The sequence below is a fragment of the Rheinheimera texasensis genome (genome assembly GCF_964031785.1).
Taxonomy (GTDB): domain Bacteria; phylum Pseudomonadota; class Gammaproteobacteria; order Enterobacterales; family Alteromonadaceae; genus Pararheinheimera; species Pararheinheimera texasensis_A.
In genome coordinates, this window is sequence record NZ_CAXIRE010000022.1 from 230,686 (window position 1) to 288,356 (window position 57,671).

The 57,671-nt window shown below is 53.3% G+C and carries 43 protein-coding genes (2 of these 43 only partly in view); 24 read left to right on the plus strand and 19 right to left on the minus strand.

Annotated features, from left to right (window positions below; all coding sequences use genetic code 11):
* From pilB to ABNT34_RS17865, 4 genes are all read right to left on the minus strand, one after another.
* Positions 1 to 1,366, minus strand: partial view of a type IV-A pilus assembly ATPase PilB gene (pilB, locus tag ABNT34_RS17850; RefSeq protein WP_348734058.1) — the 5' portion only. Its footprint begins 329 nt before the window's first position; 1,366 of the gene's 1,695 nt are visible here — the first part of the coding sequence; its start codon is at positions 1,364 to 1,366; the stop codon falls past the left edge of the window.
* 193 nt (positions 1,367 to 1,559) lie between these two features.
* Positions 1,560 to 1,970: a prepilin-type N-terminal cleavage/methylation domain-containing protein gene (locus ABNT34_RS17855; protein WP_348734060.1), complete on the minus strand. Its 411-nt coding sequence runs from the start codon at positions 1,968 to 1,970 to the stop codon at positions 1,560 to 1,562.
* 404 nt (positions 1,971 to 2,374) lie between these two features.
* Positions 2,375 to 3,256 carry a carboxylating nicotinate-nucleotide diphosphorylase gene (nadC, locus tag ABNT34_RS17860; protein WP_348734062.1) on the minus strand — a complete coding sequence of 294 codons (882 nt, stop codon included), beginning with the start codon at positions 3,254 to 3,256 and terminating at the stop codon, positions 2,375 to 2,377.
* 7 nt (positions 3,257 to 3,263) lie between these two features.
* Complete coding sequence (locus ABNT34_RS17865; RefSeq protein ID WP_348734064.1) at positions 3,264 to 3,818, minus strand: retropepsin-like aspartic protease; 555 nt, start codon at positions 3,816 to 3,818, stop codon at positions 3,264 to 3,266.
* Between the two features lie 54 nt (positions 3,819 to 3,872).
* Here ABNT34_RS17865 and ampD point away from each other — a divergent pair, with 54 nt between their 5' ends.
* From ampD to tdh, 8 genes are all read left to right on the plus strand, one after another.
* Entirely contained in the window at positions 3,873 to 4,496 is a 624-nt protein-coding gene (gene ampD / locus ABNT34_RS17870; protein WP_348734066.1) for a 1,6-anhydro-N-acetylmuramyl-L-alanine amidase AmpD, read from the plus strand.
* On the plus strand, positions 4,493 to 5,398 hold the full coding sequence (gene ampE / locus ABNT34_RS17875) for a regulatory signaling modulator protein AmpE (RefSeq protein WP_348734068.1): 906 nt from the start codon (positions 4,493 to 4,495) through the stop codon (positions 5,396 to 5,398). Before ampD ends, ampE begins: the two co-directional genes overlap by 4 nt.
* A gap of 319 nt (positions 5,399 to 5,717) precedes the next feature.
* Positions 5,718 to 6,479: a pyruvate dehydrogenase complex transcriptional repressor PdhR gene (gene pdhR / locus ABNT34_RS17880; RefSeq protein ID WP_348734069.1), complete on the plus strand. Its 762-nt coding sequence runs from the start codon at positions 5,718 to 5,720 to the stop codon at positions 6,477 to 6,479.
* Positions 6,480 to 6,544: 65 nt separating this feature from the next.
* The gene (gene aceE / locus ABNT34_RS17885; protein WP_348734071.1) at positions 6,545 to 9,211 is read left to right on the plus strand and encodes a pyruvate dehydrogenase (acetyl-transferring), homodimeric type; all 2,667 of its coding nucleotides are present in this window, start codon (positions 6,545 to 6,547) and stop codon (positions 9,209 to 9,211) included.
* An 11-nt stretch (positions 9,212 to 9,222) separates the two neighbouring features.
* Positions 9,223 to 10,863, plus strand: a complete 1,641-nt coding sequence (gene aceF, locus ABNT34_RS17890) for a pyruvate dehydrogenase complex dihydrolipoyllysine-residue acetyltransferase (protein WP_348734073.1) — start codon at positions 9,223 to 9,225, stop codon at positions 10,861 to 10,863.
* A gap of 219 nt (positions 10,864 to 11,082) precedes the next feature.
* The gene (gene lpdA, locus ABNT34_RS17895) at positions 11,083 to 12,495 is read left to right on the plus strand and encodes a dihydrolipoyl dehydrogenase (protein ID WP_348734075.1); all 1,413 of its coding nucleotides are present in this window, start codon (positions 11,083 to 11,085) and stop codon (positions 12,493 to 12,495) included.
* A 262-nt stretch (positions 12,496 to 12,757) separates the two neighbouring features.
* Positions 12,758 to 13,954, plus strand: coding sequence for a glycine C-acetyltransferase (locus ABNT34_RS17900; RefSeq protein WP_348734077.1), 1,197 nt, complete (start codon positions 12,758 to 12,760; stop codon positions 13,952 to 13,954).
* Positions 13,955 to 13,963: 9 nt separating this feature from the next.
* A complete protein-coding gene (gene tdh, locus ABNT34_RS17905; protein WP_348734079.1) occupies positions 13,964 to 14,989 on the plus strand; it encodes an L-threonine 3-dehydrogenase in 1,026 nt (341 codons plus the stop codon).
* Between the two features lie 78 nt (positions 14,990 to 15,067).
* On the opposite strand, the gene ABNT34_RS17910 is transcribed toward tdh, so the two are convergent.
* Positions 15,068 to 15,814 carry an outer membrane protein OmpK gene (locus ABNT34_RS17910; RefSeq protein WP_348734080.1) on the minus strand — a complete coding sequence of 249 codons (747 nt, stop codon included), beginning with the start codon at positions 15,812 to 15,814 and terminating at the stop codon, positions 15,068 to 15,070.
* A gap of 106 nt (positions 15,815 to 15,920) precedes the next feature.
* Between ABNT34_RS17910 and ABNT34_RS17915 the strand changes: the two genes are divergently transcribed.
* Complete coding sequence (locus ABNT34_RS17915) at positions 15,921 to 16,688, plus strand: transporter substrate-binding domain-containing protein (RefSeq protein WP_348734081.1); 768 nt, start codon at positions 15,921 to 15,923, stop codon at positions 16,686 to 16,688.
* A gap of 18 nt (positions 16,689 to 16,706) precedes the next feature.
* Here the strand turns inward: ABNT34_RS17915 and ABNT34_RS17920 are convergent, their stop codons facing one another.
* The gene (locus tag ABNT34_RS17920) at positions 16,707 to 18,749 is read right to left on the minus strand and encodes a diguanylate cyclase (RefSeq protein WP_348734083.1); all 2,043 of its coding nucleotides are present in this window, start codon (positions 18,747 to 18,749) and stop codon (positions 16,707 to 16,709) included.
* A 223-nt stretch (positions 18,750 to 18,972) separates the two neighbouring features.
* On the opposite strand from ABNT34_RS17920, the gene ABNT34_RS17925 reads away from it, so the two are divergent.
* Positions 18,973 to 20,283 carry a hypothetical protein gene (locus ABNT34_RS17925; protein ID WP_348734085.1) on the plus strand — a complete coding sequence of 437 codons (1,311 nt, stop codon included), beginning with the start codon at positions 18,973 to 18,975 and terminating at the stop codon, positions 20,281 to 20,283.
* Positions 20,284 to 20,291: 8 nt separating this feature from the next.
* Here ABNT34_RS17925 and ABNT34_RS17930 read toward each other — a convergent pair whose 3' ends face one another.
* From ABNT34_RS17930 to ABNT34_RS17955, 6 genes are all read right to left on the minus strand, one after another.
* Positions 20,292 to 20,519, minus strand: a complete 228-nt coding sequence (locus tag ABNT34_RS17930; protein ID WP_348734087.1) for a DUF2789 family protein — start codon at positions 20,517 to 20,519, stop codon at positions 20,292 to 20,294.
* A gap of 86 nt (positions 20,520 to 20,605) precedes the next feature.
* Positions 20,606 to 21,334 (minus strand): PepSY domain-containing protein, encoded by a 729-nt coding sequence (locus tag ABNT34_RS17935; RefSeq protein ID WP_348734089.1) that lies wholly within the window; start codon positions 21,332 to 21,334, stop codon positions 20,606 to 20,608.
* 104 nt (positions 21,335 to 21,438) lie between these two features.
* Positions 21,439 to 24,738 (minus strand): NPCBM/NEW2 domain-containing protein, encoded by a 3,300-nt coding sequence (locus tag ABNT34_RS17940; RefSeq protein WP_348734091.1) that lies wholly within the window; start codon positions 24,736 to 24,738, stop codon positions 21,439 to 21,441.
* 155 nt (positions 24,739 to 24,893) lie between these two features.
* The gene (locus ABNT34_RS17945) at positions 24,894 to 25,805 is read right to left on the minus strand and encodes a glycosyltransferase (protein ID WP_348734093.1); all 912 of its coding nucleotides are present in this window, start codon (positions 25,803 to 25,805) and stop codon (positions 24,894 to 24,896) included.
* Between the two features lie 118 nt (positions 25,806 to 25,923).
* Positions 25,924 to 26,637 carry a hypothetical protein gene (locus ABNT34_RS17950; RefSeq protein WP_348734095.1) on the minus strand — a complete coding sequence of 238 codons (714 nt, stop codon included), beginning with the start codon at positions 26,635 to 26,637 and terminating at the stop codon, positions 25,924 to 25,926.
* A gap of 240 nt (positions 26,638 to 26,877) precedes the next feature.
* Complete coding sequence (locus tag ABNT34_RS17955) at positions 26,878 to 29,703, minus strand: TonB-dependent receptor (protein ID WP_348734097.1); 2,826 nt, start codon at positions 29,701 to 29,703, stop codon at positions 26,878 to 26,880.
* Positions 29,704 to 30,147: 444 nt separating this feature from the next.
* Here ABNT34_RS17955 and agaR point away from each other — a divergent pair, with 444 nt between their 5' ends.
* From agaR to ABNT34_RS17975, 4 genes are read left to right on the plus strand one after another with little or no spacing between them, the layout of a single operon-like run.
* Positions 30,148 to 30,924, plus strand: coding sequence for a transcriptional repressor AgaR (gene agaR / locus ABNT34_RS17960; protein ID WP_348734099.1), 777 nt, complete (start codon positions 30,148 to 30,150; stop codon positions 30,922 to 30,924).
* Between the two features lie 8 nt (positions 30,925 to 30,932).
* Positions 30,933 to 32,276 carry a D-tagatose-bisphosphate aldolase, class II, non-catalytic subunit gene (locus ABNT34_RS17965; RefSeq protein ID WP_348734101.1) on the plus strand — a complete coding sequence of 448 codons (1,344 nt, stop codon included), beginning with the start codon at positions 30,933 to 30,935 and terminating at the stop codon, positions 32,274 to 32,276.
* Positions 32,277 to 32,298: 22 nt separating this feature from the next.
* The gene (locus tag ABNT34_RS17970) at positions 32,299 to 33,462 is read left to right on the plus strand and encodes a tagatose-6-phosphate ketose isomerase (protein ID WP_348734103.1); all 1,164 of its coding nucleotides are present in this window, start codon (positions 32,299 to 32,301) and stop codon (positions 33,460 to 33,462) included.
* Positions 33,462 to 34,373, plus strand: a complete 912-nt coding sequence (locus tag ABNT34_RS17975) for an ROK family protein (protein ID WP_348734105.1) — start codon at positions 33,462 to 33,464, stop codon at positions 34,371 to 34,373. Before ABNT34_RS17970 ends, ABNT34_RS17975 begins: the two co-directional genes overlap by 1 nt.
* Here the strand turns inward: ABNT34_RS17975 and ABNT34_RS17980 are convergent.
* The gene (locus ABNT34_RS17980) at positions 34,359 to 35,396 is read right to left on the minus strand and encodes an alpha/beta fold hydrolase (RefSeq protein WP_348734107.1); all 1,038 of its coding nucleotides are present in this window, start codon (positions 35,394 to 35,396) and stop codon (positions 34,359 to 34,361) included. The genes ABNT34_RS17975 and ABNT34_RS17980 overlap by 15 nt on opposite strands.
* An 89-nt stretch (positions 35,397 to 35,485) precedes the next feature.
* Complete coding sequence (locus ABNT34_RS17985) at positions 35,486 to 36,232, minus strand: hypothetical protein (protein WP_348734109.1); 747 nt, start codon at positions 36,230 to 36,232, stop codon at positions 35,486 to 35,488.
* Between the two features lie 229 nt (positions 36,233 to 36,461).
* Between ABNT34_RS17985 and ABNT34_RS17990 the strand changes: the two genes are divergently transcribed.
* The 4 genes from ABNT34_RS17990 (at position 36,462) to ABNT34_RS18005 (ending at position 39,807) form a co-directional block, all read left to right on the plus strand.
* Positions 36,462 to 37,310 (plus strand): hypothetical protein, encoded by an 849-nt coding sequence (locus ABNT34_RS17990; RefSeq protein WP_348734111.1) that lies wholly within the window; start codon positions 36,462 to 36,464, stop codon positions 37,308 to 37,310.
* Positions 37,311 to 37,482: 172 nt separating this feature from the next.
* The gene (locus ABNT34_RS17995; RefSeq protein ID WP_348734112.1) at positions 37,483 to 38,493 is read left to right on the plus strand and encodes an HDOD domain-containing protein; all 1,011 of its coding nucleotides are present in this window, start codon (positions 37,483 to 37,485) and stop codon (positions 38,491 to 38,493) included.
* Entirely contained in the window at positions 38,490 to 39,170 is a 681-nt protein-coding gene (locus ABNT34_RS18000; RefSeq protein ID WP_348734114.1) for a Crp/Fnr family transcriptional regulator, read from the plus strand. The genes ABNT34_RS17995 and ABNT34_RS18000 overlap by 4 nt, the downstream gene beginning before the upstream one ends.
* 130 nt (positions 39,171 to 39,300) lie before the next feature.
* Positions 39,301 to 39,807 carry an Mpo1-like protein gene (locus ABNT34_RS18005; protein WP_348734116.1) on the plus strand — a complete coding sequence of 169 codons (507 nt, stop codon included), beginning with the start codon at positions 39,301 to 39,303 and terminating at the stop codon, positions 39,805 to 39,807.
* 23 nt (positions 39,808 to 39,830) lie between these two features.
* On the opposite strand, the gene ABNT34_RS18010 is transcribed toward ABNT34_RS18005, so the two are convergent.
* Positions 39,831 to 41,303, minus strand: coding sequence for a M20 family peptidase (locus tag ABNT34_RS18010; RefSeq protein WP_348734118.1), 1,473 nt, complete (start codon positions 41,301 to 41,303; stop codon positions 39,831 to 39,833).
* A 238-nt stretch (positions 41,304 to 41,541) separates the two neighbouring features.
* Between ABNT34_RS18010 and ABNT34_RS18015 the strand changes: the two genes are divergently transcribed.
* From ABNT34_RS18015 to ABNT34_RS18030, 4 genes are all read left to right on the plus strand, one after another.
* Positions 41,542 to 46,371 carry a PAS domain S-box protein gene (locus ABNT34_RS18015; protein ID WP_348734119.1) on the plus strand — a complete coding sequence of 1,610 codons (4,830 nt, stop codon included), beginning with the start codon at positions 41,542 to 41,544 and terminating at the stop codon, positions 46,369 to 46,371.
* Positions 46,371 to 47,309, plus strand: a complete 939-nt coding sequence (locus ABNT34_RS18020; protein WP_348734121.1) for a diguanylate cyclase — start codon at positions 46,371 to 46,373, stop codon at positions 47,307 to 47,309. The genes ABNT34_RS18015 and ABNT34_RS18020 overlap by 1 nt, the downstream gene beginning before the upstream one ends.
* A 58-nt stretch (positions 47,310 to 47,367) precedes the next feature.
* Complete coding sequence (locus ABNT34_RS18025) at positions 47,368 to 49,803, plus strand: EAL domain-containing protein (RefSeq protein WP_348734123.1); 2,436 nt, start codon at positions 47,368 to 47,370, stop codon at positions 49,801 to 49,803.
* A 333-nt stretch (positions 49,804 to 50,136) separates the two neighbouring features.
* Positions 50,137 to 51,834, plus strand: coding sequence for an alkaline phosphatase D family protein (locus ABNT34_RS18030; protein ID WP_348734125.1), 1,698 nt, complete (start codon positions 50,137 to 50,139; stop codon positions 51,832 to 51,834).
* A 56-nt stretch (positions 51,835 to 51,890) separates the two neighbouring features.
* On the opposite strand, the gene ABNT34_RS18035 is transcribed toward ABNT34_RS18030, so the two are convergent.
* The gene (locus ABNT34_RS18035) at positions 51,891 to 52,259 is read right to left on the minus strand and encodes a potassium channel family protein (protein WP_348734127.1); all 369 of its coding nucleotides are present in this window, start codon (positions 52,257 to 52,259) and stop codon (positions 51,891 to 51,893) included.
* 93 nt (positions 52,260 to 52,352) lie between these two features.
* Positions 52,353 to 53,291, minus strand: a complete 939-nt coding sequence (locus ABNT34_RS18040; protein ID WP_348734129.1) for a carbohydrate kinase — start codon at positions 53,289 to 53,291, stop codon at positions 52,353 to 52,355.
* 254 nt (positions 53,292 to 53,545) lie between these two features.
* On the opposite strand from ABNT34_RS18040, the gene ABNT34_RS18045 reads away from it, so the two are divergent.
* Both ABNT34_RS18045 and ABNT34_RS18050 read left to right on the plus strand, forming a co-directional pair.
* Positions 53,546 to 53,887, plus strand: a complete 342-nt coding sequence (locus tag ABNT34_RS18045; RefSeq protein WP_348734131.1) for a hypothetical protein — start codon at positions 53,546 to 53,548, stop codon at positions 53,885 to 53,887.
* Between the two features lie 139 nt (positions 53,888 to 54,026).
* Positions 54,027 to 54,716 carry a transporter substrate-binding domain-containing protein gene (locus ABNT34_RS18050; protein ID WP_348734133.1) on the plus strand — a complete coding sequence of 230 codons (690 nt, stop codon included), beginning with the start codon at positions 54,027 to 54,029 and terminating at the stop codon, positions 54,714 to 54,716.
* On the opposite strand, the gene ABNT34_RS18055 is transcribed toward ABNT34_RS18050, so the two are convergent.
* A complete protein-coding gene (locus ABNT34_RS18055) occupies positions 54,711 to 56,069 on the minus strand; it encodes a TolC family protein (RefSeq protein ID WP_348734135.1) in 1,359 nt (452 codons plus the stop codon). The genes ABNT34_RS18050 and ABNT34_RS18055 overlap by 6 nt on opposite strands.
* Positions 56,062 to 57,671: the 3' portion of a multidrug efflux RND transporter permease subunit gene (locus ABNT34_RS18060; protein WP_348734137.1), read on the minus strand. It continues 1,567 nt past the right edge of the window; only the last 1,610 of its 3,177 coding nucleotides appear in the window; the start codon falls outside the window, past its right edge; it ends in the stop codon at positions 56,062 to 56,064. Before ABNT34_RS18060 ends, ABNT34_RS18055 begins: the two co-directional genes overlap by 8 nt.

Below are 57,671 nucleotides of genomic sequence, written 5' to 3' on the forward strand. Positions count from 1 at the left end.
AACGCCGTGCCAGCCGCTGCGCGATGATCAGTGATACAGAACTGGCCACGTTATAAGCCGGCACGCCCATGTTGAGCAAACGGGTCAAAGTCTCCGGTGCCGAGTTGGTGTGCAGTGTGCTGAGTACCAAGTGGCCGGTCTGCGCTGCTTTAATCGCAATCTCGGCTGTTTCGAGGTCCCGGATCTCACCAACCATGATGACATCCGGGTCTTGGCGTAAAAACGCTTTTAACGCGATGGGGAAGGTGAGGCCAGCTTTGGTATTCATTTGCACCTGGTTGATGCCGGGCAAGTTGATTTCAACCGGGTCTTCGGCGGTGGAAATATTGGTCTCTTCCGTATTCAGAATATTCAGACCGGTATAAAGCGACACTGTTTTACCGCTACCGGTCGGGCCTGTCACCAGAATCATGCCTTGTGGTTGTTCCAGCGCACTTAAGTAAAGTTTTTTCTGCGTTTCTTCATAACCGAGAATGTCGATACCCAGCATCGCGCTGTCGGAATCGAGGATCCGCATAACAATTTTTTCGCCCCACAGCGTGGGCAGACTGCTGACGCGAAAATCGATCGATTTTTTCTGCGATAGTTTCAGCTTAATCCGGCCATCCTGCGGCACACGTTTTTCGGCGATGTCGAGTTTTGACATGACTTTTAAACGGGCCGATAACCGGCCGGCGAGCGCTACAGGCGGCGAGGCGACTTCATGCAAAATACCGTCGATGCGAAAACGGATGCGGTAACTTTTTTCATAGGGTTCAAAATGCAAATCCGACGCGCCTTTGCGCACGGCGTCATGCAGCATTTTGTTGATAAAAGTGATGATTGGCTGATCTTCAGCTTCACTGCCGGGTTTTTCGTCGAGGTCGTCGCTGTCACCAACCCCCAATGACGACAAATCCCAGTCTGAGCCGGTGAAGCTGTCAGCATTTTTACTGTCAAATACCCGGTCAATCAGCTTCAGCAGTTTGTCGTATTCGACGACGATCAGTTCAGCATGCAGGCCGGTACTGAATTCAAAGTCTTCCACTGGCTGCATATCGGTCGGGTCGACTACGCCGAGGAATAAAGTGCGGCCGCGTTTGCCCAGTGGCAGCACTAAATGTTTGCGGATGAGTTTTTCGTTACGTTCCTGCTCAGGCACATAATCCAGATCATAAAAATCCAGATCAATCAGACTGTGCATGGTAAAAGCGGCAACACTTTCGGCTAAGGCTTTGGCACTGATGAGTTTTTCGCTGATAAGAAGTTCAGCAACGCTTTGATATTGATGGGATTTTTCCTGGATTAAGCGTTGGGCCAACCCGGTCTCCACTAAACCTGCCTGGCTCAGTCGACGCAGCAGTATGGATTGTGGGTTCAGTGCCATAAAAGCGGTCCTGCAAAACAGCAAAAAATCAGTATATCTCTGATTATGCCAACAAAATTAGCTGATTCAAGTTTAATTGCGGTGATTCGGCGGATAGCGGAATAAAAGCACAACTTGCGGACGGAATTCAGAAAAAATCTGCCTGATAAAAAGTAAAAAAGCCGCTTGAAGCGGCTTTTCCAATAGAGGTAGCTTAGCAGAAACCTGCTGCTCCACATGTACCGCTCTTGGCCCAGGTAGTCTGGCCAGCAGCAAAAGTAGGAGTCAGAATGTACGTTTCCCCATTCAGACCGTTAGCTACTTTTGCAGTTGCGGTAATAACACCGTTCGTTGTAGTCACGCTTTGTACATTCCCGTAGGCTGTTAAAGCAGCAATTTGGTAACCAGGACCCGTAACACCATCTGTACAACCAGCCACACCAGCTTTGTCTAGAGCACATAATTCAACAGCGGTTTTAAGAGCTGCGGTTGAATTCACGATTTCAGAGTATTTCGATTTGGCTGTGTAAGTTTGATACGCCGGCAGGGCGACCGCTGCCAGGATACCGATAATTGCAACAACGATCATTAATTCGATTAAGGTGAAACCTTGATTACGTTTCATAGTACATCTCCGTTTGTGTGTAGTTAACCCGGGGGGCTGTTTTCTATTCTGGACAAATTTACCCGATACGCAAGAAAAAAATTCGATTTTGTAATTATTTATTTTTTAAATGAGTAATATTCTGATTTATATAATAAAAATTACACTGGAACCCAAAATGAAAACGGATTTTTCCACGGATTGGTCTGATATTTGGATATATAGCAAAAATCAGGCCTTAAAAAATATATCATTGAATAGTAAGGTAAAAAATATTTTGTTAATAGAGTGGTGATTTTATGGGTGCAAGAATCAGCACTGAATGGTACTTGACAGTTTTTGTTTTACTTGTTCTCTAAAATGAAAAAAGCCAGCATCAGCTGACTTTTTCATGGTAACGCCGCACCTCGGTGTTGCAGGTATATTTAGCGCACCCGCAGCCGCATTGATAAATCAATAGATTGGACATTTTTGGTCAAAGCGCCGCTGGAAATATAGTCGACATTGGTGCTCGCTAAGGATTTCAGTGACTCCGCGGTGACGTTGCCCGACACTTCCAGCTTGGCTTTACTCTGGTTGATGGCAACGGCCTGCATAATGTCAGCGATATGGAAGTTATCCAGCATGATGATGTCGGCACCGGCGGCCAGCGCCTGTTCCAGCTCGGTCAGATCTTCCACTTCCACTTCCACCGTTTTACCCGGAAAGTTATGGCGGGCGGTGCTGACCGCATTGGCGATAGAGCCTGCGGCAGCGATATGATTCTCTTTAATTAAAAAAGCATCGTACAAACCAATGCGGTGATTTTTGCCACCACCGCAGCTGACGGCATATTTTTGCGCCAGCCGCATGCCGGGTAAGGTTTTACGGGTGTCTAAAAGACGGGTTTTACTACCGTTCAGCAGCGCAACATATTTGGCCGTAGTGGTGGCCGTGCCGCTTAAGGTCTGCAGGAAATTCAGCGCAGTGCGCTCGCCGGTTAATAAAATTCGCGCCGGGCCGCTGATTTCACAAAGTACAGTATTGGCGGTGACTTTTTCGCCATCCTGCACAAACCACTGGATGACGGTTTCATCAGACAACTGGGCAAAAACTTCGTCGACCCACTGTGTGCCGCAGATCACGCAGTCTTCACGGGTGATCACTGTGGCCGTTGCCTGCTGGGAGGCGGGGATCAGCGAGGCGGTAATATCGCCCTGTTGAATAGGTAAATAGCCTAAATCCTCGGCCAGCGCGTGGCTGACGCCGCGGCGGATTTCCTGCATCAGGCGTTCCTGATGGCTCAGTTCAGTATCAATATGTGACATAACATTCTTATCGTTGCAGAAGACGCAGTTGTTGCTGCTGTTTGCTGAATTCTAAATGGTTTAGCGCGCTCATTCCTAGCAAAATCTCCGCGCCAGCCAGATTCGGTACTATGCTGGCTTCCAAATCATAAAGCACGATAGTGCCCAGGCGCAGCTCGGCAATCCGGCTGCGATGCACTGTGATTACGCCATTGGCGGTGGAGCTTTGGTAAGGCGCGCCTCTTGGCATGCCGGTGCGCTCGGCGACCGCTTCAGACACTGCGACTGCGGTGGCGCCGGTATCCAGTAAAAACTCCACTGGTTGCCCATTAAGCTGCAGGGTGCCGACATAGTGCCCCTGGCGGTTGGCATCCAGCACCACGACACGCTCGCCGGCCGCGCCTTGTTCCTGGCGCAGTTGCTGGTTGGGATTGCGCTGCTGTGTCAGTACTCCGTCGAAAAACAGATAAATCAGCCCCAGCACCAGTAACCAGGCAATCCAGGCAAAACCACGGCCGAAACGGGCGGCGCTGTCCGGTGATGCCGGTGGCGGGGCAGATGAGGAGGGATCCGGAGCTTGCATTCGACAGCCATGACGCAGAGAATAATGCCACAGCATAACCAGTGAGGATTGGCTTTGCCAAGTACGGCTCCTACCAAAGCGGCAGACTGCTCTGCGCCATTGCCATCGCCTGAGATCACCAGACGGCCCTGCACACATTATGATGACAGGCCAGACCCGACAGATATCAGCCTGCTGGTGATCCACAACATCAGTTTGCCACCAGCCACCTTTAATACGCCTTATATTGACGACTTCTTTGGCGGCCGGCTGGATTGCACTGCACATCCTTATTTCAGCCGCTTAGCCGGTGTGCGGGTATCAGCGCATTGTGTGATCTATCGCGACGGCCGCATCTGGCAATATGTACCTTTTGACAAACGCGCCTGGCACGCTGGCCTCAGTTTGTTTAACGGCCGGGATAAATGTAATGATTTTTCCATTGGCATTGAGCTTGAAGGCGCAGACGATGTGCCTTTTACCGACGCGCAATATCAGGCGCTGAGCCGGCTCTGTCACTGGTTACTCAGGCAATATCCGACACTTGCACCAGAGCGGATCCTCGGTCACAGTGATATTGCCCCCGGCCGCAAAACTGACCCGGGGCCGGCATTTAACTGGACTTATTTTCAACAATTACTGGCACAGCAACAGGCAAGCTGTGAGCCACCTTCACCCGCAGCAGGAGAGCCCGCATGACCTTGTTAACCATGTTGATAGCCTTAATTGTCGAACGCCTGGCTGTGCGCGGCAGTGCCTGGCAACTGGTCACTTACTTGCGGCCTTATTTACAGCGCGGCCAGCGGGTGACGTTGCCGGGATTGCCGCAGCCTTATCTGATGTTGCTCTGGTGGTTATTGCCGGCCTTACTGGTGACTTTGCTTATATATAGTGTGCAATTCTGGTTGCTGCAGCTGGTGCTGAATACGCTGGTGCTGCTGCTGTGCATCGGTAGCTGGTCTTTCCGGCAAACTTACAAACAATTTTTAAATGCGGCGCAGCGCGATGATCAGGAAGCTGCTTTTTTGGCGATGCAACAAATCCGCACTGCACAAGGCGCGCCGGAACTCAGTTATGGCCAGCAGTTGATTTGGCTGAACTTCCGCTATTACGCCGCAGTGTTGTTCTGGTATGCACTGCTCGGGGCTTTTGGTGCTGTGGCTTATGCCTGTTTACGCCAGCTGTCAGAGCCTGGTGTCGCCGCGCAGAACAGCGTAGATGAAACTGCCGAGCCCGCCGCTGAAGATAGTCCGATCACTGAGTTTGCGTCGACTGCTACAGTCGCTGACGAACAGTGGCGGCGTTTTGCCGATGATCTGCTGCACTGGGCCGACTGGCTGCCGGTACGTTTGTTTGGTTTGGGTCTCGCGCTGGTGGGAGATTTCAGCCGTACTTCTGCCGTGTTATTGCAACATGCCGGCTCTTTTCAGATGCATGCGCCGGATTTACTGGCCGAATTAAGCCAGGCCGCCGAGCCTGTACCGGAAGAACTGCTGAATACACCGGATGCTGCTGTCAGTGCTGTGGCGCTCGCCAAACGCAACGTGCTGTTTTTTCTGGCATTAATTGCCGTCTTAACGTTAAGTGGCTGGTTGAGTTAACACATTTGGGGTCAGCTCTTGCGCCTTGTGTCTTTGATGCAAGGAGCAAGACCTGACCCCGATATGGTTAATGGTCTGACCAATTCCATTTTTTCCTTTACCCTTGCTATTTTTAGAGTTTTAACTCTAACTATTCTGCGCAAAAACCAACCACTGCCGCTTGCCCTGATTTACAGTGCAGGCCTTTTCTGCTAATTTGATGCGCAACAAAGTAAAATGGTCTTACCAATTTACACGATGTTGATGTTTCAATATCGACAATAACAGCAGTCTTGGACAGGAATGACAAACAGCGACGCTTTGCTACGCTGTTGAAGCCATGAAAAACGCACTGAAAATCAAACCGGCAAAATTGTCGGATCAAATTGTCGGACAGCTGGAGCAAATGTTGCTCGAGGGCAGCTTTGCGCCTGGCCAGAAATTACCGACCGAACGCGAACTGGCCGAACAATTTGAAGTGTCGCGCCCTTCGGTGCGCGAAGCGCTGCAAAAGCTCGAAGCCAAAGGGCTGGTCAGCCGCAAACAAGGCGGTGGCACTTTTGTCTGCGACACTTTAGTCGGTGGCCTCACAGATCCGTTATTTGAACTGATTGGCCGCCACCCTGAATCCCAATTTGATTTACTGGAATTTCGTCACGCCTTAGAAGGCATTTGCGCCTATTACGCTGCGCTGCGTGGCACGGCGAACGATTACGGGCAGATTAAACAACGCTACGACGACATTTGTCTGGCGCAGCAGCAACACGACATCAATGCCGAAGCTGCGGCGGTTGGAAGTTTTTATTCAGCAGTGGCAGAAGCATCACACAATGTGGTGCTTTTGCATCTGGTGCGCGGCTTAACGCCGCTGGTTGAGCAGAATATCCGGTTGAACCTGGAAATTCTGCAGCAGAAGGACGGCATTGTGGGCCAGCTGAATTCACATCGGCAACGGTTAATGGAAGCGGTGATCAATGGTGAGCCGGAACAAGCCCGGCAAGCCAGCAACAGCCATCTGGCCTTTATTGAAGAGGCTTTGCTGGAAGCCGACCGGGAACGCTCACGACTTGAACGCTCGCTGCGTCGTTCGCAACAGAACTGAAACAGCACAGCAGAACAATAACAGCAAGGTCCTGCGCGGCAGGACGGTTTGAAAGGAAAATTGATATGTCTGAAGTCAATAAGCTTGACGTCGACGTGCTCGAAACCCAGGAGTGGTTGGAAGCGCTGGAATCCGTAGTACGCACCGAAGGTGTCGAGCGGGCGCAATTCCTGCTCGAGCAGGTGCTGGAACAGGCGCGGCTGGAAGGTGTGGACATGCCAACCGGCATCACCACCAACTATATCAACACTATTCCGCCGCAACAGGAACCGGCTTACCCGGGTGATGTGAATCTGGAGAAGAAGATCCGCTCAGTCATTCGCTGGAACGCCATCATGATCGTGCTGCGCGCCTCGAAAAAAGAGCTGGAACTGGGCGGCCACATGGCGTCTTACCAGTCTGCTGCCGCATTCTACGAAACCTGTTTTAACCATTTCTTCCGGGCGCCAAATGAAAAAGACGGCGGCGATTTAGTTTATTACCAAGGCCATATTTCACCGGGTATTTACGCCCGTGCCTTTGTTGAAGGCCGCTTAACGGCTGACCAGTTGGACAACTTCCGTCAGGAAGTCGGTGGTGAAGGTTTATCGTCTTACCCGCACCCGAAACTGATGCCGGAATTCTGGCAGTTCCCGACTGTGTCGATGGGCTTAGGCCCAATCACCTCGATTTATCAGGCGCGTTTCCTGAAGTATTTACACGGCCGTGGCATGAAAGACACCAGTGCACAGCGCGTGTACGCCTTCCTCGGTGACGGTGAGATGGACGAGCCGGAAAGCCGCGGTTCGCTGTCATTCGCCGCGCGGGAAAAACTGGATAACCTGTGTTTCCTGGTCAACTGTAACCTGCAGCGTCTCGACGGCCCGGTGATGGGCAACGGCAAAATCATCCAGGAACTGGAAGGTTTATTCCGTGGCGCCGGCTGGAACGTGATCAAAGTGGTATGGGGCAGCGGCTGGGACAAGCTGTTGGCCAAAGACACCACCGGCAAACTGCTGCAACTGATGAACGAAACCATCGACGGTGATTATCAGACTTATAAAGCCAAAGACGGCGCTTATGTGCGTCAGCATTTCTTCGGCCGTTACCCGGAAACTGCAGCACTAGTTGCCGACATGACTGACGAAGAGATCTTCGCGTTAAAACGCGGTGGTCATGAGCCGTCGAAACTCTATGCAGCCTTTAAAGCGGCGCAAGAGACCAAAGGCCGTCCGACGGTGATCCTGGCCAAAACCATCAAAGGTTATGGCATGGGTGAAGCCGCTGAAGGCAAAAACATCGCCCACCAGGTGAAGAAAATGGATATGACGCATGTGCTGCAGATCCGCAAGCGTCTGAATCTGGAAGAATATCTGTCAGAAGAAGACGTGCATAGCCTGCCATACCTGACGTTGCCGGAAGGCTCGCCAGAGCACCAGTACCTGCATGCCCGCCGCAATGCGTTAAACGGTTACACACCGGTGCGTTTGCCGAATTTCACCAAGCCACTGACGCTGCCGGAATTGCCAGTGTTTGAAGGCCTGCTGGAAGAGCAAAAACGTGAAATCTCTACCACTATGGCATTCGTGCGTGGTCTGAACATTCTGTTAAAAGACCCGAATATCGGTCAGCAAATTGTGCCGATCATTGCTGATGAAGCCCGTACTTTTGGTATGGAAGGTCTGTTCCGTCAAATCGGTATTTATAACCCGCACGGCCAGACTTACACGCCGGAAGACCGCGCTATTGTTTCTTACTATAAAGAAGAAACTTCAGGCCAGGTATTGCAGGAAGGCATCAATGAACTGGGCGCGATGGCATCCTGGGTGGCGGCGGCAACGTCGTACAGCACCAATGACCTGCCGATGATCCCGTTCTACATTTATTACTCGATGTTCGGCTTCCAGCGCGTCGGCGATATGGCGTGGCTGGCGGGTGACCAACAAGCCCGTGGTTTCCTGTTAGGCGCCACGGCCGGCCGCACCACATTAAACGGTGAAGGCTTACAGCATGAAGACGGTCACAGCCATATTCTGGCCGGTACAGTACCAAACTGTATCTCTTATGACCCGACTTACGCCTATGAACTGGCCGTGATCATGCAGGACGGTATCCGCCGCATGTATGGCCCGGCGCAGGAAAATATCTATTACTACATCACAGTGATGAACGAAAACTATCATCACCCGGCCATGCCACAAGGCGCCGAAGAAGGCATCCGTCGTGGTATTTACAAGCTGGAAACGCTGACTGGTAACAAAGGTAAAGTGCAGTTATTAGGCTCAGGCACCATCCTGAACGAAGTGCGCCGCGCGGCGGAAATTCTGTCTGAAGAATACGGCATTGCTTCTGATGTCTATTCAGTGACGTCTTTCAACGAACTGGCACGCGATGGTCAGGATTGTGAACGTCACAACATGCTGCACCCAAGCGAAGCGGAAAAAGTGCCTTACATTGCACAAGTGCTGGGCAAAGAGCCGGCGATTGCGGCAACCGACTACATCAAAAACTATGTCGACCAGGTCCGCGCTTTTGTGCCGGCCGTGTCGTACAAAGTGCTGGGCACCGACGGTTTCGGCCGCTCTGACAGCCGAGAAAACCTGCGCCGTCACTTCGAAGTGAATGCCGGTTACGTGGTGCTGGCGGCGCTGCGTGAGCTCGCCAAGCAAGGCACTATCGACAAACAACTGGTCGCCGATGCCATCGTGCGTTTTGGCATCGACACCAATAAGCCGAACCCACTGTTCGCATAAGAGGAATGGCAATGACAATCGAAATTTTTGTGCCGGATATCGGCGCGGATGAAGTGGAAGTCACCGAAATTCTGGTGAAAGTCGGCGACACAGTCAGTGTGGACCAGTCGCTGCTGTCGGTCGAAGGCGACAAAGCCTCGATGGAAGTACCAGCCGCTCAGGCCGGTATCGTGCAGGAAATTCGGGTGAAAGCCGGTGATAAAGTCAAAACCGGCTCGCTGATTATGGTCTTTGCCGGTGCTAACGCGGCCGCTGCTGTGGCTCCGGCTGCTGCACCGGCACCTGTTGCTGCCACTCTAGCCGCTGCGCCAGTTGCAGCAGCTGCTACCACCGCCCCAGCGCTTACAGAAAGCAAAGACGTCAAAGTGCCTGATATCGGCGGCGATGCGGTTGAAGTCACTGAAGTGCTGGTGAAAGTCGGTGACGTGGTCAAAGCCGAACAATCGCTGTTATCGGTCGAAGGCGACAAAGCCGCGATGGAAGTGCCGGCGCCATTTGCCGGGACTGTGACGGAAGTCAAAGTCAAAGTTGGCGACAAGGTTCAGACCGGTTCGTTGGTCTTTGTCTTCTCGACCGGCGCGGCAGCGCCAGCAGCTGCAGTTGCGGTAGCGCCAGCTCCGGTTGCTGCTCCGGTGCCAGCTGCTGCGCCAGTTGCTGCGGCTCCAGCCCCAGCAACTCCAGCCGTTGCTGTCAGCGACAACGAAGTGACACAAAGCGCTGCTTTTGCTCACGCTTCGCCGGTGGTACGCCGCTTAGCGCGTGAATTTGGCGTCGACCTGTCTAAAGTGGCAGGCACAGCACGTAAAGGCCGCGTACAACGTGAAGACGTGCAGAATTACGTGAAAAATATTATCGCTCAGGTCACTGCCGGCAAAGGCAGTGCCACCAGCAGCGGCAACAGTGTTGGTTTTGATTTGATCCCATGGCCAAAAGTGGATTTCAGCAAATTCGGCGTTGTGGAAGAAAAACCACTGTCACGTATTCAGAAGCTGTCCGGTGCCAACTTACACCGTAACTGGGTGCGCATCCCGCATGTGACGCAGTTTGACGAAGCCGACATCACAGATCTGGAAGACTTCCGCAAAGAGCAAAACGCACTGGCCGAGAAGAAAAAACTCGGTGTGAAATACACGCCGCTGGTGTTTATCATGAAAGCCGCGGCCAAGGCGCTGGAAGAATTCCCGACCTTTAACAGCTCGTTATCAGAAGACGGCGCCAGCCTGATTCTGAAGAAATACGTGCACTTAGGCATCGCAGTGGATACGCCGAATGGCTTAGTGGTGCCAGTGGTGCGTGACGTCAACAAAAAAGGCATCATCGAGCTGTCGCGTGAGCTGCAGGAAATTTCTGTCAAAGCGCGCGAAGGCAAGCTGACGGCGGCGGATATGCAGGGTGGTTGTTTCACCATTTCCAGCCTCGGTGGCATCGGCGGTACCGCCTTTACGCCTATCGTGAACGCGCCGGAAGTGGCCATTCTCGGGGTGTCGAAATCTGACATCAAACCGAAATGGGATGGCAAAGCCTTCCAGCCGCGCCTGATGGTGCCGCTGTCGGTGTCTTATGATCACCGCGTGATCGATGGCGCCTTAGCGGCGCGTTTCACCGCGACGCTGGCGTCATACTTAGCTGATATCCGTCAGATTATTATGTAAAACGCCAGGCGGCAGCTTCGGCTGCCGCTGCTGTTGTCGCGGGGCAACAGCGCTGCCGATGTGGAGATGGCTGATGTTGATGTGGCTGAAAAGTTACGGGACATCTTTCAGGCAGGGTGCTAAAATCCGCCAACTTTTACGCTGTGCCACCGGCGCTGCCGTGGCAACCTACGAGCCCGAAGCAAGTAAAATTGCAAGCTAAAATAGCAAGGTAAAACAATGAGCAACGAAATCAAAACTCAGGTAGTAGTGCTGGGCGCTGGCCCTGGTGGTTATTCAGCTGCATTCCGCGCAGCAGATTTAGGTCTGGAAGTGACCTTGGTTGAAGCCCGCAGCACCCTCGGCGGTGTTTGCTTAAACGTTGGCTGTATCCCGTCTAAAGCCTTATTACACGTTGCCAAAGTCATCGATGACGCCAGAGAGATGGCATCTCACGGCGTTACTTTCGGTGCCCCACAAATCGATTTAGATAAAATCCGTGCCTGGAAAGACAAAGTTGTAGGTCAGCTGACCAACGGTCTGTCTGGCATGGCCAAAATGCGTAAAGTCAAAGTTGTGAACGGCTACGGCAAATTCACCGGCCCGAACACTTTAGTGGTTGGTGATACCACTATCACTTTTGACAGCGCCATCATCGCCGCCGGTTCTGAGCCAGTTGCACTGCCATTTATTCCAAAAGATGATCCACGCGTGATCGATTCAACCGGCGCGCTGGAACTCAAAGACATCCCAGGCGAAATGCTGGTATTAGGCGGCGGTATCATCGGCCTGGAAATGGGCACTGTGTACCGTGCTTTAGGTTCGAAAGTATCTGTGGTTGAATTTGCTGACCAGCTGGTACCGGCAGCCGATGCGGATCTGGTTAAAGCCTACACCAAATACAACAAAGACAATTACACCCTGATGCTGTCAACCAAAGTGACAGCGGTTGAAGCCAAAGCTGACGGTCTGTATGTGACTTTTGAAGGCAAAAATGCCCCGGCTTCACCAGTGCGTTACGACAAAATCCTGGTTGCAGTGGGTCGTCGTCCAAACGGCAATCTGTTAGATGCTGCTAAAGCCGGCGTCAACGTGGATGAACGTGGTTTCATTAACGTCGACAAACAACTGCGCACTAACGTGCCACACATTTTCGCGATTGGTGATGTGATTGGTCAGCCAATGCTGGCGCACAAAGCAGTGCATGAAGGCCACGTGGCTGCTGAAGTGATTTCTGGTATGAAACACTTCTTCGACCCGCGCTGCATTCCGTCTGTGGCTTACACAGATCCGGAAATGGCCTGGGTTGGTATCACCGAAAAAGAAGCCAAAGAAAAAGGCATCGCAGTAGAAACCGCGACCTTTCCATGGGCTGCTTCTGGCCGCGCTATCGCCTCAGCCCGCACTGAAGGCTTCACTAAGCTGATTTTCGACAAAGAATCACACCGTATCCTGGGTGGCGCTATTGTTGGTATCAACGCCGGTGAAATGCTCGGCGAAATTTGTTTAGCCGTGGAAATGGGCGCAGATGCCGAAGATATCGCACTGACTATTCACGCCCACCCAACGCTGAACGAGTCAATTGGCCTCGCTGCTGAGATTTACGAAGGTTCAATCACTGACCTGCCAAATCCAAAAGCGAAAAAGAAATAAGTTCGGATTAAACTGAACTAGACCGAACAAAGGCCGCAGCAGCGGCCTTTGTTGTATCTAGAGCCGTGCCAGATTCCTCATTCCGCCTGAACTGTTCCGGTTGTGCACCGACCAGCCGCAAATTCACTGCGATAGCTGATTCTTTACGGTACAATCGGCAGCAAATTCTAATGAAGCAGCGATTTGTTGTTTATCGAAAATAAATAATGATTTCGAATGCTTTCGATAATAATATATAGCCAATGTCCCAACAGGAGGCTTTATGCGCAATTCCGCGTTCCTCAGCCATATCCAACACCAAATTGATGACGTCAAAGCCGAAGGCCTGTACAAAGGCGAGCGGATCATCACGTCGCAGCAATTCTCTGATGTTACAGTCAACGGCGAGCAAGTGTTAAACTTCTGCGCCAACAACTACTTAGGCCTCGCTAATTCACCTGAACTGATTGCTGCGGCGCAGCAAGGCCTCGACAGCCACGGTTTTGGTGTGGCCTCAGTGCGGTTTATCTGCGGCACTCAGGATATCCACAAAACTTTAGAAGCGCGCATCAGTGCGTTTTTGGGTACCGAAGATACCATTTTGTATTCGAGCTGCTTTGACGCCAACGGCGGTTTGTTTGAAACCATCTTAGGCGCCGAAGATGCAGTGATCTCCGATGCGCTGAACCATGCCTCGATCATCGACGGCGTGCGGCTATGTAAAGCCAAAAGGTATCGCTACGCCAACAATGATATGGCGGAACTCGAAGCGCAGTTACAACAAGCCGATGCCAATGGCGCGCGTTTTAAACTGATTGCCACCGACGGTGTGTTCTCGATGGATGGCGTTATTGCTGACCTCAAATCCGTGTGTGATTTAGCGGACAAATACAATGCCTTAGTGATGGTTGATGACAGCCATGCCGTCGGTTTTGTTGGTAAAAACGGCCGTGGTACTCATGAATACTGCGACGTGTTAGAACGCGTTGACATTATTACCGGTACGCTCGGTAAAGCTTTAGGCGGCGCGTCCGGTGGTTACACGTCAGGCAAAAAAGAAATCATTGAGTGGCTCAGACAGCGCTCACGGCCGTATTTGTTCTCGAACAGTCTGGCACCGTCTATTGTCACGGCGTCGATTAAAGTGCTCGACATGCTGGCGCAAGGCGACGCGCTCAGAGCTAAACTTTGGGATAACGCGGCCTATTTCCGTGAACAGATGACGGCGGCAGGCTTCACACTGGCTGGCAAAGACCATGCGATTATTCCGGTGATGCTGGGCGATGCCAAAGTGGCCGGTGAATTTGCCCGCCGTATGCTGGAGCAAGGTGTGTATGTAGTCGGCTTCTCGTTCCCGGTGGTGCCAAAAGGCCAGGCGCGCATCCGCACGCAAATTTCGGCGGCACACAGTAAAGCGCAGCTGGATAAAGCCATTGCCGCTTTTATCCGCACCGGTAAAGACATGGGCGTGATTTCTTAAGGTAACAACATGAAAGCATTAGCAAAATTAAAAGCAGAACCGGGCATTTGGCAAACCGAAGTGCCGATGCCGGAAGTCGGGCCAAACGACGTTTTAATCAAAATCAAAAAGACTGCCATTTGTGGCACTGACGTCCATATCTACAAGTGGGACGACTGGGCGCAAAAAACCATTCCGCATGGCATGGTGGTGGGCCATGAATATGTTGGTGTTGTGGTGGGCATGGGCTCGGAAGTGCGTGGTTTTGCTGTGGGCGACCGCGTCTCCGGTGAAGGTCATTTAGTCTGTGGCCATTGCCGCAACTGCCGCGCCGGTCGGGTACATTTGTGCCGTAACACTATTGGTGTCGGCGTGAACCGTCAGGGTTCCTTTGCTGAATACCTGGTGATCCCGGCGTTTAACGCTTTTAAAATTCCGGACAATATTCCGGATAATATCGCCGCGATTTTTGACCCGTTCGGCAATGCCGTGCACACCACGCTGTCGTTTGATCTGGTCGGCGAAGATGTATTAATCACCGGTGCTGGCCCTATTGGCATTATGGCCGTGGCTGTGGCGCGTCATGTTGGCGCCCGCCATATCGTCATCACTGACGTGAATCCGTTTCGGTTGGAACTCGCCATGAAAATGGGCGCAACCCGCGCCGTGGATGTCAGCAAACAAAACCTCAATGACGTGATGACTGAGCTTGGCATGACCGAAGGTTTTGATGTCGGTTTAGAGATGTCCGGCGTGCCTTCGGCCTTCCGCTCTATGCTCGATACCATCAATCACGGCGGCAAAATTGCGATGCTCGGTATTCCGCCATCGGATATGGCGGTGGACTGGAACAAAGTCATTTTTAAAGGCCTGGTAATTAAAGGCATTTATGGTCGTGAAATGTTTGAGACCTGGTACAAGATGGCGAGCCTGATCCAGTCCGGTCTGGACTTAACGCCTATTGTCACCCACGAAATGCCGGTTGCTGAATTCCAGCAGGGCTTTGACATTATGTGCTCTGGCCAGAGCGGTAAAGTGGTGCTGAACTGGGAATAATTCCCGTTCGAACCAAATTTAAAACGCCGGGGATCACCCGGCGTTTTTGTGTTGCTGACCAAACATCAACAACCCTGGCTAAAAATGCCATTTCAGCAGGAAATTGACGTTATTCTCGTGGCTGCGCAACTGCGGGCTGTCGGTGACACCGAACTTGTGTCGCCACCAGACATATTCGACACCAAGCCAAACCTGGCTTTTGCCTTGCCACATGTCGCTAGCCAGCCACTTGAACTGCGAGGTCCAGTTAAAGTTGGTCTGCTGATCGATGCTGCCGCTGGCCCAGTCAATAAAACCGTCGTACAAAAACGCCTGCCCGCTTATACGAAAGGGCGCGCCCCACGCCAAAGTTGCCTGCCAGTTATCGGCGAGCTGTTCGTTGTTGCGCCGGTAGAAATTCAGCTGAGTAAATTTCATACCGGGGACCGCCAAATCAAGTCCAACGCCGTACAGTAAATTGGTACGTTGCGACGACATTTCGATATGGCTGGCCAGCAACACATCTTTGATTAAACCGCCGGGTTTGAGCTGCCAGCCGTTTTTACCGAGGCTAAAGCGGGGTTGCAGTTCGGCGTAGTTACTGTGCTGGCCATTGGCGTATTTCATATGGTCAAAGAAGAAGAAACTGTCGCCCCAGCTGGTGGCTGCGGCATGTTCAATCGTCAGCACCTGACGGTTCGGGTCGCCGAGCCGGTAATGGCTGCCGTTTAAATAGGTCAGGCGAAAGTCCTGCCAAAGTACCTCAGCACTAAGCGGCTGTGCACTGCATACAACAACACTAAGGAGCAAAATGGCTAGACCAGACATAAAACGGCCTGAGTTCATGGGGCTCTCCGTAACACCTTGATTGTTGCAGTATAGTCAGCATGCTTGTGCGCGCCATTTGCTCCGCTATGCTTCTGTTATTGCCGCTTTAAAAATGAGGTCTGTCATGCGTCTTTGGGTTGCCGGACTATGGTTATTCGCTGGAAGTTGGGCTGACGCGGCGCTGGCGGATAAACCGCTGCAGGTGTTGGTCGGTATGAACAAGCCGCCTTACATTCAGGTGGATAGTTCGGATGGCTATGAAATAGAGCTGCTGCGTGAAGTTGCCCGGGTGATGCAGTTGCCGGCAGAATTCACTTATGTACCGAACAAACGTATCTTCACTTTGTTGCAGCAGGGCATCGGCGACATTGCCACGCTACAAAAAAAAGCCGAAGGCAATCCAAAAATTTTCTACAGCTGTCCTTATATTCGCTACCAGAATGTTGCCGTTACGCTGGCGGCGAATCAAATTAGCTTAAACGACGTGGCCGATTTAGCACCATTCTCTATTTTGGCGTTTCAGAATGCGGTGCAGGTGCTGCCTGACGCTTATCAGCGCATCGCACTGACATCACCCAGTTACCGCGAGACCGTGGATCAGCGCACCCAGGTTGAGATGTTGCAGAAACAGCGGGTGCAGGTGGTGGTGATGGATATGAACATCTTCCATTATTACAACAACAAGGCCGAGCAGGGTGGGCAGGTACAAATTCATCCGCTGTTTGCGCCGACCTTTTATCGTGCCGCGTTTCGCAGTAAAGATCTGGCCAGTGCTTTTAATCAGGCGTTACAGCAAGTGCAGCGTTCTGCGGTTTATAGCCTGTTGCAGGAGCGTTATTTTGGTAATGCAACCGCCGCTGCGCCACCACCTTGTGAGCTGAACCCGCTGTAATTCAGTTTTGCGGCGGGTTTAATTTTGCGGTGGGCCGAGCACCAGCGTAATTTCCAGATGGCCTTGTTCAATCGGCAAACTCAGGTCGGTCTCCAGCTGGGTTTTGAGTTCTTCATAAGGCCGGTGCAGCGCCACCAGACCATAACCGCGGTTGCGGCCGTGCACTTTGCCCATGTACAAGGCCATGTCGGCCAGTTTCAGCGCTTTTTCCCAGTTCAGCTGGCTTTCGTCAACACCGGCAAATGGCAAGGTCAAAAAGCCGGCTGATGCCGTGACCGGAATGCTGCTGTTTTGATAGGGGACCGGTGTGCTGCCAATGACCTGTAAGGCCCGGTTGGTGAAATTGGTCAGGGCAGTCTGATTCAGATTGCGCAGTACTATTAAAAACTCTTCGCCGCCCCAGCGCAGCACCATATCGCCCTGGCGGGTTAACTGTTTCAGCCGCTGGCCGATTTCGATTAACACGGCGTCACCGGCAGCGTGGCCATGATGGTCATTGATATGTTTGAAATAATCGATATCAAGCAGGATAAAACCGTCGGTATTGGCGGTGGGCAATTGCCGACGCTCACCCTGTTCGGTGCGCTTTTGCATAAATTCGTGTAATGAACGCCGGTTCAGCAAGCCGGTCAGCGGGTCGTGCAACGAGTTATAAGCAAGCTGGTCGTTGGCCTGACGCAATTGCTGATTGGCATTGCGCACTTTGCGATACAGCAAATACAACAAAGCGGTGGCTAACAACACCACGAGGCCAAACAATAACATCACCCGTTGTTGCAGTTGCTTTTGTGCCAGTTCAGCGGTACTGAGTTTGTTTTGCTGTTCCAGACTTTCAATTTGTTTGGCTTTTTCTTTGGCGGAAAAGGCTTCCTGTAGCGCGCTGATTTCCTGGTCGCGGTCAGTCTTAAAGATATTCTGGCTCAGTACATTGTATTCGCGTAGCAGGCGGGCTTCGTCGGCATGGGCTTTGGCGATGCCATAAGCATCGGCCAGCTCACCGACATAACTCAACAGGTCGGTGTCAGGCAGTTGCAGCTCCCGGGCTTTTGCAACCATAGCCGCCATCTGTGCCAGACCTTCCTGTTGTTTGCCCTGTAAGACCTGGATATAACCCAGATTAAAATCTGCGGTCAGCACCATAGCTGTGTAATGCAGTTGTTCGGCCAATTGCTTTGCTTCGGTAAAGAGCGGTACCGCTTGCGCATACTGGCCTTGTTTAAGCCGTAAGTCGCCGATGTTATTCAGTAGCGTCGCAGCGGACAGCGTGTTATTGAGCTGACGCGCCCATTGCAAGCCCTGTTGGTTAGCTTGCTCTGCGGCTTTAAATTGCTGCTGCGATGCATGGTTTACGCCGAGCTGCAGGTATAAATCCGGCAACATAAAATTCAGCGCCGGTTCGCTTTGGGCCTGTTTAATCGCCGTCTGCAGCAGCTCATCCGCTTTTTGATATTGCGCCAATACTGTATTCAGACCGGCAATAGCGCCCTGCAGATAGATTTTACGTACCGCTGTGCGCGGGTGAGTGGAATTTTCAATGGCATGAAAAGCCTGATAATACGCCTGCAGCGCGTCGTCATAACGGTCTTCCGCCTGCAAAAAGCTACCCAGCGTATTGGCAGCGTAATAACGTACCCGCTCCAGATTGGCGCCACTCAGTGCTTCCTGCAACTGTGGAACCAGTGCGCGGGCTTTGCCTGGCTGGTTTTGCGCCCGGTATAACGCCAGCTGGTCGGTCAGTGCTTCAGTGCGGATATCTTCACTTTGGCTTTGTTCCGCCAGTTCGAGATTTAAATCGATATAGTGCTGCGCTTTGGCAAAATCCTGTTGTTCGCGGTAGTCACTGCCGAGATAGGACAACAGTCGAGCTCTGGTAATGGCCGCGGTGGACGGTGTCAGCTTCGCTTCCAAAGCCCGGATAAAAGCGGAGGCCTGTGCAGGTTGTTCGTTGGTCAGTTGCAGATAATTGTCGAGTTCAACGTCCAGCGGATCGGCAACGGCGACAGAGTGCAGCAGGCTGCATAAAAGAAGACAAGCACCAAACAGCGTTAACAATGGCTTCAAACGAGCTCCTCAGCGATTTCTTTTAATAGTAGTAGTGCTCTGGTAACCGGCACTTCGCATCTGCGGCTTTGTTGTTATCTTAGCCAGAAATAGCATCAAAGCGGTAGTGCCAAGCCCTTGTTTGCGAAAAATTTAGTTACAAATTTTGCCAGGCCGGAAATCTTCGCCCTGCGGTAAATCCTTCTGGTAAGATAAAGGCCTTTGCGGCTCAAGAGGTTTTTTGATGCAGGCCGTCCAGCATCTGTTTCGCCAGCTCCTGACTTTATCAGTGTTACTCTGCACTTTGGTGTTGTGTGTCGCCTGGTTATTGCTCGACCGTGCGCCTTTGTTAAACGAAACCGGCCAGCTAAATGCGGCAGCGGTGCGTAACAGCCAGCAATTGCTGAATAATCTGAACCAATCAATGCGAGACCCTGGTCAGCAGCTGGTGATCCAGACTAATGCTGACGAGCTCAATGCTGCTTTTACCATCGCGAGCCGCAGTTTGCCTGGCTTCCAGGGCAAAACGCAGATCAACGACAGCGGTTTAACCATTCTGATGACGATGCCTTTGCAGCTGTTTTCTTGGCATTGGTATGTCAACGCCCATTTACAGATTGAACCTTCGGTTGGTCCGTTGCAGTTAAAAAAAGTGCAAATCGGCAGCCTGACTTTACCGGGCGGCATGGCGCTTGGTTTATTGGGTTGGGTGGCTGATCAGGTGTGGGGACCGGGGCAAGGCGCAGAATTGCTGGCGAAAGTCCGCTCTGTCACTGTACAGCAGGATGCGGTGAAGGTGGAACTGAATAAATCCGCCGATTTCAGTTTCAGTGCATTAAAACATTCGGGGCTGAACCTGTATAAGCAATGGTTTCGCGATGAAGACCAGAAAGAGCTGATTGAGCATTATTATGCGCTGGCGCTGCAACACAGCCAGCAGTCGGCGGCGTCGCAAAGCCTCATTCATTATCTGCAGCTGTTGTTGCGTGAAGCAGATAAGCGTAGCGAGGCTAAACCTGAGCTGGCGGTGCGGGAAAATCAGGCCGTGATCCTTGCCTTGGCGCAGTTGCTGGGTGGGCGCAACCTGCAGCTGCTGGTCAACGAAGTCAAAGCCAATCCACAGGGCAAAACCCCAAGGGTGACACTGGCACGCCGGCCAGATTTACAACAGCATTTTATTTATTCAGCGACTTTGCAGGTGCTTGGCAGTCAGCGTTTATCGTCGGCGGTCGGCGAAGCAAAGGAATTACTCGATTCGTTAAAAGGTGGCAGCGGTTTTAGTTTTGTTGATTTGCTGGCGGACCGTGCCGGCATCCGCTTTGCCCGTCTGGCCGTTGCGACACCGGAATCGGCGCGGGCGTTGCAGCAGTTTTTTGCGACGACTGAGCGCACCGAACAAGAATTGTTTCCAAGTAAAAGCCGGCTGCCGGAAGGCTTGCCGCAAGAAATGTTTGAGCAGCAATATCAGTCGATCGATTCCGCGGTTTATCAACAGATGGTGGCAGAAATCGACCGACGTTTAAACGCCTTACCGCTGTATCAGCTGGGGCGCTGACGTTTGCGTCAGCGCATTAAGCCGTTCAGCTGGTCCAGTGCGTCCGACCACTCCGCATCCTGTTGATAGGCATCTTTCAGAAAGCTGGCTTGTGCCGGTGTCCAGAACTCTGCCTGATACAGATACTGGCCGTCATTGAGGCGATAATGCCGGGCAAAGCGTTCAATGCTGGCATCATCGCTGGGTAAACCCAGCTGGTCGAACAGGGTATACAAATTATGTTTGCTGGTATCCATGTCGCACCTCTACTGTCTTTGATTGAAACCTGTACAGATAATTTCTGACAGTATAGAGGTCTATCGGTTCCTTCGCTGCGGACGGGTTAACCGGTCGGCAAGCTGGGGCGACGAAGCCGTGCCAGCCGAAACCCCAGCAGCACAAAACCACCAAAGGTAAACCCCAGCGCACTGCCGGCACTGATGATCAGGAGCGGATGATTAAAGTCGCTGCGGTCCTCGTAATCCATGATATGCAGCATCCAGAAGAAATCGTACAGGCGCCAGGTGTCAGTGCGCACCCGCAACAGTTGACCAGTGACCGGATGGAAATAAAAAGCCGTGTGTTCGGCATCTGCAAACTGTACCTGCCACAATGGCGCCTTCAAGCCACGCACTTCAGCAGGCGCCAGCGTTAACCATTCGGCGCTGCGCACTGTGCCTGTCCCTTGGTAGCGTTGTTGTGCCAGCATCCGCACTTCAGCGTCACTCAGAGGTGCCAGCGCCTGACCAGACAAGGCGCTGATCAACAGCTGTTGGTCATCTTGCTGCAATTGATAAACAGGCTCAGCGCCGCGTTGGCTCAGGCTTAGCTGCGCATGTCGGAATTCCGCCGGCGCCTGCTGCAAGGCGCTGGCCGGTGTGACCAGCGCGTCATTCCAGTTTGCTGCCGGTGCAGGGGATTGCAAATGTTCGCCCCGGACTTGTTCAATTGGAAACCAGCTCATCACCAGACCACTGGCAAACCACGCCAGCAATTGCAAAGACAGCAGCAATCCGAAGTAAAAGTGCAGTTGGCGCCAAAAGCGTTCGCGGCGCAGATATGGAAAGACCATTGCTAAGACTCAGATTTTTATCAGAAAACTACTTTAACAGCGGCCTGGAAATAAAAAAGCCCCTGCGACATTAAGTCGCAGGGGCTTTTTTTGCACAGCTCAGGTTACAGCTTGCCCGCTTTACCCGCAAAACCAAGTACAGAAGCATTGGCCCAGTTGGCACAAACGCCGGGCTTACCGTTGACTGTACGCAGGCTCAGTAAACGAATACCACGGATATCCAGCTCTGGTTTCACCACAGCCGGCGCTTGTACCAGGCCTGAGTCGTACAGCAGCTTATCGTCGCCATAAATCTGGAATTGCACACCGCCTTTATCGCGGCAGCTGTCGTCGATGCCGACATCGGCCCGCAGCAACCGCCATTGTCCGGTCAGCTGGTAATCGATGCGGCTTTGCGCCGCGACGCCAAGGCCTTTGCGGAATTTCAGCCCGTTCATCGACATCACACTGCCATCCTTAGCTTGGTTGCCGCCATTGCTTTGGTTCAGCTCGACCGGTCCACTTGCGTTATCGCTTCGCTGCGTTTTTTGTTCGGCTAAAAACAGCTGAACTGGTTCTGTTTCCGGCTCCGGTTGTTGCAGCACGCGGAATTCGGAAATCGCAATCGGGCTTACCACTTTTGGCAACAAAGCGTTGTAGGCTTTGGCGCTGCCTTGTGCCGCGGCTGTCACCATTGGGTCTGCTTCGGCCTGATCTTGTGTGCTTAAGATCCGGAAGCGGAACAAACTGCCGGGCTTTGCTTCAAACTCGACCTTTTGTTTTTGCTGCAGTTTTTGCAAACGCCCACGCGCCACTGGCTCACCCCATTCGCCATTATTCTCGCCCAGATAAACCTCATAATCGGCGACCTGGCCATATTGCCAATGCTGGTCATTGCGTGGTGCTATTTCAAAGCCGTTTACCATCCGCCGTTCGCCCAAAGCCAGCGTGAATTCATGCGCGCCGGTTTTCAGCGACTGGTCGCGTTTGGTGCGAAACCAGGTGCCGGGTTTGCCGTCAAAAGCGTTTTCCAGCACATGACCCGATTCCTCCGCCGGCCGGTTCAGCACCAGAATGCTGTCGGCAGCGATTTCATTACCAAGATCCGGTGCTTTGGTATAACCGGCTGTTGTAACGAGGCCTAAAGCGCCGTTGATTTGTACATTGAAACTCAGCGTCTGGCGGATATCAGTTTTGGCGGTTTTGACATGTACCACGCCGTATTTTTCGTTGCTGAAATACCAGCCGCTGCTGGCTTTGGCAAAAGCTGTTGCGTCAGACAGCGCCGGCAATGGCTTGCCATTGAGCTGTACCGCATCGGGTTTGACCCGGCTATGCAGTTGCAGCTGATAAACCCGCGCTTGTTCCTGGCCCTTATACTGGCCGGCCACCGGCGCGATATCGACCTGAATATCGCCGGCTTTGCTGCTGGCAAAACTAGGCGCTTTGACACTGAATTGCTGCGTACTGAAAGCCCCTTGCTGATACTGCCGGCTGTTGCCGTCATCTTCATATAGCGTGAATTCGCTGTCGCCAAACGGGTAGATATCCAGTGTCAGCACATCTTTGGGTTTTTCACCGTCATATAACATGGCGTCATACATCGGAATAATGGCACCGGCGCGGACAAACAGCGGGATGGTTTTTAAATCGACCTGATAGTCCAGTTGCTGACCCGCAACAGGCGCGTCAACAACACGGCCATCCCAATAATCAACCCATTGGCCTTGTGGTAAAAACACGTTTTTGCGCCAGCCCTGACTAGCGGTTTGCGAGCGATAGACCGGCGCCACCAGCAGATCGCGGCCGAGTAAAAACTGATATTTATGCGCTTCGGTCAGGGCCTTCGGCGTGTGCGGATAATCCCACATCAGACCGCGCACTATAGGCGCGCCGGTTTGTTCGGTCTCACGCGCCAGCGTGTACATATAAGGCGTCAGGCGCATTTTCAGTTTCAGATAATCGCGGTTGATGCTGCGGTAGGGCTCGTCATACCACCAGGGGTGTTTGCGCGCCGCTTTCGACCAGCCGGACATGCCCATCAGCACCGGCGTAAAGGCTTTCCATTGTAAATCACGGGTATAAGTCTCAGGGCTGCCGCCAAAAATGGCGTCGACATCGCCGGTGGCGTACGCCTGACCGGACAAGCCGGAGCCAATCAGCGTTGGAATATGCCAGCGGATATAATCCCAGCTGGCGGACTGGTCGCCGGTCCAGGTCACGGCGTAGCGCTGCATGCCGGCCCAGCCCATCACAGTCCATAAAAATGGCCGTGAGTCCGAGTTATGCAGAATGCCGTCGGCGGCGGCTTTATTGGCATCTAAGGCAAACTGATAACCCTGACCGGTCCAGGCCACATCGAGTTTTTGCGCGCGGCTGCCGGCAGTGCCGACTTCCCAGGCGATTTTATCCACGCCGTTTTCAGTCCAAAGGCCGGTTCTGAAGCCATATTTGGCGAGACCTTTGACTACTTTGGGTAAATCGGTGTAACCGCAACCGTAGCCGTCGTTAGGTAAAATCCAGCCGCCCGGCATGTCGTGTTCGCGGTATTTTTTCGCAACAGTTTCAATGACATCCGGTGTGGTGCCAGTTGGGCCGTCAGTCCAGCCATCTGGCACTGTGCCAGGTTTTTTCACGTTGTCGCCGTCGTTGTAACAATCGGCGTCGCCATATTCAAAGGCCCAGCGCGGAATAAGCTTAGCGCGACCTGTCAGCTCAGTGTAATCGGCTAAGACGTCCTGGATGGAGCCGCCGGCAAAGAAATAAGCATCAAAGCGGCCGTCCTGATGCGATAAATTCAGGTACTCAGCTGAGCGGAAGTCGTAGCTGCCATTAGCCCAGCTGTTTCTGAGCACGCCGTAGCCTTTGCTCGACAGGTAAAACGGGGCCGGGCTTGGTCTGTCACCTTCTTCCCAGCCACCGGAATAGGAAATCTCCATACTTTTGCCTTTAAATTCAAAGGCACCATTTTGCTGACCACCGCCGTAAAAGCGCTCGTCCGGCGCGGTACTTAAAGTCTGCACGCTTTGCGCACTGCCTTTGCTGTCATTAAGTTCAAGCGGCTGCAGCTCTTGCACTATCAGCGTCTGGTTGTCGGCTTTATAGAGGGCAAAAGTCAGAGGCTTTTTATAGATACGCAGCGCCATGGCTTCGGTGCTGACCAGCTGATAATCACCCAGATCTTTGAGCTGATAAGGCACAGGCGCATAGTCGGTTTTAAGCACAATAGGCGCGGCTTTGCTGCCTTCGTCGGTCAGCGTGCCATTGAGGCCGGCGCGGATGCGCAGTAAATCAGGTTTTAACAGCTGAATTGTCACAGCGACATTGGCGTCGGTGGAAAGTTGTACCGAGCTTGCTTGTGGTTGCAGTGCGGTCAGATTGCCAACTGGTGCCGCGTTGGCTATGGGCGCCGTCAGTAGCAGCATAGTAAGCGCACCAGCAAGTGGGCGTCTTTTAAATTGGTTATCCTGCAGCAACTTAGCAGCCAATGTTAGCATTTTTCAGCATTCCTCAGATAATGTAATTCTATTGTATTTTTGAATAGATTAAATATAGCGTTTAACGTAAGTTTGATAAATGCCTAACTGTTGAATCGGCAATAATTATTGAATTGTATAAATTCAATCATGTTTCTTGATTTTATTTTTGATATTAGTTCTCTGGTGTGTGAGATTTCATTTTCATCAATCATGCTTAGAGCGGTTTCTGGGTTTTTCATTCTGCTTGTAAGCATTTTTAAGTATTCGTGTGGGTTTTCAAAAAGAGATTTTGCAATAAATATTTTGTTTGCGTTTATTTTGTTTTCGTCAATGCTGTAAGGGAATTTTTCTCTGTAAAGATGTCCTATTTCTATTTCGTTAATTAAGAAACACGTTCCTCCTTCAATGAATGTCTTTGCGCTCAGCAGTAATTCGTCTCCTCCCCAGTGCTGCAGGCCTTTTAATCCGCCTATTCTATTGTAGTATTCTTTTGACATGGCATAGTTTGCTCCAAGAATACATGGTATTTCATGTCTTTTTTTGTTATCTTCAAAGAAAACCGGAGTTAAAGGCTGGTAGATTGGTGAAGACTCAAATACGATATAAGCCCCGCGGAGTTTATTTTTATTTTCAATATAGTTAAAATTGCAATCTATTTTAACTGATGTGGTGCAGTAAATTCCTCTAGGGTTTTCTTTTATTCTTTTCTCGATTTTAGTGAGCCAGTTATCAGTGGGAAACTTCATATGGGCATCAGTTATGAAAACGAACTCGGTTTTGGCTGTTTCTATACCGAGTTCCCGGCTGGCTGCGACGCCAAATCTAATATCGTTGTTAATTAATGTAGCATTGTATTTATTGCATGAAACCTGATAATCCCAGCTATCGGTTGAAAAATCATTTACAACGATTATATCTGCGCCACTTCTTACCGAGCTTCGGAGGCTTTTCAATGTTTTTTCAAGATTTGGCCCTTCATTATATACGGTTATGATAAATGTAGTGCTATTCACTATTTTCTGCATATGTGCCAGTTCTTATTTTTGACGACATAAGATTCACAATCTATGCCCACTAATGACTAAATACTAAGTGCTTTAGGGTGGCTATGCATAGCCACCCTTTATATTTCTAACCGGCCGGTATACATGATCTCTGTACACTTGAAGGCGCCCTGAAAGCTACGCTACTGAACCTGCTTTTTTGGAATACTTGGGAGTTACCATTTCTGTCAACTATTGTTGCATAGTCTGAACTGAATGAACCACCAAGCCCACGGCTCTCAAAAGCAAATGTTATCTCTACAGTGGATGCCGCACTACTGAATCCGCTGATGTTAAGACTTATAACCGGGCCACACAATGTAGGGTTAAACAGTTGTTCGGATTTGTCTATTTGTTCTTGTGCGCCCTGGCGGCCCAATGTATCAATTAAAGACTTATAATCGTAATAGCTGATTATTATCTGTCTTAGGTCACTTACTGATATTTTCAAATGCTCAGCGATAATTCTTTCTTTTTCGTTTAATTTTTGAATTAGCTTTTCTTTGTATATGTGTGTGCTGATATTCTCTGGATGATAATTTTTCATGAACTCTTCATATTCATTCTCTTGGTTTAGTGGTGTAATGTTGAGTTCTGAGTATAAATTTATATCATTTGAAAGGTATCGTTCTAGTTGTTGATACTGCTCTTCATTCAGTCCTAAATGTGATGCAATCCCCAAGTCGATAATGTGCTTTGTTAATTGGATATTTTTTTCGGTTTTCTTTTCAAGGTGTATATCTTGGGCTGCGAAAATTGGACTGGATGCAAAAATCGCTAATGAGGCAAATAGGTATTTCATGTTTTACTCCTTCGTTGATTTCAAAAATTAAAATAATCAAAAAATTAACATTAGTCAAACACAAAAATAACAATAGTAAAATAAAATGCCACACTGCTGAATTAAATTAATTCTGAATAGCGAAAGGAGTATTATTTTGGTTGGTTCCTATACGCGGCAAGCAATTTACCATTGCCATTCAATAGCTGGACAGCAAGTATGTGAAGATGTACTCACATGCTTGCTGTCAGTGATTGCCGATTAGAAATTGCCGCGCGCGCCGACAGCAACCTGAGTACCAAAACGTTCCAGCCAGTTGACCTGATCCGGTTGTTTGACATAACCCCAATATCTTTCGTTACTGAGATTCGACGCTTCGGCAAACAGGGTCAGGTGTTTGTTCAAATCATAACTGACACTGGCATCCAGTTGACCGTAAGCCGCTATCCAGCTTGGGCCACCCCAGTCTTCCGCCAGTCGCAGTGATTTACCACGCCAGTTGTAAGCAAGCCGGGCCTGCAGAGCGTCTTTTTCATAATAAATCACTGCGTTATAAGCATTTTTTGACATGTCCTGGAATGGCAAATGCCGGCGTTTCGGATCGTCATATTCACTGTCGACCCAAGTGTAATTGAGCTGGAACCCCAGACCATCAAAGGGGGCACTGAGCAGCTGCTCCAGTGATTGGCTCCAGGCAATCTCTGCGCCTTTGACTTTCGCGCCATACGGCGAGTTTTTTGGTTTGTTGATGTAATAAGCACTGCCATAGTCATTACCGGCAACACCGCTGGTTTCTATAAAGGACTGAATATCTTTAATAAACAGGCCACCCGCCAGCTGGCTGCTGTCAGCGATATACCACTCCAGCGTTAAATCAGCCTGATTGGCCAGTTCAGGTGGCACATCCGGCTGGCCGGTGGTGAGCTGCGGCAGGCCATTTTTGCGGTTGGTGAAGTCCAGCGCGACCCAAGGTTTTAAATAGTCCAGGTTAGGCCGGCTCATGACTTTCGCTGCGGACAAACGCAGCAACAAATCGTCGCGCAAATTCAGTTTAAAGTTCAGGCTTGGCAGGATCTTGCTGTAATCCCCATCATGACTGACCGGCGTGGTTTGCCGCCAGGCGTTGCCAATTGGCTGGCCTTTATCGTCGAGCCGGATGGACGCCAGGTCCTGGACAAAACCGTCCGAGCTGACTGCAGTCTGACTGCCGCGCAGACCAAGGTTCAGCATATAAGGCAGGCCGGCCAGTTCCTGTTCGATTTTCAGCTGAATATAGGCGGTGCTGACGGCTTCTGTGATAGTAAAGGCACCGGCCTGATTCAGGCTTGGGACTATGTTCAGATTAGCAGCGTCTGCGTTAATGCTGCGGTAATAAGCCAGCAGGGCATCGTAATCAAAACTTGGCCACGGCGCTGGATGGATACCCGGTTCGCCATCGAGGAATTTACTGAAATTAGCCGGACGGAAGGCGCTTTGTGGGATCTTAAACAGTTCAAAATCACCTTGTTTAAATACCGTGCTGCTATCAAAGGCAAATTTGTTTTGCGTCAGGTAATAACCGCCGCGACTGAACATACTCGGATTTTTTGAGGCGTACTGCTGCTGACTTTTTTCCTGCCGGACATAGTTCAGACCAAATTCGAGTTTGCTGAACCAGCTGTCGGCTGGCGCAAACTCGGCAAACACTTTGGCATCGTCAATGCTGTCTTTCACGCCGGTGCCGGTATTGCGGCTGTAGTGTGCGCCGAAATTCTGATTGGCGTTTAATTCAGGTGCCAGTACCACGTCGGGGATTTTATTGCCGGTGTTGTAATTAATGGCAATAGAATCAACAAAGCCGCGCGCAACGATAAATTTATTATCGCCGTCGTTTTTATCCTGAGCTTCGGAATGCGATACATCAGCAACCAGTTGCCATTGTTCGCTCAGCTGCCATTTACTGTTGGCGCCCATCATCCAGGTATCCGTTTGTCGTGGTTCAGACAGATTCAGCAGCTCCACCATAGGTTTATTGCTTTGTTTGACGGATACAACCCGGCCATCTTCGCCAAACACGGCATCGGTAAATACCGGTGTGCCCGGCGTCCAGGATTCATCATAGTTCACCAGACCAATCTGATACTTGGCACCGTCAGTGGTGTAGCGGCTGTACAAGCCGTCGACTAATAATTCAAATCGGTCATTCGGCTGGTATTGCACTGCCAAAGTGGCACCGGTACGTTCGCGGACATCCTGTTCGTTGGAAAAATAGATATAACCCGGAATTTTCGACGGGAACAATTCATTCGGGCCAATATTGCCGTCTTTATTCTGATCAACACCAATGGTGGCTTCATCAGTGACATTTTCTGCCGGATCATAAAAGCCGGCAGCTTCATAAGTATCATTGCGTAAGGTTTTGCGCGAATAGGCGGCAGATAGCAACACCCCAAGGCTGCCGTCCTGATAAATATCGCCGACCAGCATCGAAGCGTGCGGATGCACGTCACTGGTGCGTGATTCATAAATACCTTTGGCGGAACCTGTCAGGGTAAAACCGCCTAAATCCAGTGGTTTTCTGGTCTGAACATCAATGACAGCACCAATACCACCTTCAATCAGCCGTGCTTCTGGTGACTTATAAACTGCCAGAGTATTCACCAGCTCTGACGCGATAGTATCGTAGTTAAAGTCGCGGCCACTGCTTTCAGACGCCAGCTTGCGGCCATTGATCGTGGTCACGTTATAGCCTTCGCCCATGCCGCGGACTATAACGTTCTGGCCTTCGCCACCGTTACGGGTGATAGTGATACCGGGCACGCGCTGCAGCGCCTCTGCCAGGTTTTCGTCGGGAAACTTACCGATATCTTCGGCGACGACCACATCGATCACCGACACCGCATTTTGTTTAATAAACAAGGCTTCTTTAATACTGCTGCGAATGCCGGTGACCTGAATTTTTTCGACTTGTTCAGTTTTGGCTTTTTTCTGCTTTTGTTTGTCGCTGTCGGCGTCTGCTGCGAAAGCTTGCTGCGGTGCCAGTATGGCCAGCATCACCAGCATCACCAGCTGCGCCAGCTTGTGATATCGAAATGTACCCTGTGACATAGTCCCTCCACGCTGTGGTTATTTTTTGTTTTGAATATTTCGAAAGCTGATATCGTCAGAACGTCAGTTGGCGTAAACTGCAACGAAAGCCCAGTTTGTCGGCTGGAGTAAACGAATGACAAATATCAAAACCTTTCGAGAATCTTTATAATCCTTGATTGAAAGTTATCGCAAGTTATATTTGGCTTTCGTTTAGAAGATTTTGCGCTAAAATCAGATTCGAATAGATCTGAAAGTTAGACCAGATCTTGTCTTTTTAAGTTTTTAAATGCCATAAACCATTGATTTAAATGCTTTGTTTAGTTTTTAATTAAAAATTAAACGCTGATAGTTCTGAAGAAGTCAGCAGAAATTCAGCAAAAGAAATAAATCGAAAGATATTGAAAGTTTTGTTTTAGCTGGTAAGGTACAACGCAACAGCCCGGCAGCGGGCAGGGAGACGAGGTGGAAGCCTTAAATACCATTGAACGGCAGCAGGAAATAGTCCGGCTGACCAACGCCCAGGGCAAAGTGTCGGTGGCGGAATTGTCGCAGCGCTTTGGCGTGTCTGAAGTGACGATCCGCAGTGATTTGGCGGTGCTGGACAGCAAACGGCTGCTGGTGCGCTCCCGCGGTGGCGCTATGGTCAACGATGACCTGAGCCGCGAGCTGTCGTTAAAAGAAAAGCGGCAGAAACACTCGGAACTAAAACAGCGGCTCGGCCGCGCTGTAGCCGAGCTGATCAAAGATGACGAACGCATCATCCTTGATTCCGGCACCACCACTGAAGAAGTGGCAGCGAATTTACGTGAGCATAAAAACCTGATTGTGATGACCAATGGTCTGAATATCGCGCTGGAATTGTCGCAGGTCGACAAAGTCGAAGTGATGATGACCGGCGGCACGCTCAGAAAAAAATCGATGTCGTTTTATGGTGCTCAGGCCGAGCAGGCGCTGAAAAACTATCAGTTCGACAAAGTGGTATTAGGGGTGGATGGTTTTGATTTAAAAACCGGCCTGTCGACCCATTTTGAAGCCGAGGCCACGCTGAACCGGCTGATGTGTGAAGTGGCGCGCGAAGTGATAGTCGTCACCGATTCATCCAAGTTTGACCGTCGTGGTTTTCATCTGATTTGTAGTGTGATGCAAGTGCATACGCTGGTGACCGACAGTGGTATTCCGCCGCTGTATGTCGAAGAGCTGACCCGGATGGGGGTGCAAGTGCATGTGATCAGTCCATAAGGAGAGGTATGAACGCTTTGCTTGAACTGCTTTGCGCCAATAAACAAGGCCAAAGCAAGGGGATTTACGCGGTCTGTTCGGCGCACCCTATGGTGCTGCAGGCAGCCATCCAACAGGCTAAAGCGGATCAATCGCTGCTTTTGATTGAAGCCACTGCCAATCAGGTCAATCAGGACGGTGGCTACACCGGTATGCAACCGGCTGATTTTATTGCCTTTGTCCACAACATGGCGGCCGAGCAGGGCCTTGCCGCCAACCAGCTGTGTTTTGGCGGCGACCATTTAGGCCCGGTGTGCTGGACCGCATTGCCGGCCCTTGCTGCGATGGCCAAAGCTGAAACCTTAATTGCGGCTTTTGTCCGCGCCGGTTTTTGCAAAATTCACCTCGATACCAGTATGCCCTGTGCTGATGACCCCAAGCCGCTGCCGGACGCGTTGATTGCTGCGCGTGCGGCGCGGTTGTGCCAGGTTGCTGAACAAACGCTGGCAGAACAAACCTTAGCTGAGCAAACGACAGCAAGCCGGTCAGCTCCGGCGCAGCTTTGTTATGTGATTGGCACTGAAGTGCCGGCGCCCGGCGGCGTCAGCAGCCTGGAACAACATCTTCAGCCAACGGCTGTGGGCAATGTGCAAAACACTATTCATTTACATCAACAGGCTTTTGCGGCTTTGGGTTTAGGCGCGGACGTCTGGCAAAAAGTCATTGCCGTGGTGGTGCAGCCCGGTGTTGAGTTTGATAACACCAAAGTACATTTGTTTGATGCGTTAGCAAGTACAGAACTGGCTGATTTTATTGCTGAAGATCCGCAGCTGGTGTTTGAAGCCCATTCCACCGATTTTCAGCCACAGAGCCGGTATCAGCAGCTGGTACAGCAGCATTTTGCCATTCTCAAAGTGGGCCCTCAGCTGACTTTTGCCCTGCGCGAAGCGCTGTTTGCGCTTTGTTATATTGAACAGCAACTGGTGCCGGTCGAGCAGCAGTCGCATCTGATTGCCGTCTGTGAGCGGGTGATGCAGTTACAGCCGGGTTATTGGCAAAAATTTTACCCCGGTAATGTGCTGGAACAACAGCTACTGCGCCAATACAGCTACAGCGACCGCATTCGTTATTACTGGCAGCAGCCGGCCTTACAGCAGGCGGTGAGCCGGCTACTCGACAACCTGAGCCAAAGCCAAATTCCGTTGCCGCTCCTCAGCCAGTTTATGCCGCAGCAATACCAGGCTGTGCTGAATGGCCAGCTGACGCCGGCACCGCAAGCGCTGATACAGCACCATATCCGCCTAGTGCTGCAGATGTACGCCAGCGCCTGTGGTCTGGCACATCCACTGTCTTTGCCTGCGCAAGCAGCCTGAAATCTGGTCCGGGAGTTATATTGTGGTACCTTTTTCTTTTACAGATACACCAACACTGGGCCTGAGTGCTGCGGCCTTACGTGAAGCGGCCGCCGAGTGGACGGCACGCGAAATTGGCCAGCAGCCGCAGGTATGGCAGCAAATTATCAGTCAAATCAATGCCGACAACGAACTGCGCCAATGGTTTGCTACTCAGCTGGCCGAATCTGGTCTGCGCATTATTCTGACCGGTGCCGGCACTTCGGCTTATATTGGCCAGGCCTTGTTACCGGCGCTTTCGGTCAGGCTACCGCATGCAACCCAGCGGCTGGAGGCTATCAGCACCACGGATTTAGTCAGCAATCCGGCGCAATACCTGCTGGGGCAATATCCGACTTTACTGATAAGTTATGGCCGCTCCGGCAACAGCCCGGAAAGTCTGAAAACCGTGCAGCTGGCGGACCAGCTGCTGCCGGACTGCCGGCATCTGATCATCACCTGTAACGCCGTCGGGCAACTGGCGCAATACGGCCAGGCGCATCACCAGAGTAAAGTGCTGCAATTGCCGGATGCTTGTCATGACCGCAGTTTTGCTATGACCAGTAGTTTTACCGGCATGTATCTGGCGACTTTATGGCTGTTTCAGCCAGAGCAGGCGCAGCTCGACAGCACTATCGACGTCACAGCACAGTTACTTTCGCAAAGTGCGGCAATCCGTGCCGAGGCCGAATTGCCAGCCGAGCGTGTGGTGTTTGTCGGCAGTGGTGGCCTGGCCGGCATCGCCCGCGAAGCAGCACTGAAATACCTGGAACTGACAGCTGGCCAAATCAGCAGTTTTTATGAAAGCAGCCTTGGCTTCCGCCATGGGCCGAAGTCGGTGGTGAATGCGCAGACCCAAGTGTTTATTTTGCGTTCGAACGACCCCTATACCGCAAAGTACGATGTTGATTTATATGAAGAAGTGCAGCGTGACCGCCGGGCGGCCTATTGCCGGCTGGTACAGCTGGATAACTGTCGCGGTGCGGCTTTATTGACAGACGCCTGGCTGGCCTTGCCACTGATTGTGTATTGCCAGACGCTGGCATTTTTTAAAGCGTTGCAGCTGGAGATCTCGCCGGATAATCCGTGTCCGACCGGCGAAGTCAACCGGGTGGTGCAGGGCGTGACTTTATATCCGTTTATCCCGACACTTACGGAGCGAGCCTGATGATTTATGGTCTGGATATTGGCGGCACCAAAATTGAAATGGCGGTATTCCGGCCGGATTTCAGTCTGGTGGAGCGCTGGCGTGTACCGACGCCGACCGATGATTATGCGGTGTTTTTGCAAACTGTCAGTGCGCAGGTGGCGCTGGCGGACCAGAAATTTGGCCACAAAGCCGCGGTGGGTATTGCTTTGCCTGGCGTGGTGGCGCCACAGGGACTGGTGACTTCATCCAATGTCGCTTGTCTGAATCAACAGCTGGTGGGCACTGATTTAACAGCACGTTTGCAGCGGCCGGTCGCCATTGGCAATGACTGCCGGCTTTTTGTGTTGTCGGAAGCTTTGCTTGGTGCTGGCCGCGGGCATCGTCGGGTATTTGGCGTGATTTTGGGCACCGGTGCCGGCGGTGGCCTTTGTGTTGATGGTGAACTCTATCAGGGCCGGCATCAGCTGGCTGGCGAGCTCGGCCATCAGTCGATTGCGGCCCGGGTGCTGGCCAAATATCAGCTGCCGCTGTATCGCTGTGGTTGTGGCCTGGACGGTTGTGCGGAAACCTATATTTCCGGCACTGGTCTGGCGCGGCTTTACCGGCATTTTAGTCAACGCGAAGTGACCACTTACGACTGGTTGCAGGCGCTGCGCGCCGGTGATGCACTGGCGCAGCAGTGTTTTGCCTGTTATCTCGATGCGCTGGGCGCGGCCTTAGCAGCACAGGTACTGGCTTATGATCCGGACGTGTTGGTATTGGGCGGTGGTTTGTCTGACATAGATGAAATCTTCACAGCATTACCGGCCGCGATCAGCCGCCATCTGTTTGCCGGGGTGGAAGTGCCGCCGCTGCGCCGCGCTGAGTTTGGCGCGGCCAGTGGTGAACGTGGTGCGGCGATTTTGGGTGCCCGCTTAGCGGCTGGCTGAATCAAGCGGCTTTGTCTGAGCGGCCACCAGTTCGTCAATCAGCTGCGCCAGCTCAGCGCTGTGGCTGAACATCAGCAGATGATTCTGTGCCGGCAAAGCGACAAACCGGCCGCCACTGTTTTTCGCCAAAGTGGCAGCAAATTCCAGCCCGTCTTGTCGCCAGCGCGCCAGACGGGCTTTGTCTTCTTTGGCCTCTGCAATCAAAGGCGCTTCAAAATCACTGTCGACCACCGACACCGGCACAGCACTCTGCTGCCAGAGTGTTTGGGTATAAGCCGCTAAATCAGCCTGATACTCAGCAATTTCTATCGCTCTGGCCTGTTGACGGTTCACTGGCAGGCGGCTGGCCTGCAGTTGTTGCAGATAGTCCCAGTCGGTCAGTGTTTGCTGTGCCGACGGCACTAGCTGGCGGATCTGCTGCAGTTCTGCACTGATTTTTTGGGCAGTTCTGTCGTTCCAGACGCCTTTGGCCAGTTCTGGCAGTAGTTCTTGCAGATGCGCCCGGTACCAGTCGGCCGGCGCGCCATTATAAAGTTCGAGTGCGGCCGGAGTGGGGACGTCCGGGTCCAGCAGTAACAGGCCGTGCAGCCGCGGGGCTATGGCCGGATCATCAGCCAGCAGACGGGCTGTGATGCTGCCACTGGCGAAGCTGACCAGCAGAAACTTTTTGGCCTGTAACTGCGGCAGCACCTGTGCTAAATCGCTGGCGAATTTACGGTATGACGGCGTGGTGGTGTCTGAGCTGAAACCACTGCTTTGCCGGTCCACCGCATAAGTGCGGTGCTGCTGCGCCAATACCGGCTGCAGCAAAGCAAAAAAACCACTGTCAGCAAAAAAATGTTCGTTCGGCCCGGCAATCAGCAGTACTGCAACATCCACCGGCTGTGTTTTCAGCCTGGCGGGCTCTAGTTGTCGGATATGTAAAGCGCCGTCTGGTAACGGGTATAACCCGGATCCATTTGGTAGCGAACTGGCCTGCAGCGCACAACTGCAGAGCAATAAACAACACAGCATTAATTTCATCACGGTGTCCCCGGCAATGTTTCTGTGCAGCATGCCGGTTGTAAACGTGGTCGCTGCGACAAAAGGGATAAGCAGGGGCCGAATTTATCTCAGCGGTGTTGACCCACTTTGGACATCACTTGCTCAAAATGCGCGTCAATCCGGTCCTGCTCACTGTGTCCACCGGCGCCACAGCCAACCACTTTCATACTGTGAATGTCTTTTCGAAGGTCTGCGCCGGGCGTGGCCAGTACACAACCTTTTCCCACCCGTACCAGCTGCGACCCATCGGGCAAGGTTTCCAGCACATCGGCGGCCGGGCCTGTGCCGGGTTTGATGGCTGGTCGGCGGACGGTTGTCTCAGGGTTGGTGAAAGTTTCAGCTTTGGGCGCGGTCAGTGCCGCGAGTTCAGCCGCTGACAGTTCACGTTGTGCCGTTCGCGCCGCGACTGAATGCAGCAGTGTGGCAATATCTGTGGCTGCGGTCGGTGGTGCTGTCGCTGTCGCGGCAGGCGCTGGTTCTGCCGCGACACCTTTGGTGCCGGCGGTTTTGCGCTGTTTGGCTGGTTTGGTGCTTTGGACCGCCACCGTGGTTTTACGCTCCGGCTGCACTGGATGAGCTGGCGGCTGTAGTCTGTCTGGTTTCACCGTATCTGCTTTTACTGTTGCAGTATTGGCTGGTGTTGGCGGCGCCGGTGCTGCTGACTTGCTGACGGCAAACACCGTGATGGGGGCTGGTCTTAGCTGCTTTACTACTGCTTTTGGCTGCTGCAGCAACACCAGTGCTGCGATGGCCAAATGGACCAGCAACGACAGTAAAATCCAGCGATAAAACGAGAAAATCTTGTGTTCTGACAACACCTTGCCTGCCAATCATCGAATACGTCAGCAGCTATGACCGGGCTGTGCTGCTGAGGTTCCGTGCAACGACTGGCCTATTTTAGCTTGGCTGTCCGTTGAGCTGATTTGTCCAACAGGTCGGTCGGACAGGGGCAACAAGACTGGTAGCTGCGGCGGGTCTGTTGTAAGGTAAATGGTGTCATTCAAAGCCGTCACGATTAACCAGGGAGCCGGTTCATTGCGAGCAATGTTATTGATTCTGGCTGTGTTGCTGTCGTTTGTCGCCGGGGCCGCACCTGCGCTTCGGGTGATTTATGGCAGTCCGGCACGTCAGCTGGAGTCGGTTGATCAGCGTTATCAGCTGCAATTGCTCAGGGAGGCCTTGCAGGCGTCCGGTGAGCCCTTTGTACTGCAACCGTCCGGGCAAGACATGGTGCAAAGCCGGGTGTTAAAAGAAATCGCCGCCGGCCAGGTCGATGTGTACTGGAGTATGACGTCCGCCGCACGCGAACAACAACTTCTGCCGGTACGGATCCCGCTGGATAAAGGTCTAAACGGCTGGCGACTGTTGCTGATCCGCCAGGGCGAACAAGCCAGGTTTCAGCACATTCAGGTGTTATCTCAGCTGAAGAAACTCACATTTATTCAGGGGCATGACTGGCCCGATACAACCATTTTGCAGCATAACGGTTTAGCCGTGCTGACCAGTGCCCATCCGCCGCAACTGTTTGACATGCTGCAAAAAAAGCGCGGGGATGCTTTTCCGCGTGCTGTGTTTGAAGCTTATGCTGATGCGTTGCGTCAGCCGGCGCAGTTTGCGGTGGAACCCAAGTTGGTGCTGGTGTACCCGTCCGCGGTGTATTTTTTTGTTAATCGCGACAATCAACGGTTGGCCAGTGCTATAGAGCGTGGTCTGCGCCAGTTGATTGCCAGTGGCCGGTTTGAATTGTTGTTTCAGCAACGTTATGGTGCAGCTATTGCGCTGGCAGGCCTCAGTAAACGCCGTCAGATCCGGCTGGTCAATCCAATGGCACCGCTGGATTTTCCGTTATCCGACAGCAGCTTATGGTTTCAGCCTGTGACGACTTCACCATAGTGCAGTACCGTCTTGTCCGGCGGCGCAATCATGAGTGCCGGCGGCTACGCTGACAACATCGCCGATGAATGTCTGCAGGCTGTCCTGCATCGCGGTTCATGCTATTGTCAGACCATTGCAGCGCGGAACTTTGGCAAACAGAGACGAATTTATTGGATCGGTGGAGGTCATGATGATCAGGCATTTACTCTGGATTGCAGACCCGGCGCCGGTGGTGCAGGTAGCATTACCACAAGGCTGGGACATCACCCAGACAGACCCGGCCGGAGCGCTGCAACTAAAGGAGTCACCGGCGCTGGTGATCACAGATTTGGTGCATTCGCCGCTGGTTGACGACATCGCCAGGCATTTTTCGAATAGTATCCGGGTACTGGCCGTGCCGGATTGTCAGGACGAGCAACTGTTGCCTTATCTGCAGCATTACCACTTGTTTTGTCTGCAGCCGGTGCCGCAAGACAGTATCCCGCGTCAGGTTGATGTCGCTGAAGCTTTGGCGACTCTGGGACTCAGCGAGCGTTGTCGCAATCAGCTATTGGCCTGCTCCCATTTACCCTTGATCCCGCCGATTGTCGGCCAGCTGCAACAACTGCTGCTGGACCCGGATGTGCGCATCGACAAGCTGGCCGAACTGATTGAACAGGACGCTGTGCTCAGTGCGCGCCTGCTGCAACTGGCCAACTCGGCTTATATGGGTTTTAACCAGGATACTTATTCGGTGCAAATGGCCATCAGCCGGCTCGGGCTGAGTTTGCTGTACGGCGTGGTGCTGGCGCTCAGTGTGTCACAGGACAGTGACCAGAGCGGGGGTTTAGCCGGGGTCCGGCTGGCCGGACATTGCCGACAGGTAGCGCAGTGGCTGGCACTGGATCAGACCGCGATGGAGCAGCTGATGCTGGCGGCGCTATTTTATCAGCTGGGACAGGCATTGCTGCGCACTGCGGATGGCGAAGTCGGTGCGCTGACACCAGCACAAGCCGGTGCCTTTATGCTGACCTTGTGGGGTTTTGCTGCGCCGGTGGCGAAGCTGTTGTTGGCGCAACAATCGTTGCAGCAGGCTGTAAAACACCCGGCAGCGCTGGCGCTTTATCTGGCCCGTTCCCGTCAGCCTTTGCGCGTTCCGGAAGCTGGCCTGGAAAAAGTCCTGCTGAAACTGGGGCTGCGCCAACACTGGCCGGCGTCATGAGCGCTGTCTTGGTCCTGACCGAGAAAGAACAGGCCGCACTTTACGCCGATCCCTGGTTTGCCGCGCTTGGTGAGTTACAACAGCAACAATTGCTGGGGCTTGGACGAAAACGCCTGCTGAGCGCCGGTCAACCGCTGTTTTGCCGTGGCGACGCTTTTTGCGGCATCTATGTGTTGTTGGCCGGCCAGTTATTGATTTCGGGTTTACACCAGTCGGGCCGGCAGGCGCTGCTGACCTTGCTGACACCAGGGCAATGGCTCGGTGAGATCGCCTTGTTTGACCAACACCCCCGCACCCATGACGCTGTGGCGTTGCAGGAGACGGTGCTCTGGCATCTGCCGAAAGCTGCGCTGCAGCAGCTGGTCAGCACAGATCCGCAGTGGTGGCAGGCTTTTGGTCAGCTGCTGACCAGTAAATTGCGCCAGGTATTTATCGAACTGGAAGACCGGGCTGTGCTGAGCGCGGGGCAACGGCTGGCCCGCCGGCTCTGTCAGCTCAGTCTGCAGCAGCCTGAAGTGCCGCTGCAGCAGGAACAACTGGGCCAGCTGTTGTCGTTATCCCGCCAGACCACTAATCAGTTGCTGCGCCAGTTGGCGGCACAAGGCCTGATCCAGACGCAATACGGTGGGATCACAGTATTAAACCGGCCGGCGTTATTGAAGCTGGCGCAAGGTTGAGGTGGCTTCAGGCAGCACTGCGATTTGCTGATAACAGGAAACTGTGCTGCAGAATGTCGGGTATCTGACAGAGTTTAACCGCGACTGGATTTAGATTAAACGACAACGCCTCTGACAATAAGGAATAACCATGCGGACTTTGCGTGAACAATTAAGCCAATATGCGCTGTACCATCGCGATCAGCGGAATATTCTGACCCATTTTGCCGGCATTCCGCTGATTGTGATCAGTGTGTTTGGTATGTTGTCGTTCCCGTTGTTTGGGACTGCCATCAGTGCGGCTGTGGTGTTGCTGGTGCTGAGCTGTCTGTATTATTTACTGCTGGATTTGAAATTCGGTGTGCTGATGCTGTTATTCAGCGCTGGCTGTTTTGCCTTGTCGCAGCAGCTGGTGCAGCTTTTTGCTGAACAATGGTTGTGGGGCTCGGTCGCAGTGTTTGCTGTCGGTTGGGTGCTGCAGTTTATCGGTCATTATTTTGAGGGCAAAAAGCCGGCTTTTGTCGACGATCTGATGGGGCTGCTGATCGGGCCTTTGTTTATCGTTGCCGAATGGGTGTTTATTGCGGGTTTTGCCACTGAATTAAAACAACAAATTGAAACCGATGCCGGTCCGGTGCGCCAGGGCAAAGCAGGCTGAAGATCGCTTCAGCCTGCTTTGAATTAAAGTGCTCTGAGCAGGCTGTAATAGAACTGCACGGCTTTAACCAGATTGTCCTGGCTTATCCGTTCGTTATTGCCATGAAAGCCGCCGAGTTCAGTCGATGTCAGTACCATCGGATTAAACCGATAACTGGCGCCGGCGACTTCTTCATAAAAGCGACTGTCCGTCCCACCGATAGTCAGGCCTGACACCACCACCAACGGCGTGCTCTGGGTGCCCGCCGCTGCGTAGGTACTTTGCGCCGCATTGCTGATGTGACTAAAACCCACGCCGTCTTTGGCGGCGACTTTGGATGCCGCCATCCCCTGCAAGACACTGAGTTCAACTCTGGGGTCATTAATCACATTCCTTGCATGCGCCAGAATCGCATCGACACTGTCGCGTGGGTGCAGCCGGAAGTTGACGACGGCGCTGGCCTGTTGCGGCAACACATTGGCTTTAATACTGCCGTTTAACATCGTTGGTGCTGTAGTGGTGCGCAGCATGGCGTTGGCTGTCGGCATTTTGCTCAGTTCATGTTCCAGCAAAGGGCCGAACAACCAGCGGTTGGCCAATAACATACGTTGCAGCCAGGCCATATGCGGGCCAAGCTGGTCATAAAAATCGGCGGTCAGGCCGTCGATGCCGCCCGGCACCTGTTGGTCGGTCAGGCGGGTCAGGGCGCGGGCCAGAATACTGACGGCAGTTTCTGCCGGCGGCATCGAGCTGTGGCCACCCGGACTTTGTACCGTCAGCTGCAGATTCAGAAAACCTTTTTCCGCAACATTGATACTGGCGATGTCGGCTGCCACACCCGGCACCATCTCCCGCAGCACAAAAGAGCCTTCGTCCAGCGACCAGGCCAGTTTCACGTCGCGTTGCTGCAGCAGGGCTGTGACTGCCGCTGCGCCTTCTTTGCTGCCGATCTCTTCATCGTGCGTCAGCGCCAGATACACGTCATGCGGCGGCTGATAACCTTGCTCCAGCAGCAGGCTGATAGCTTCGAGCATTGCGACTGCCGCGCCTTTATCATCCATGGCGCCGCGCCCCCAGACATAACCCCCGGCAATAGCGCCGGAGAACGGGCTTTGCTGCCATAATTTTTCGGTGCCGGGCGTGACCGGCACCACGTCATAGTGCGCTGATAACAGCATGGCGTCCCGCTGGCTGTCTTTGCCTTTCCAGCGGTACAGCAGCGTCAGTTCATTGACCGGCGTCAGCTCCAGCTGTTGCAGCTGCGGATAGGTTTGGCCGACCCACTGCATAAATTCGAGAAAACGACTTTTATTGCGTTTGGCGCTGTTGTCATAGGAAATAGTCTGGAACTGGATAGCTTCGGACAAATGCCGGCTGACCTTTTCAGTATCAACAGCCAGCGTGACCGGTTGAACCGCAGCGACTGGCTCGGGACTAAAACTGACAGTCCGGCCCACGACAATGCCGGTTAATAGCAGCAAAGCGCCAGCGCTGTATTTCAAGATGGTTTTAACCATAAATGTTCCCCACTGTAACTTAGTTAATATCATTGTTATTTTTCTTGTTTTCGCCGCAAATCGCCGATATTTACCTGCAATAGTGGCCTGATTGACTCTAAGGTTTTACTACAGCTCTGACCAGCAGTTTTTGTCAAAATGCCGCTGAACTTTGTCGCGAAAAGGTGGACGTCAGGCACCGCTGTGCTAATTTCAACAGTCAGGAGCTGCCGATTGCCGGCGTCAGGGATTATTGGGTATGACACAGCAACCTCATTGGACTGAACAGCAGACCACAACCACCAGATGGCCGTTGTGGCTCGCCGCTGTGATCCTGTTGTCAGGTATTGCTGCGGTGTTCGCTTATGCCCGCGCGCTGGAGCACGAGAACCATCAGCGCATGCTGCACGCATTAACCGATGCTGCAGAGCAGATAGTGCAACAGAGTAAAGACCGGCTGCAGCGTTATCAGTATGGCCTGCGGGGTGTGCGCGGCCATGTGCTGACCGCGGGCTCTGCACTCAGTGCTGAGACTTTCCGGGCTTATAGTTCAAGCCGGGATATTGCCAGGGAATTTCCTGGTGCCCATGGTTTTGGTTATATCCACCGGGTGAGCCCGGCGCAGCTGCCGCAGTTTTTGCAACAAGCGCGTCAGACCGGGCCGGCTGATTTTAAGTTAACAGTGCTGGCGCCTCATCCGCACGACCATTTTATTATTCAGTATATCGAACCGCTGGCGCGCAATCAGGCGGCCGTAGGTCTTGATATCAGTTCTGAATCCAACCGTTATGCGGCTGCGGTTGCGGCGATGCAAAGTGGCGAGGCCAGGCTGACTGCGCCTGTGACGCTGGTGCAGGCGGGTGGCAAACCGTTACAGGCGTTTCTGATGTTATTGCCGGTTTATCAGGGCTGGGTCACGCCGCAGTCGGTAGCGCAGCGCCAGCAGCTCTTGCAGGGGTTAAGCTACGCACCGCTGATTGCCGGTGAGGTGTTGCATGATTTATTAGTGCAAGGTGAAGGCATTGGGCTGGAAATGCGTGATGTCACCGGCGAGCCCGGTATGTTTTTTCAGTCCGGCTCAGCCAGGTCGCCGTCCAGGGAACAGGGCGACGTTGTGCTGGAAAGCGAAGTATTCGGCCGGCGCTGGCAATGGCATTTTCACGCGGACCAGCAGTTCAGCCAGCAGCTGGGCTTGCCGTCCGTGCAGCAGCAGTCTGCTATCGGACTGCTGCTGACACTGTTGCTGGCGCTGACTGCCAGTATGGGCATGCGGATTTATTTGTCGCGTCAGCAGTTTAATGAACATAAAAGCCGGCTGGCCGCCATAGTGCGCAGTTCCGGTGACGCCATCATCAGTCAGGATTTACAAGGCGTCGTCACCAGCTGGAACCAGGGCGCAGAACAGATGTTTGGTTACAGTGCGGCAGATGCTGTGGGTCTGCCGTTGGCCAAACTGATTATTCCGCCGGAACTGAAATCACAGGAAGAGCAAATCCTGCAGCAAATCCGTCGTGGCGACAGTGTGAAGCAATTTGTCACACAGCGCCGGCATCAAGGTGGGGGCATGTTGGACGTGCTGGTCAATGTGTCGCCGGTCTACGATGACAAAGGCCGTATCATCGCTGCCGCCAAAACACTCAGGGATATTGGTGAACTGGTCGCCAGCCGGCGCCAGCTCGATCAGGCGCTGCGTCAGCATCAAACCTTGCTGGCAACGATCAACGCCCAGTTTTTATATGTCGAAACCGACCCGTCCGGTCGGATCCTCGATGTCAATGCCGTGTTCTGTCAGAGCCTTGGCTACAGTCGGGCTGAGTTACTGGGACAGACGCATCAGCAGGTCAACTCCGGCGTACATCCGGCGGTGTTCTGGCAGCAGCTCTGGGGGCAAATCAGTCAGCAACAGGCCTGGCGCGGGGAGATTTGCAATCGTCATCAAAATGGCAGCCTGCGCTGGTACGACACAGTGATTATGCCGCTGCTGAACGCCACAGGGCGCACCGAACGTTACATTGCATTATCCAGCGACATCACCGACCGTAAACAAGCCGAATCGCACCGTGCCGAACTGCACCAACTGATTGATACCGTGCTGCGGGCCGCTTCAGAAGTGGCCATTATCAGCCTCGACAAACATGGCGTGGTGCAGCTGTTTAACCGTGGCGCCGAGCTGATGCTGGGTTATCAGGCGGTGGAAATGGCCGGGCAGGCGCAGCTGACCGCGTTGTTAAGCAGCAGCGAGTTTGTCAGTCGTAGCCGTGAGATGGGGCTGCCCGGTGAAACGCAGGCCGATTTACTGACGCATCTGGCACAAACCGGTGCGCCGGAGACCTGGCGCAGCCAACTGACCTGTCAGGATGGCAGCCAGTTGCCGGTGTTGCTGACTTTAACTGCGATCCGCGATACCAGTTGCGAACTGCTGGGTTATCTGCTGATTGCGCTGGATTTCAGCGAGCAGCTGCAATCCGAGCTGGACTTAACCATGTTGCGCGACCAGCTCAGTATTGCTGCAGAAGTTGCGCATATGGGCGTCTGGACCTGGCAGCCGGAAAATAACGAATTATGGTGGAATGGCCGGATGTTTGATATTTACCGGCAAGACCCGGTGCTGGCACAGTCCGGCCTGCGTTATCAGCATTGGCGGGAGCGGGTGCATCCGGAGGATTTGCTGGCAACAGAAGCTGCGTTGCAGAAGGCTCTGGCCGGGACCGGCCAATATGAGCCAATCTTTCGTATCGTCACCCCGGACCGCGGTGTGCGTTACATTCAGGGCGCGGCCACTGTCGAACGCAAAACTGACGGCACGCCCTGGCGTATGACCGGGATAAATATCGATATCACTGAGCAGCGTGAACTGGAGATGCAATTACGTCAGGCTAAAGAACAGGCCGACAGCGCCAATCAGGCCAAGTCGCAGTTCCTGGCGAATATGAGCCATGAGATCCGCACGCCGCTTAATGCGGTGCTTGGCATGTTACAGCTGCTGCAACAAACTCCACTCAGTGATTTGCAGACTGACTATGTCGGCAAAACCCAAATAGCCGCCACCGCGCTGCTGGGCCTGCTCAACAATATCCTCGATTTCTCGAAAATTGATGCCGGCCGGCTGGAGCTGGATCCAGCCCCGTTGGAACTGGCCGGTTTTTTCCACGATGTCGCTGTGTTGCTGGGCGCAACCCATCAGAATCCACATGTGGAACTGCTGTTTGATTTGGCGCCGGATTTACCGGCCAGCATTGTGGCCGACCGTCTGCGGCTGCAACAGGTGCTGGTGAATTTGGCCGGCAATGCGCTGAAGTTTACCCAGCAGGGTTATGTCCGGCTTTGTGTCAGCCGGCAAACGGCAGCGCCAGGTAAAGCGCTGTTGCTGTTCCGGGTCGAAGACAGCGGCATTGGTATTTCGGCGGAGCAGCAGCAACGGTTGTTTAATGCTTTCACTCAGGCGGAAACCTCGATCAGCCGCCGCTTTGGCGGCACCGGCCTTGGCCTGGTGATTTGTCAGCGTCTGCTGGCATTAATGGCGGCCAAGCTGCAACTGGACAGCACGCCGGGGCAAGGCAGCTGTTTTAGCTTTAGCGTCGAATTTCCGCTGGTCGCCGAGCAGGCGCCGGACTTACTGCCACAGCCGTTGAAAGTACTGGTGGCGGATGATCAGCCACTGGTCCGCCAAAGTCTGACCGCCAGTTTGCAGCAGCTTGGTTGTGCTGTGACCGCAGTCGAAGATGGTGAAGCTGCGGTACAAGCGGTGCGACAGGCGGCTGATGCTGACAATCCGTTCCAGCTGGTGTTGCTGGACTGGCGGATGCCGGTGCTGGATGGGCTTGCCGCTGCGCAGCAAATGTTGCAGCAAAATCAGGGCCGCGCTTTGGCGAACGCTGTGCCGATGCCGATGCTGATGATGGTCACTGCCTTTGAGAGCGAAGTGCTGCAGCAGCTGGCGCGCCAGCAAGACCAGCCGATCCGCGACGTACTGATCAAACCTGTCACACCACAGCAACTGGCCAGCCGCATCCAGCAAGCGTTGCAGCCGGCCACTGCCAGAGTGCAGACGCAGGTGATCATGCCGGATAAACCCCTGACTGGTTTGTCTTTGCTGGTGGTTGAAGACAACGCGCTGAACCGGGAAGTTGCCGAGCAGTTGTTGTTGTCGGCCGGAGCCCGTGTCACGCTGGCGGTCGATGGTTTTATTGCGGTAGCACTGGTACAACAGCAATATTTTGATTTGGTACTGATGGATTTGCAGATGCCGGGTATGGATGGACTGACGGCAACCAAACAAATCCGGCAACTTTATACGGCGGCGCAGTTGCCAGTAGTGGCAATGACGGCGAACGCAACAGCCGATGACCAGATCGCCTGTAAAACGGCCGGCATGAATGCGCATATTGCCAAACCGATTGATTTAAAAACGTTGTGCCCGCAATTGCTGGCGTTATGTGGCCGGGAAATGCCGGTGCCGCAGGCGGAAGTGCCACAGATGGACAGCCTCGGTCAAAGCGGCAGCCCGGCACCTGCCAGTGCCGGTTTATTGCAGCCATTGCCGCAGTTATTGTCACGCTTTGGTAGTAACAGTCAGCTGTTATATCAGGCCTGGCAACGCCTGCCACAGGAATGGCATCAGCAAAGTGAGATGTACACAGCGGCTGCTGATAATAACGCCCGCCGTGCTGTACTCCATACCTTGCAGGGGGTGGTCGCAACGCTTGGTGCTGTGCAACTGGCGCAGGCATTGCGGGTGGCAGGGCAACAGCTACAGCAGGGTTTACCGGCGGATATTCAGGCGTTACAACCGCTGCTGGAGCAAAGTCTGCAGCAATTCAGCCAAAGCTGGGCCGAGTTTTCGGCGCAGCAACCGGCGCTGGCCGCACTGAACCCCGGGGCGTTGGCGCAGTCTGAACAGCCAGGGCAGGCTGAACTGTTGCAGCAGCTGGAGCTCGCTTTGCAACAACAACATTTATCAGCATTGGATTTGACCGCCCGTTTACTGGCGGCAGATAAACGTTATCAACAACTTAGCGCGCAGGTCGAGCAACTGGATTTTTGCGCTGCGCTGAACACGCTCAGACAATTGGCAAGGAAGGTAATTTGATGTCGCACTATACCCAGTGGTATGCCACACCCGGCGCGCAGCCGCGTCTATTGCTGGTGGACGATCACCAGCTGAATATCCGGGTGATGTATGAGATTTTCCGGCATGAATTTGATGTGTTTATTGCGCTCAATGGAGAGCAGGCACTGGAAAAATGCGCTGAACTGCATCCGGACCTGATCTTGCTGGATGTAGTGATGCCGCGGCTGGACGGGTATGAAGTCTGCCGTCGCTTAAAAGCCGATCCGGAACTGGCAGATATTCCGGTGATTTTTATTACCTCGCACTTTGATGAAGCCGATGAAGTGCGCGGTTTTGAACTGGGCGCTGTTGATTTTATTCACAAACCGGTGAATCCGATCATCACCAAAGCCCGGGTGAAAACTCAGTTACAGCTGAAACAACAAACCGATTTATTAAGAGCCATTTCGCAGATAGACGGCCTGACCGGTATCGCCAACCGCCGGCGTTTTGACCAGCAACTGGAGCTGGAGTGGCGCAATTGCTGCCGCGCTGCTGAGCCTTTGTCGCTGCTGATGCTGGATATCGATTATTTTAAACAATACAACGACGAATTTGGTCATCTGGCCGGCGATGAATGTCTGCGCCGGGTCGCCATGGCGATGCAGCAGGCGATTGGCCGGCCTTATGATTTACTGGCACGTTTTGGCGGTGAGGAATTTGCCGTGTTATTACCGCGCACCAACAGTCATGGCGCGCAATTTCTGGCACAGAATATCTTACTGAAAATCCAGCATCTGGCCTTGCCGCACCCATATTCGCCGGGCGGCATCGTCACGCTCAGTGCCGGGCTTGCGACTGTGGTGCCACAGGAACACACTCAGGCCCGCCAGTTGCTGCAACGCGCTGATGAAATGCTGTACAAAGCCAAACAACAAGGCCGCAACCGGCTGTTGGTGGACGAAAGCCTGATCTGATTTGTCTTAATACTGTCATATTGCCTGCATAGACTGCGAAGATAATTCGGAGAAGTTTATGCAGCGTCGTCCCGCTTTAGTTGCCAGTCTGGCAACTGTTTTTATTTTCGCCATCATCCTGCTGGTGGCTTTTTATCTCGGGCTCAGTAATCAAAAAACCAGTGAAATCAAAGCCAGAACTGTAGCGCAGCAAGTCAGTAATGCGCTGGAAATTATGGCGGCGGACCGGGTGCGGGCGCTGGATGATTTAGTCGGGCACTGGCCGGTTGCGGCCGCCAACGAAATTGACTGGTTTAATGTCCGCGCTGTGACGCTGGCGAAGATGCTGCCAGGCCTGCGCGATCTGGCATTGCTGGATCAACAAGGGCGGGTGATGTGGTCGATTGACCCGCTGTGGCGCAAACAACTGCTGCAACAACATTTACCGACCTTACTCGGCGCGCCGCTGCTGGACAAAAGTGCTGTGCTGCATCCGCCGCAGCAACCGCAGAGCCTGGTGGTCAGCCGCGCTATCAGTATGCAGGGCAAACCGCATGGTTATGTTGCGGCTTTTTTTGATATCACCACCATTATCGGGGTCTATACCAGCGAGCTGGAAGCGGGCGGGCTGAGCTTTCGGATGCAGGATGGCGCACGGGTGTTGCTGCAAAGCGGCAGTTTTGCCGCCTCGGCGCCGCAAGTGACGCAGCCCTTAGTCTTTGCTGGCCGGCAATGGCATTTTACCGTGCAGAGTCAGACCGATATCTGGCAAAGCGCCTGGTGGATAGCCGGGCTTGGTTTTGTTATTTCCTGTGGCATCGGTGTGTTGTTGTATCGCCAGTTTGCCAAAGAGGCGCAGGTGCGGCGGTTTCAGCAGTTATATCAGTCGGCGGCCGATGCGTCGCTCGATGCGATGTTATTGTGGTCGCGTCAGGCGGATGCTGCCGCGGGTGATTTTTTGCTGCAACAGAGTAATAAGGTCGCAGCCCAGCTGTGTGATGCTGCCCTGTTGTTGCCGGGGCAATCGCTGGCGCTGCTTTGCCAGCAGCTGGATGCGGAATGGTTATTACGCCGTTGCCTGAAAGTGGACCAGACGGGGCAGCCTTATGAAGCAGTGCTGGCGCAGCCGTCCACGCTGATTCATGCGCGCTGGCTGCGCTTGCAGGTAGTGAAATCGGCACAGGGTCTGGCCATGACTTTTCGCGACGTCAGCCGGGAGCAGGCGCTGCAACAACAAATCCGCTATCAGGCCGAACATGACCAGCTCACCGGTTTATTAAACCGCTACGCCTTTGAACAACGCCTTGCCGGCCTGCTGCAACAACCGCAGGCTGGCGCTTTGTGTTACATCGACATGGACCAGTTTAAGCAAATTAATGACAGTTGTGGTCATCTGGCCGGCGATGAGCTGTTGCGCCGGGTCGCCAGCCTGCTCAGCACAGATTTAACCGACGCTGATGTGCTGGCGCGGGTGGGTGGTGACGAGTTTTGTCTGGTGTTAACTGGTCGCGATCTGACGGCCGTCAGCCAGCATTTGCAGCAGTTATTGCGTCAAATCGGCGTTTTTCGCTTTGACTGGCAACAGCAGATTTTTACCATAGGCGCCAGTATCGGTGTGGTGGCGCTGGATGGTTATCAGGGCAGCCTGACTGATTTGATCAAAGCCGCTGACAGTGGCTGTTATCTGGCCAAACATCAGGGCCGCAACCGCTATTTTATTGTCGATACTGATGGACCAGAACTGAATCATCTGGCACAGCAGCGCCAGCTTTTATCGCTGCTGCACAAAGCGCTGGATGAAGATTTGTTTGAACTCTATGCCCAGCCGATAGTCCCGCTGTCGGTGGCAGGGCAGGGATCACAGCTGGAGGTGCTGCTGCGGCTGCGCGACAGCGACGGCCAGATGGTCAGTCCGGCGTTGTTTATTCCGCTGGCAGAACAGCAGGGCCTGATGGGTTTGATTGACCGCCGGGTGATCCGCCGCGTGCTGCAACAGCTGGCACAAAGCCCGTTGCAGCTGGAGTTGCTGGATAAAATCGCCATCAATCTGTCCGGGCCGTCGCTCAGTGACCCTGAGTTGCTGCCCTATATTCAGCAGCAGCTAGGGCTATACCGTATTCCGGCTGGCAAAATCTGCTTTGAAATCACCGAAACGGCGGCCATCACGAACATGGCTGCCGCCAAACGTTTTATCGACAGTCTGCGCCAGATTGGCTGCAAATTTGCGCTGGATGATTTTGGCGTCGGCATGTCGTCTTTTGCATATCTGAAACACCTGCCGGTGGATTACCTGAAAATTGATGGCTCTTTTGTTAAAGCTATGACGCAAAATGCCACTGATGCGGTGATGGTGCGTGCGATGGCCGATATCGCCCGCAGCCTGCAAATTCAGACCATTGCTGAATTTGTGCCGGATGAAGCCACATGTGTGCTGCTGCGCAGTATCGGCGTGCATTATGGTCAGGGTTATGGTTTGGGCATTCCGGCGCCCTGGGCTGATTTTTTCAAACGCTGACGATGACAAAACCTGCCGGCAGACAGCGCTAAATCTACGATGTTGAGAGCTGTCCGGTGACGGATCAGGACCAATAAAAAAGGTGACGTCGGCAGACGTCACCATTCAGGCCCCAAAAATTCGGCAAGGACCAAGGACAAGGATACACAACAACCCAAAACGGGGTGGCCACAGGAAGAAGCCGCGAGCATCTTGCCAGCGCGATGCGGCAAATTTCTGACAATTCCGTGAAAGATTTATGGCGTGGCACTGCTCCGGTGCGATGCTGCCGCCAACGTCATCAACCGGTCATTTTCTTCACGCAGACTGGCGTAAATACAGCCGGAGTCTGATATGAAGCAGTGGAGTCGTCGCGAGTTTTTAAGGTTGTCCGCCATAGTGGCTGCAGCCGGTGGTTTTAGTACTGTCAGTGGTTGTGTCAGCGCGCCTGGTGCAGCGCTGGGGAGCGCTGAGCCTGAGTTCCCGCTTAGTTTTCTGCATGGCGTCGCCAGCGGCGACCCGTTGTATGACCGGGTGGTGTTATGGACGCGGGTGACGCCAGCCGGCCCGCTGGCTCAGGTGCAGCTGCGACTGGAAGTCGCCACAGATGCGGCTTTTCACAACTTAGTGGTCGCCGCCAATTGTGTGGCGCATGCTGACCAGGATTATTGCGCGAAAGTCGATGCCGCCGGTTTAAGCGCCGGTCAGGTCTATTTTTACCGTTTTTGGGCCGGTTCGGTGTCCTCACCGGTGGGACAGACCCGCACGCTGCCACAAGGGGCGTTAAGCACCGCCCGTTTTGCTGTGGTCAGCTGCAGTAATTATCCGGCCGGTTATTTTCATGTCTATCAGCAACTGGCTGAGCGCACTGATTTGGACGCGGTGATCCACCTTGGTGATTATCTGTATGAATATGCCGCTGACGGTTACGCCACAGAACGTGCCGCTGAGTTTGGTCATTTGTATGCGCCGGATAACCGCTGTGAATTGTTGAATCTGCAGGACTATCGCCGGCGTTATGCCTGTTACCGCGCTGATGCAGCGCTACAGCAACTGCATGGCCGTCATCCGTTTTTACTGGTCTGGGATGACCATGAAATTGCCAATGACACCTGGATCGGCGGCGCCGAAAACCACAGTCCTGGTGAAGGTGATTTTCAGGCGCGCAAGCTCGCGGCGCTGCAAGCGTATTATGAATGGCTGCCGATCCGGCCGCAGGTGCAGCAAGGTGAGCCGCTGTATCGCAGTCTGGCTTATGGTGACTTAGTCCAGCTTTATCTGCTGGACACCCGGGTGTGTGCCCGCAGCCAATGGCTGGATTTCCCGCAGTTTCAGCGCGATGGCAAGCTGGATGTCGCGGCAATGACCAAAGCGGTGCAGGACCCGGCGCGGACTTTGTTAGGGCCGGCGCAGCTGGACTGGCTGAGCCAGGGCCTGAGTCAATCCGCCTGCCACTGGCAGGTGCTGGCGCAGCAGGTGCTGATGGCGCGGATGGAACTACCGGGTGAAGCCTTGGCCGCGCTCGGTAAACCCGGCCCGGAATTATTGCCGCAATTGCAGCAACTGGCCGATTTAAAAACGCAGCCAGCCGAAAAACTGACGGTAGCGCAGCAGCAGCGGCTACAAGCTGTGATGCCGTACAACCTCGATGCCTGGGACGGTTTCCCGGCCGAGCGTGAGCGCTTGTATCAGCGATTGCAGCAAAGTGGGCGTCAGGTATTGGTGCTGGCCGGTGACACCCACAATGCCTGGCACAGTGAGCTCAGAAACGCCGCGGGCGAGCTGGTTGCAGTTGAATTGGCCACGGCTTCGGTGTCATCACCTGGTATTGAAGAGTATCTGCAGCTGGATGCTGTGCAGGCCGCGCAGCTATCGCGTTTGTTACCGCAACTGATTGACGAATTAGCCTGGTGTGAGTTGTCGCGGCGCGGTTATTTATTGGTTGAGTTTAATCAGCAGCAATGCAGTGCGCAGTGGCATCAAATCGCCTCAGTACATACCACGAACGCAGAGTGGCAGGCCCCGCATCAGCTGGTGATCCCAAAGCGCTGATATCTGTGGGTTGCAGCCGGAGTGAGTGTCATTCCGGCTGCGCTTCAGCAAGCTGCTTAGTCTTTGTTTTGTTCCAAACGTGTTTCAATGCGTTTGAGCCGTTGCATCAGTTCGCGTTGTTCTTCGTCGGTGAAGAGATGTTTGTCCTCGACCAGATGCATAATGATATTGGCGACAATCATCGGGATCACCACAAATATCCAGAAATGACCAAACAAAATACCGACAATCCGGCCGGTTGGGGTGAGCGGGGTTAAATCCCCGTAGCCGATGGTCAGTGAGGTGACAGTGGCCCACCACAAGCCATCGGCGAACGACTTCTGTTCCAGCGCGGCAAAACACCAGGCGCCGGCCAACAGGCTGCTGGCGTATAAGGCGATGATTAGCCAGAGCCGGTTTGCGATATATATCAATAACTTCTTCATCAACTTTCCCTTTGTTATACAGACGCTTACCGCAGCATAACAAAGGGCTGAAGGCAGTCCAAGCCGCCGCGTTCAGTTAAAGCGAATGAACATTTAGCAAAGCGCCAGCGCCTGATCCAGTGTCGCTTTATCCGGCGGCTGACAACCGGCTTTGGCAATGTTCAGGCTGGCAGCGAGGCAGGCACGCTTTAGTGCGCTCTGGCACACAGTTAAATCTAAATCGGTAAGCAACTGATTTACCGGATGTAACTGCAGCAGCTGCACTAACAGATTGGCAAAAAAGGTATCACCAGCGCCGACGGTGTCGATAAAAACTGTCGGTTGAATAACGGCTTGGGAAATGACCTGAGTACCCAGATACAGGCTGGCGCCTTCGGCACCACAAGTCAGTGCCAACAGCGCTGACGGTGCCAGAGTGCGGATTTTTTCGACGGCATTTTGCAGGCTGAACGCCGGATACAGCGCAGCTAAATCTTCATCACTGGCCTTGATATAGTCGGCAAGCGTCAGCACCTGCTCAATGACAGCACGGTATGCATCAACATCAGTCACAAACTGCAAACGTACGTTGATATCGACACTGAGCCTGATCCCACGATGTTTGGCGGCCAGCAGCACTGGCCACAATTTCGCCGCATCCTGTGGCTCTAACGCCAGCGACCCGGTGTGCAGAATACGACAGTCCGCCGGCAGTGCTGCAATCAGCTGCTCTGCAGTGTAATCACGGTCAGCAATCCCCTGACGATATAAGCTGTAGCTGGGCTGCCCCTGAGCGTCGATGCGGACAAAAGCCAAAGAACTGGGGGCTGTGGATGGATGCGGAAACCCGGCGCTGACGCCACGGCTTTGTAGCAGCTGGCGGAAAGCATCACCAAAAGCATCCGACGATAACGGCGACAGGTAGCTGACCGGCACTTGCTGCAAAGCACAGGCGATGGCCAGATTTAATGGCGAGCCGCCGGTTTTCGCCACAAAACGGCCGTCTGCTTCGCTGAAAATATCAATGACGTTCTCGCCAATCACCGCAATCATGTTGTTCTCCTCGGATTTTGTTCACAGGCAGCTTAATTAATCACACGCTGTTATTAAAGAGGCCGCTTTAAATATTTTTTGTTTTGCGAAACAGATCACCACGGCAGCGCGCCCACAGTATTTTTTCTCGAAGCTAAGCAACTGAAAAATATAATTTTGGCCAGTATCGTAGCCATGGATCGGCATTTAGCATTCAAGTTTAGCGGCCGTACTCCGATACAGCAGTATCAGCAGTACAAGTAAGGACCTTCATCATGACCGAGCATCTTCGTTTACAACGCATCCGCGACATCGGTTTCCGCTTACAGGAACTGCAGTTAATCCGGGTGCAGGCTGGTGCTTCTTATGCAGTGTCCACGCTGAATTTTCTGTTTCAACTTTATCGTTTACCAAAACCTACAGGACTGACTCTGGAGCAGGCGCTGAGCCAACTCGGGACTGCAGTCATCGCCAGACATCAGTTACCTTATGCCCGCCTCAGTGTGGATGGTGTGCTGCAATTTTTCAGTCAGCGTTTTCAGGTCAGCCACAGTGCCCTGCAGCATCCGAGTTATCGTCGTCGTGACCGTCAGTCAGCGATGCTGGCTCAAATCTGACTGGTCAGCAGACGCCTGAAGGCGTAGACTGCTGAAAAAAACAACAGGGATATATGCGGTGCGCAGTCATAGGGTGAAGCGGGGCCTGGCCTTGGTTGGGCTGTTTCTGGTCACAACAGCTACAGCTGCCGCAGAACGGGTGCTAACTGCTGTCGATGGCGCCTTTATTACTCCTCCGGCCATTATCCGCGCCAAAGATCCGCTACAACAATCCGGTTATCTCATCGATATTTATCGCGAACTGGGCCAGCAACTGGGCATGCAACTGCAGTTAAAATCGTTTGACCGCGCCGCCATTGCCGGTGCGTTGCTGAAAAGCGAAGCCGACATCTATTGCCGCGCTAATCCGGCCTGGTATCCGGAACCGTTATTACGCTGGAGTCCGCCGTTGTTTGCGTACGCCGATGTGGTACTCAGTGAAAAGCCCTTGCCGGATTTAACGGCGCTGAGCGGTCCAGATCGTGTTATTGCGACAGTTGCCGGTTATAAGTACCCGCAATTAGAACCCTTGTTTCGCAATAACAGCCTCAAACGAGCCGATTATCTGTCCCCGGAGGAAGCCGCAGCCGCTTTTTTGGCTGGTAAAGCGGATGCGGTGGTGATGTCTGAAGTGGAAGCGCATTATCTTTTGCCGGTGAACCGGCTGCAGCAACTGGAGCTGGCGCATTATCAGGTGCATTGTGTGTATTCACCACGCTTAAGACCCCTGCAGCGCCAGCTGCTGGATAACTACATCAATGCCCGCGCCAGCCAGGGCCAGTTTAAGGCATTGTTGCAGAAATACAGCTGGCAGCTCAGTGTCAAACAGCCAGCAAAAACCGGCTTATAACACGATGCCTGCGGCAAATTGCTGATATAAACCAACCATCTGTTGATAGTTCGCCAGACTGAGGCGGGCGGCCTGATCCCGGGCACTTAGTAGCTCACGCTCAGCATCCAGTAACTGCAGAAAATCCGCCATACCACTCTGGTAGCGTAATTGCGTCAACCGCACCGCTTCGCTGCTCGCCGCGAGCTGTTGCTGCTGTAGTAACTGGGCGCGCCGGCCCTGGTTGTACGCATCCAGGCTGCCTTTGAGGTCGCGCACGACATCAAATACCTGAGCGCGGTATTGCTGCAACGCCACTTCAGCACCAGCGGTGCTGGCGTCGATGCGGTCGGCCACAGACCAAGGATCGGCCGCCGGCAGGCTTAAACTCGGCGCCAGACTCCAGCTTTGCTGCTCAGTGCCGGTTTTGACACTACCCAAAGAGACAAACCCAAGAAAACCCTGCAGCGACAACTGCGGATACCAGGCGGCTTTATCAATCGCCAGCTGGGTATGCGCTTTGGCCAGCTGCCGCTCGGCAATCGCTAAATCGGGCCGTTTCGCCAGCACGTCCTGCCACTGCGACAGCGCCAGCGGTTGGCTGAATTGCGGCAGGCTGCGTTTGGTCAGCCTCACTTCTGTTTGCGCGGTCAACGCAGCCAAAGCCAACTGCGCCCGCGATTGCTGTAAGTAAAGCGCCGGCAATCCTGCCTCAACCTGGTAGATCTGCGCCTGCAAGCGGGTCAGTTCCAGCGCCGACGCACTGCCGGCATCGAGCTGCGCCTGCACTATGCTGCGGGTTTTCGCCAGATTGGCGAGATTCGCCTGCGCCACATCAATTTGCAGCTGGGCACCCAGCCAGTCGCCATAATGCCGGGCGACCTGAGTCAGCACCGCCAGTTGCAGTTCCTGCAGACGCAACACGGCGATGTCGCGGTCCTGCTGTGCCGCTTGTTCAGCCAGTGCGACCGCACCGGACAAATCCAGTTGCCAGGTAACACTGACGCCTTGTTGATAGCGGCTCGACACCACGCCATCTTTGCCTTGCTGCGAACGTTCCATGCCTGCCGTTGCGGTTGGCTTTGGCAAATCATTGTCGTCGGCATCACTTTGCAGTGCGGCATAACGTTTTACATTGGCACTGGCGGCCAGCAAGCTGGCGTTTTGCGCGCCGGCCTGCTGTAACAGAGTCATCAGTTGCGGGTCGTGTAGTTGTTGCCACCAGTCAGCTGGCTTTGCCACCAGCTGATACTGCGCTGGCAACGGCTGCTCAGCAGTCAGCTGCGCCGGGGCCTGATACTGGCTGCTGACACAGCCACCGAGGCTCAGGCTGAGCAGCAAGGCAAGGGCAGATGGACGAAACAGCTTAGTCATGAGTCACTCCAACATGGTTTGGCAGGTTGATCTGCTCAGAAGTTTGTTGCGGTTTTTTGCCAGCTAGCATGGTGTAGAACAGTGGCGTCAGCAGCAGACCGAATAAGGTCACACCAATCATGCCGGCGAACACCGCCACGCCCATGGCCTGACGCATTTCCGCGCCGGCACCGCTACTGAATACCAGCGGTACTACACCCATTACAAAAGCAATCGACGTCATTAAAATTGGCCGTAAACGTAAGCGGGCCGCTTCCTGCACCGCTTGCAGCGCGGTCATACCGTGTTGTTGCTTTTCGCGGGCGAATTCAACAATCAGGATGGCGTTTTTGGTGGCAAGACCAACCAGCACAATCAAGCCGATTTGGGTGAAGATGTTGTTGTCACCACCAAAAATCCACACGCCAATCATTGCGGAGAGCAGCGTCATCGGAACAATCAACAGGATAGCCAGCGGTAAACGCAGGCTTTCATACAAGGCAGCCAGCACCATAAACACCAACAGCAATACCAGCGGGAACACCAGATATTCAGCATGACCGGCCAGAATTTGCTGATAGGTCAGCTCAGTCCATTCATAGCTGATACCTGGTGGCAGGGTTTCAGCCAGAATTTTTTCAATAGCCGCCCGTGCTTCGCCGCTGCTGTAGCCCGGTGCCGGGCCGCCGTTGATCTCGGCGGTGGTAAAGCCGTTGTAATGCATGACGCGATCCGGGCCGGCGCTGTAATTGACATTGACGAAGCTGCCGATGGGCACCAGCTCACCTTGCCGATTGTTCACTTTCAGGTTGGCGATTTGTGCCGGATCTTGCCGGAAGGCTTCATCCGCTTGCACATTCACCTGATAAGTGCGGCCAAACTGGTTAAAGTCATTGGCATAAGTGCCGCCTAAATAACCCTGTAAAGTTGCAAACAAATCATCTAACGACACGCCCTGTGCTTTGGCTTTGACGCGGTCGACATCCAAATCCAGTTGCGGCACATTGACCTGATAACCCGAGAATACACCGGCAAGCTCAGGCGTTTGCCAGGCTTTCATTTGCACCGCCATCGTCACTTTGTACAGCTCTTCGTAGCCGAGGTTGGCTTTATCTTCCAGCTGCAGGCGGAAACCGCCGATAGTGCCCAAGCCCTGTACCGGCGGTGGCGGGAAGATGGCGATAAAGGCGTCCTGAATACCGGCAAACTGGGCGTTTAAGTCGGCAGCAATTGCGCCGGCTGACAACGACGGATCTTGCCGTTCACTGAAGTCTTTCAGCGGGGTAAACACAATGCCGGCGTTCGGGCTATTGGTAAAACCGTTGATAGACAGGCCAGGGAAGGCGACTGAATGCGCCACACCAGGATGTTTCAGCGCGATTTCCGACATCTGTTTAATTACAGCTTCAGTGCGTTCCAGCGAGGCAGCGTCCGGCAACTGGGCAAAAGCCACCAGATATTGTTTGTCCTGCTGCGGCACATAACCTGTTGGGGTATTGGCAAAAATACCGCCGGTAAGACCCAGCAAGCCTAAGTACAACACGCCAGTCAGACCACCAAAACGGATGATTTTGCTGACCGCTTTGCCATAACGCTCGCTGCCACGGGCAAACAGCCGGTTAA

Bases quoted from the DNA above. Each gene is read 5' to 3' on its own strand.
- ABNT34_RS17855 (WP_348734060.1), bottom strand. From the start codon at position 1,970: ATGAAACGTAATCAAGGTTTCACCTTAATCGAATTAATGATCGTTGTT.
- nadC (WP_348734062.1), bottom strand. From the start codon at position 3,256: ATGTCACATATTGATACTGAACTGAGCCATCAGGAACGCCTGATGCAG.
- ABNT34_RS17865 (WP_348734064.1), bottom strand. From the start codon at position 3,818: ATGCAAGCTCCGGATCCCTCCTCATCTGCCCCGCCACCGGCATCACCG.
- ampE (WP_348734068.1), top strand. From the start codon at position 4,493: ATGACCTTGTTAACCATGTTGATAGCCTTAATTGTCGAACGCCTGGCT.
- pdhR (WP_348734069.1), top strand. From the start codon at position 5,718: ATGAAAAACGCACTGAAAATCAAACCGGCAAAATTGTCGGATCAAATT.
- aceE (WP_348734071.1), top strand. From the start codon at position 6,545: ATGTCTGAAGTCAATAAGCTTGACGTCGACGTGCTCGAAACCCAGGAG.
- aceF (WP_348734073.1), top strand. From the start codon at position 9,223: ATGACAATCGAAATTTTTGTGCCGGATATCGGCGCGGATGAAGTGGAA.
- lpdA (WP_348734075.1), top strand. From the start codon at position 11,083: ATGAGCAACGAAATCAAAACTCAGGTAGTAGTGCTGGGCGCTGGCCCT.
- ABNT34_RS17900 (WP_348734077.1), top strand. From the start codon at position 12,758: ATGCGCAATTCCGCGTTCCTCAGCCATATCCAACACCAAATTGATGAC.
- tdh (WP_348734079.1), top strand. From the start codon at position 13,964: ATGAAAGCATTAGCAAAATTAAAAGCAGAACCGGGCATTTGGCAAACC.
- ABNT34_RS17910 (WP_348734080.1), bottom strand. From the start codon at position 15,814: ATGAACTCAGGCCGTTTTATGTCTGGTCTAGCCATTTTGCTCCTTAGT.
- ABNT34_RS17915 (WP_348734081.1), top strand. From the start codon at position 15,921: ATGCGTCTTTGGGTTGCCGGACTATGGTTATTCGCTGGAAGTTGGGCT.
- ABNT34_RS17925 (WP_348734085.1), top strand. From the start codon at position 18,973: ATGCAGGCCGTCCAGCATCTGTTTCGCCAGCTCCTGACTTTATCAGTG.
- ABNT34_RS17930 (WP_348734087.1), bottom strand. From the start codon at position 20,519: ATGGATACCAGCAAACATAATTTGTATACCCTGTTCGACCAGCTGGGT.
- ABNT34_RS17935 (WP_348734089.1), bottom strand. From the start codon at position 21,334: ATGGTCTTTCCATATCTGCGCCGCGAACGCTTTTGGCGCCAACTGCAC.
- ABNT34_RS17940 (WP_348734091.1), bottom strand. From the start codon at position 24,738: ATGCTGCTACTGACGGCGCCCATAGCCAACGCGGCACCAGTTGGCAAT.
- ABNT34_RS17950 (WP_348734095.1), bottom strand. From the start codon at position 26,637: ATGAAATACCTATTTGCCTCATTAGCGATTTTTGCATCCAGTCCAATT.
- ABNT34_RS17955 (WP_348734097.1), bottom strand. From the start codon at position 29,703: ATGTCACAGGGTACATTTCGATATCACAAGCTGGCGCAGCTGGTGATG.
- ABNT34_RS17965 (WP_348734101.1), top strand. From the start codon at position 30,933: ATGAACGCTTTGCTTGAACTGCTTTGCGCCAATAAACAAGGCCAAAGC.
- ABNT34_RS17975 (WP_348734105.1), top strand. From the start codon at position 33,462: ATGATTTATGGTCTGGATATTGGCGGCACCAAAATTGAAATGGCGGTA.
- ABNT34_RS17980 (WP_348734107.1), bottom strand. From the start codon at position 35,396: ATGAAATTAATGCTGTGTTGTTTATTGCTCTGCAGTTGTGCGCTGCAG.
- ABNT34_RS17990 (WP_348734111.1), top strand. From the start codon at position 36,462: ATGTTATTGATTCTGGCTGTGTTGCTGTCGTTTGTCGCCGGGGCCGCA.
- ABNT34_RS17995 (WP_348734112.1), top strand. From the start codon at position 37,483: ATGATCAGGCATTTACTCTGGATTGCAGACCCGGCGCCGGTGGTGCAG.
- ABNT34_RS18000 (WP_348734114.1), top strand. From the start codon at position 38,490: ATGAGCGCTGTCTTGGTCCTGACCGAGAAAGAACAGGCCGCACTTTAC.
- ABNT34_RS18005 (WP_348734116.1), top strand. From the start codon at position 39,301: ATGCGGACTTTGCGTGAACAATTAAGCCAATATGCGCTGTACCATCGC.
- ABNT34_RS18010 (WP_348734118.1), bottom strand. From the start codon at position 41,303: ATGGTTAAAACCATCTTGAAATACAGCGCTGGCGCTTTGCTGCTATTA.
- ABNT34_RS18015 (WP_348734119.1), top strand. From the start codon at position 41,542: ATGACACAGCAACCTCATTGGACTGAACAGCAGACCACAACCACCAGA.
- ABNT34_RS18020 (WP_348734121.1), top strand. From the start codon at position 46,371: ATGTCGCACTATACCCAGTGGTATGCCACACCCGGCGCGCAGCCGCGT.
- ABNT34_RS18025 (WP_348734123.1), top strand. From the start codon at position 47,368: ATGCAGCGTCGTCCCGCTTTAGTTGCCAGTCTGGCAACTGTTTTTATT.
- ABNT34_RS18030 (WP_348734125.1), top strand. From the start codon at position 50,137: ATGAAGCAGTGGAGTCGTCGCGAGTTTTTAAGGTTGTCCGCCATAGTG.
- ABNT34_RS18035 (WP_348734127.1), bottom strand. From the start codon at position 52,259: ATGAAGAAGTTATTGATATATATCGCAAACCGGCTCTGGCTAATCATC.
- ABNT34_RS18040 (WP_348734129.1), bottom strand. From the start codon at position 53,291: ATGATTGCGGTGATTGGCGAGAACGTCATTGATATTTTCAGCGAAGCA.
- ABNT34_RS18045 (WP_348734131.1), top strand. From the start codon at position 53,546: ATGACCGAGCATCTTCGTTTACAACGCATCCGCGACATCGGTTTCCGC.
- ABNT34_RS18055 (WP_348734135.1), bottom strand. From the start codon at position 56,069: ATGACTAAGCTGTTTCGTCCATCTGCCCTTGCCTTGCTGCTCAGCCTG.